Origin of the sequence: Hahella sp. CCB-MM4 (assembly GCF_002260525.1) — a bacterium.
Taxonomy (GTDB): Bacteria; Pseudomonadota; Gammaproteobacteria; order Pseudomonadales; family Oleiphilaceae; genus Hahella.
Genome location: NZ_MRYI01000002.1, coordinates 692,060 through 749,164, shown reverse-complemented (window position 1 = coordinate 749,164; position 57,105 = coordinate 692,060). Strand labels below are relative to the sequence as shown.

The window sequence follows — 57,105 nt, the reverse complement described above, 5'->3', positions numbered from 1 at the left end:
TTCAGTAACTCCATTGCGACCTTTTCAGCACTGATTCTTGGTCGACCCAGATGGGTCAAACAGATGTTACTGTTTTCAAATACCAGATCGTGGGTGAGTAAATTGCCCGGGGAGCCTGCAACCGGCTGCCTGACACGGTACTCGTTAACCGGTATCGTAGTAGCCTCTTTGTATTTTCTAAGTTCTCTTTCAGCCACCCTGTTGGGAAGTCCAACCTCATAAGCGGTCAGTCTTGAGCTCTCCAATTCACCTCTTTCCAGGCATTCAACGGGTGATAATTGAGAGGGTTTGATCAACGCGCGCCAATGACCCCCTCCAACAGGCATGAATCCCCAACGCTTGGCTTCCAGTTCAACATTTCCTGACATCTTTCGTAGCAATGGCAGGAAAGAGCGTTTGATAAAAGTAAGTGGCGGCGCTCCGGGATTATGTGTACCGCCAATAAATTCTACGGTAGAGGCTTCACCGCATTGCATCAGCGGCAGCAATATGGTTTGAAATACCAGTGTCGTACTGCCGGCGCTGCCGATATCAAACTGGTAATCCCCTGCCTTGATTGGGCCGGGTGAAAACACCAGTCGGGTGGAGCCCAGCTCGGCTCCGGTGACAGCAGCGTTACTGATTCGTTGAGCTGCCTGCACACAGGTAAGATGTTGGCGCATCAAACCAGGCTTCGGACGGCCGGCACGAATATGATGAATTTCCAGCGTTTTTCCTAACAGCATTGCCAGAGTCAACGAAGAACGGAGGATCTGGCCTCCGCCCTCACCCAGGCGGCCATCAATGATGATTGTTTCCATTATGTCTATGTTCCTGAAGGCTCAGTGTCCTGTTCGGTACAGCCATAGCCTTGATTAACCTTTTACGCATACCACTTGTCGCAAGGTATGCACAATCTCAACCAGATCTGACTGTGCCGCCATCACCGCATCAATGTCTTTGTATGCCCTTGGTGTTTCATCCACGACGGCAGCGTCTTTACGGCATTCCACATGAGAGGTTGCCTGGGCATGCTCTTCCAGAGAGACGATTTTCTTGGCCTGGGTACGTGACATCACTCTCCCAGCACCATGGCTGCAACTGCAGAAACTCTCCTCATTCCCCTTACCTCGTACGATAAAGGAACGAGCCCCCATACTCCCCGGAATGATGCCTAGCTGGCCTTCCTGTGCGCTCACCGCTCCTTTTCGGGTTAACCAGACGTTGGCACCGAAGTGATGCTCTTTCTGCACATAGTTGTGGTGGCAGTTCACAGCCTCCTTTTCGGCAATAACCGGCTTATTCAGGGTAAAGGCCAGGGCGTCCAGGGCGCGTCTCATCATGGACTGACGATTAATTCGCGCGTAGTCCTGAGCCCAGCCGACGGCTTCAACATAGTCGTTGAAGTAATCTGTTCCTTCTGCCAGATATGCCAGATCCCTATCAGGCAGCTGGATGAAGAAGCGTTCCATTTCTTTTTTCGCCAACTGAATAAAATGCTCGCCGATGCGGTTTCCCACCCCGCGGGATCCGGAGTGCAGCATGATCCAGACTGCATCGTTTTCGTCGAGGCAAACTTCCACAAAATGGTTGCCGGTCCCAAGAGTTCCCAGATGCTTGGCGTTATTCGTGTTTTTCAACACCGGATGCTTTTCACACAGTAATTTGAAGCGATCCGCAAGTTCACTGTTCCAGCGACCGGCAATATCGTCGGGCAGGTTCTGCCAGCTTCCGGGATCTCTTTTTCCGGGCTTTCTACCGTGAGGGATTGCCCGTTCAATGTTGCTGCGCAATTCCTTCAGTGAATCCGGTAGCTGAATGGCCTGCAGATCAGTCTTTACTGCCATCATGCCGCATCCGATATCCACTCCGACTGCTGCAGGAATAATGGCTCCTGACGTTGGGATTACCGACCCGATGGTGGCCCCTTTACCAAGGTGCACGTCCGGCATGGCAGCTACCCACTTATGAACGAAGGGTAACGATGCAATATTTTTCAATTGCTGACGGGCTTCCGGTTCGAAGGGTACGCCGACCGTCCAGCTTTTTATCGGTACGCCCTTTTCCACGTTGGTAATTTCAATGGGCATATTGTTCTCCTTTACTGCTTTTTATCTGTGTCAATTTCTTTTCCAGGCCTTCAAGATGGATACGTCTTGCTTCTGCCTTACGTTCTTTTTCCCGCCGGCGGCATGCGCTGCAGCGAATGGCGGTGGTATTGATATTTCCCTTGGCAATTTCATACCACCATTTCTGTTGCTGTGCGGTCCACACTTCAGTCATTCCACAATCCACACAGATAAAAGGCTTATCCACATAGTACTCAGGAAGCGGACCATAAGTATTGTTGTGTTTCAGGGCAACGCGATCAGCTCCGACAGCGTTCAACGGTAAAGCCCAGGTCGGAAGGTCGCTTTTTGATTTCTCCCGAAGTGCTCGCTTTAGACGTCGTAACTTTATTATTTCCAGACGGCGCTGCTTATTGCTCTTCATATCGGTACATTGAGAGAGATTGCATTTCTTCTCTTCTCTTCTCTTCTCTTCTTATCTTTTTCTTAATAACAAGAAGAGTGCCAGTATTTAGTGATTTTGTATGTTTATGATTAATAAGAATATTTAATATTTTGACGAATTGTGTGAAGGAGAAAATCTATCGAATTAGATAGTTGAGTATCAAAAATTACTGAGTTGAGTATGAAGAGAGCTGGAGATATTCGCTACCAGAGTCTGTCTCCGGTAGCGATATGATGAGAGTGAGGCCGTTGGTTGGGAATTATTGAGAATATTGAGGGTATTGAGGGTATTAAAGTGTGTGGAAGAATCTATCGGCCCGAGGGATGTAGTAATTGTCATAGTTGAATGACAATACGACGCTGCGGGATCTGCCCACGATTTCCTCTCTTGGTACGAACCCGATCACCCGTGAGTCGGCGCTGTTATCCCGGTTATCCCCCAGCACAAGATATTGTCCCTCAGGAACAACAACCGGAAGAAAATTGGAAAACGACCAACTTTGCTTTTCTATTCGGACGAAGTGCTCAACGCCTGGCAGAAACTCCAGTTGATCCGTATCCGGATCGACGGCTTTTTCCTGGGACTCAGGGGTGTCTTGATAGCTAACCGTGTTGCCGTTGATCCACAGCTTATTGTCGTGCATGGCGATGGTGTCTCCCGGAACACCAATCACTCTCTTGACCAGACGTTTATCCGACACCTCTGAGTCAAATATCACGATATCTCCCCGCTCCGGATCGGCCAGTTTATACAGAGAGATATGGGTAAACGGAACGCGGATATCGTAAGCCATCTTATTCACCCAGATCCTGTCACCTTCCACGATGGTGGGCTTCATCGAGCCAGTGGGAACTTCATTCCAGTCGGCTACCGCGCTGCGAAACACAAACATGAGCATGATGAAAGCCAGAAACGTTTTATTTTCCCGCCAGAGTTTTTGAATCCACTGTTGCATAGCTTTCCTCAAAAATAGTTGCCCCAAAATATTGCTGATATCGTCATCCATTGAATCTGGATGCTTTTTGAGCATTCTAAAAGGTTGCATGGCTGTGACAAATTACGAAAAGGCCATGATGGTGAGACGGTGTTTCACTTTCAGGGAGCCCGGTGCACAAGAATCAATCCTGCAAATCTTCAAAGCTCAACCCGAACTTGGTCAGGTATTGACGTAGCCTGTGTGAGTCATTGCTGGAGCTCTTCTTTAACCTTGAGCGGTTAAACAGTTGGCGCCCTGCATCGGACATTGTGCGGCTGTCCCGGCAGATGGCGATAACCTGGCGTAGTTGGTACTGGTCAAACAGATCGATGTCCTCTATCTGTTCTCCGCTTAATACTTCCTCTAAAGCGGGCAGCGAACCGGCCGCCTGGGTATGGTGCCAGAACCGTTGCAGGCGTTCGCATTCTTCCTTTACGGTGGTTTCATTGATACGGCCGCCGTCAGACAGTGTTGCCATGCGTTGTACCGCCGCATTGAGGTCGCGGAAATTACCCGACCATAAGGAATCCGGTTGATTGGCAAAAGCCAGAAACCGCTCTCTTGCCGTCTTATTGAAACTGACTTTGTGACTCAATTGCTGCTCTGCTTTCTGTAGTTCGAATTCCAGGTTGGGTTCGATGTCTTCTCTGCGGTCTTTCAGGCCGGGAAGCTGGTAACTCCAGAGATTGATGCGGGCCAAAAGGTCTTCACGAAAACTGCCTTCCTGAACCTGCTTTTGCAGGTCTCGATTAGTGCCGGCGATCAGCTGAAAATCGCTGAGAACAGGGTTGTCGGAACCAACGGGATAAAAGGTTTTTTCTTCGATGGCGTGAAGCAGCATGGCTTGTTCGTCAAGACCGAGCTCTCCGATCTCATCCAGAAACAGGAGTCCCTGATGGGCTTTTGTCAGCAGGCCTTTGCGGGCACTTTGTGCGCCTGTAAAAGCGCCACGACTATGGCCGAACAGCGCTGACATGGCACTGTCTCCCCGTAATGTGGCGCAATTCACGGCGACGAACTCCCCCTGAACCAGCCCACGCATATTTTTCAGTTCATAGATCTTCCTTGCCAATTGGGACTTGCCAGCTCCTGTTGGGCCGGTAATTAGAATCGGTGCAGGGGAGCGAATGGCCACCCTTTCGATCTGCTGAATCATGCTGTTGAAACGACTATTTCGAGTGGCAATACCGGATTTCAGGAATTCGGTGCCTTCCAGTTGCTGGCGCTTAAAGCGGGAGCTGATAGCGTCATATTTGGAAAGGTCCAGATCGATAATATGATAGTTGCCGGCAACGGACTTATCTCCCCGCCCCGGAGATGTCTGCAGTAGAGCTCCCGGAATATAGTTGGCTTCGCATAATAGGAACCAACAGATCTGTGCCACGTGTGTTCCGGTGGTGATATGGATCAGGTAGCGCTCTTCCTCCGGCTTGAACGGATAGCGTTCGACAAAATCCAACAGTGTGCTGTACACATGTTCGAAATCCCACGGATCTTTGAACTTGATGCGATGCAGGCCAACCTCAGTGTCCGGCGAAAGGGATTCAATGTCAGCCCCCACATTGTTAGCCAGACGTTCATCCCGATCGTCATGCAGGAGCTCTACCCGATCGACCAGCAGATCATCCTGCATAAATATGCCTATCGTGGGGCGCCAGGAATTCCATCTTTTAACGCCTTTTCCGCGTTTGTCCATTACCGTGCCGAGCAGGCCTATCACAACTGTTTTCATATGATCCAAAAAGATAACTGGTGATTGAATTTGATCATTATCGATAGGTGTCGGGCTTGGGTCAAATGTATGTTTATTACAGCCTTTGTTTAATAAAGTCATATAAATCAAATAGATAAATATTTTCTTTGAATAACTTCAGACAATTGGCACGCACCATGAAATAGAAAAAGGGAATGTGGTATCTGGCAGCAGCGCTGATTCTGAAGATCAGGCTGGCATCCTCCCGCTGGGTTGGGATGTACCGACAGAGCCGCTGGGTGCGCCGAAACGGACATCCGGGACATTCATGTGTTTGATAGCTCATCGGGTAGAGCAGTTGACTGAGAATCAATTGGTAGTGGGTTCGAATCCCACTCAAACAGCCACGGTAAACCGAAAGGTTGAGGTTCGACTCCTCTCTTAACATGAAAGTGGGCTTCGGCCCAAACCGGTATGAAGATTTCTGTCAGTCAGGCTGTCGGCAGGAATCAGGCATACAAAACCTGTGAGTCGAGAGATTGTGGGCGCCTGCCCGTGACATGTTCAAACCAGGGAAGGATTGAATTCAGGGTGAATTGGTCATGTCCCTGGCAGGTAAACCAGTCTCCCCTCGCAGGTCCTTAAACAGCAGTGCTGCATATCAGGCAGCTCAGGTGTTATTGGGACAGAAGAATGTAATTAGGACAGCCAAGGAGAAGTAAGATGTTTTGGCAAAAAATCGATGTAGCTGATGATGAAAAAGTTTTGTTGTACCGGGACCGCCATCTGGTCCAGGTATTAAGCGCCGGACGCTATCGTTTTTGGGGAGCCAACAAGCGCTATCAGGCGGAAACCTTTTCGCTGAAAGATGTGGCAGTTCAGCACTCAAAACTGGATGTGTTGCTGACCCTCGAAACCTTTCGCAATGAAGTTGACGTGATCATGGTCGGCCAGGATGAAGTGGGGATTGTTCGTCGGGATGGGCAGATCAAAAGCCTTTTGGAACCTGGAGCCAGGTTGGTGACCTGGAAAACCGCGACCGATGTGACGGTGGAGATGATCAATATCGCTGAGCAATATCGGTTAACGTCCACGTTATTGTCTCAATTGGACCGTCTGGGCCTGGATACCGTCGGTAATCGCAGAGCCTGGGTAAAAATCACGGTTCCTGACCAGTCAGTAGGGTTGCTGTACGTGGATGGTGAGCTGAAAGAAACCCTGAAAGCAGGCCGCTACGGATACTGGACATTCAATCGTGAATTGACCACCCAGGTTATTGAAATGAAGTGGCAAAGTGTGGAAGTGTCTGGACAGGAAATTCTCACCAAGGATCGTGTGAGCCTGCGCCTTAACCTGAATGCCGCCTATCGCTTCAAGGATGCCGTTGCAGCGGTTTCAAAGGTGAAGAATCCTGGTGACTATGTTTACCGCCGCTTACAGCTGGCATTAAGAGAAGCGATTGGTACACGTACCCTGGATGAGCTTTTGGCAGATAAAAACGCCATCGCTAAATCCATCAGCAAGGCGGTCGCTGAGCCGCTTCTGGAGATGGGCTTTGAACTGGAACAGGTGGGTGTCAAAGACATCATCCTGCCTGGAGAGATGAAGGAAATCCTGAACCAAGTGGTACAGGCTCAGAAAACGGCAGAAGCGAATCTGATCCGCCGTCGAGAAGAAACGGCAGCGACTAGATCTTTGCATAACACAGCCAAAATGATGGAAGGAAATCCTGTGTTACTGCGCTTGAAGGAACTTGAGGCGTTGGAAAAAGTCGCGGATCGCATCGGTCATCTGACGGTATACGGAGGACTGGAAGGATTGATGAATGATCTGGTTACCATTACAGGGAAAGCGATGTCTGGGAAAGCCATGAATGGAAAAAGCGCCCAGACAATGGATAACTCTGGCAGGTAGTCACCATGATGCTTGCCCAGAGTGACGAGTTAATAAGTGAAATGAGCAGTAGGGCTAAGACAATGGATAACAGAATACTGGAATCATTGGAGCGGATAGAATGGGAGCACGGCGTGGACATTCTCTACGCCTGTGAATCAGGAAGCCGTGCCTGGGGATTCGCCTCACCCAACAGTGACTATGATGTGCGGTTCATCTACGTGCATCCGGAAACCCGGTATTTATCGATCAGCCGCCAACGTGATGTGATTGAAGAGCCTATCGTGGATGAGCTGGATGTCAATGGTTGGGACCTGCGCAAAGCACTTTTGCTGATGCGCAAAAGTAACCCCACTTTGCTTGAGTGGCTGCATTCACCTGTGGTGTACCGGATGGACGAGCTGTTCCTTCACAGGTTGCGGCAACTGGCACTCAAGAGTCTGGATCGCAGAGCGTTGTTTCATCATTACAGCTCGATGGCCAGACACGATTGGCGTAAGTTACAGGCAGCCGAAGAATCACCGTTGAAGCGTTACTTTTACATACTAAGGACAGCATTGTGTGCATTGTGGACGTCAGACCCAGAGCTTTCGGCCATGCCTCCTGTTCCTTTTGGGAAACTAGTGGAAGGAACGGTCTCGTGTAAGAACGTTCGTGTCGCTATCGACGAACTGCTGCACCTGAAAGTGATATCAGCGGAAAAGTGTTCGATACCCCGAGTCGGGGTTATCGACGACTTTCTGTTCAATCTATTGGCCGAATTGGAGCAGATGCAGGTCAAGAAAGCAGAACCGTTGGCTGAAAGCTGCTTCGATCAGCTGTTCTTGGAAACCCTCCGGGCCGGTTAGCCCGGAGGTTCTTTGCATTAGCTTGGATACCTATTCCTATTCCAATTCCTGTTCCAATTCCTATTCCTGTTTCGGTCCCACCCAGACCTGCTGAGCATTCACAAATTCATGGATTCCATGTGGGCCCAGTTCGCGCCCAAAGCCCGAGCGTTTGATTCCTCCGCTAGGGAGACGTGGGTCGGTTTTCACAATACCGTTGATTGCCACCTGACCGGTATCCAATCGACGGGCAAGAGCTTCGCCTTTCTTCGCATCGGTCCATACGCCTGCTGCCAGCCCATAATCTGTGTTATTGGCCATTCTAATGGCATCTTCCTCATCGACTGCCTTCATCACGACGGCCACAGGGCCAAAGGTTTCTTCACAGGCCGCGACCATAGACTCTGTTACATCGCTCAGTAATGTGACTGGATAGAAGTATCCCGGGTTGTTGGGGATATCACCACCGAGAAGACATTTAGCCCCCGCTTCGATGGATTGTAGTACCTGGCGGTGAAGGTTATCTCTTAAATCGGCTCGTGCAATCGGACCGATATCTGTTGATTCTTCCCTGGGGTCCCCCACTTTGAGTTTTTCCAATCGCAGCTTGAGCAAGCGGACCATATCATCGTAGACAGGAGCCTCGACGATAATTCGTTTCGCCGCGATACAGCTCTGACCGGCGTTGATGATTCGGGACAGCGTGATGACGTCCGCTGCCTGCTCCAGGTCGGCATCTGCCAGCACGATACATGGATCCGACCCTCCCAGTTCCAGGACCGAGTGTTTTATCTCCGAGGCGGCAATCGAGGCAACGGCGGCTCCGCCCTTATCTGAACCGGTGAATGATACGGCTTTGATGCGTTTGTCCCGGATGACGGATTCCACTTTGGGAGTTTCCAGGGGGAGGTTCTGGAATATCCCTACCGGTGCGCCGGCTTTTTCGAATAGTTTTCCGATGGCTATTCCGCAAGCCGGCACATGAGGGTCGTGTTTCATGACGCAGGTATTCCCCGCCATCAAGGTGGGAGCACAAAATCGGAACGCCAGCCAGAAGGGCGCATTCCAGGGCAAAATTCCCAGGATGGGGCCAAGCGGGAGATAATGTACATAACTGAGAGCCGCATCTGAACCGATGACATGACTCTTGAGGTAAGACTCAGCGTTATCGGCGTAATGTTCAGCGCACCACGCGGCCTTTTGCACCTCACCCCTGGCTTCCCGGATGGGTTTACCCATCTCTTCGGTCATCAAGAGGGCGAGGTTCTCAGTGTCCTCACGCATTAATTTTGCGACTGTGCGAAGTATCTCTGCCCGCTCCTCAAAACGGGTGGTCCGCCATGTCTGATATGCACTGTCTGCGCGGGAAAGGATCGTTTCCAATTGTTCAGGAGTGGCTGGTTCGACCTCATTCAGCACCTTTCCTGTCGTTGGATTAATGGCTGTTAGCATGGTCAATCTCCTATAGCTGGAGGCACCGAAAATGTATTCGGTCATTCTGTGGATTAGTGGTCCGGGGAAGCAGTTTGCGTAGTCTCCCGTTTTCCTTTGCGGTTCTTGCCATTACCGCCTGGCGAATCGGCAACCTTCGTATTGTCCCGTTCGGTTGTATTGCTCTGCTCACTTGTATTGTTCTGTACAGGCGCAGATTTTGTCTGGGGTCTGGAGGTATTGGTTTGGCTTTTCGCACGGACTCCGGATTCGGGTTTCACAACAAAATCCATGTCCAGACTAAAAAAGGATTTGCAGCCTCGGTCCGTAACATAAATGGTATCTGAGATGCCGACAGTTTTATCCCCGTCGACCCCCCACATCCAGGGGATAATGTGGAAGGTCATTCCCTCGCGGAGCACCTGAGAGTCACCCTGTTTCAGACTGACGATATAGCCTTCGTCCCAGCTCGGTGGAAAAGCGATACCAATGGAATAGCCTGAGCGGGTTATCAGTCGGGCTCCAACCTTATTGTCGTTAATGATATTGCGTATAAGGTTATCCACATCTGAGACTGTCAGCCCGGGCTGGATCTGTGATTTAACCTCATCCAGTGCATACTTCATACGCTCCTGGGCGTGGTGCATGGAGTCACTGAGATCCCCCAGCACGACGGTTCTCATCATCGCAGTGTGGTATCGCCGATAGCAGCCGCCGACTTCCAGAAAAACGTGCTCGCCCGGTTGTACGGTGCGCCCTTCCCAGGTGGCATGCCCGATCATCGTGCGTGGTCCCGATGTGACATAAGGCATGACTGCCGGAGGTTCGCCTCCCGCTCTGAACATGGCATTGGATATCGCTGCGCCAATTTCATTTTCCGTGGCACCGGCAATAGTTGCTTCAAAACCTGCCAGCATGCCCTGTTCGGTGGCATGGGCCGCTTTTTTCATGATCTCAATTTCCACCGGAGATTTGCATACCCGGCCCTCTTCCACAATGCCGAAACAGTCCATCAGACGGCCATCAAGGAAGGTGGTATGGATGCTGTCCTGATGATAGGCGGGGAAGAAATAGCTATTTCGTTCATAACCGATATTTTTCCCGGTGAGTCCAAATTCACGCAAGGACTCCACCAGCATCTGTATGGCATCTCCCGTATCCGGGTAAGGGCGTGTTAGCTCCAGCCAGGTCCGGGCATGGATATTGGACTCCTCCATGGCACGTGTAATCATGAAAGGCTCGTTTTCAAGCGGCACCACAAGCGCCTGAAAAAACGAGTAACCCGTGGTCTGGTAGTCTGTGAGATACATCAGGTTTTCCGGGTCGGTGATGACGACCGCATCCAGCAGTCGCTGCTCCATTCTTTCTCTAAGTGCCTGCAGACGGCGGACATATTCGTCGAATGGAAAGGTCATATCGTCTCGCTGTTTCATGCCGCCTCCAATGCTTTTGCAATTGCGTCTGACAGAATCGAAAGCCCCTCGTTCAGGTCATTATCCGGTATCGTCAGAGGCGGTATCAGTTTCAGGACTTTACCCCCCGTACCGCAGGCGCCAATGAGCAGGCCGGATTCAAAGCAGATGGAAGCGGCTGTCTTGGCCAGATTGCCATCCCGCAAGTCGATACCCTGCATCATCCCTTTCCCGCGAACCTGGAAATGTTGTGCACTATGCTCATTGCAGATCCCTTGGAGAAATTCCTGTATTTGGGCTCCTTTACCTCTGACATCCTGCATCAGGGTGTCATCCTGGAAATAGGAAAGCGCCTCGGTTCCTGCGACGAAAGAAAGGCCCTGACCCCGGAAAGTGCCGGTATGTTCGCCGGGAAACCAGTGTTTATCATGTTCCGGCTTGATCAGGTTCATGGCCAGAGGTGTTCCGAATCCGCCGATACCTTTGGCCAGGGTGATAATATCGGGATCCAGTCCCATGCCGTCGAAGCTGAAATAGGAGCCTGTGCGACCGCAGCCTGCCTGTATGTCGTCGATAATCAACAGGGCTCCAAGATCGTGAGCCAGATTTTCAATGGCTTGCAGCCATTCCTGACTGGCAACGTGAACCCCCCCTTCAGCCTGAATGGCCTCTACCAGAAACGCTGCCGGAGGCTCCAGTCCACTGGAAGCGTCGGCGTAGAAAGACCGTAGACGATCGACCGACTGCAAACCACAGCCCAGGTCGCAACCCACACAAGGGCGTTCGCAACCGAAAGGCTGACGCAGAATATGGTTCAGTGGCACGCCCGCCGCGTTGCGGAAATAGCTGTTGGCTGTGGCGGCCAACGCCCCCAGGGTCATGCCGTGAAATCCAGAGTTAAAGGCTACAATGGTTTGACGTCCGGTAACCTTGCGGGCCAGCTTCATAGCACTCTCCACTGCATTGGTGCCGGTTGGTCCCATAAACATCATTTTGTGGTTCATACCTCTGGGCTCGAGAATCGTCTGCACAAAGGTTTCGATAAATCGTCGTTTGGGAGTGGTATACATATCCAGGCTGTGGGCGACCCCATCGTTCTCGATGAACTCAATCAGCGCCTTTTTCATGCGCTCGTTGTTATGTCCGAAATTGAGAACGCCGGCACCGGCGAAGAAGTCGATGTAGGATTTTCCAGCTTCATCCACTTGCCTCGCATTGGAAGCACTGGTGAATACCGTCGGATAAAGTCGGCAGTAGCCACGGATATCCGATTCCCACTTTTCAAACACGTTCATGGCAGCCCTCCCCAGGGTTGAGCTAATGAATGAAGATGTTTCGCGCCAGAGGATTCAGACCGTGTCAGCAAACGGTGAATATCCGGGAAACACCCCTGATATGCCGATGGTGAAATCGGCTTGTATAGCTGGCGTTATTGCAGCCAGTAATGAACTTATCCGGCGGGAGGCTGCACCTTTACTCGGGCAGCGGTGCTCCCACCAGACGGGTAAAGATGCGCGTGACGTGAGGTATCAACGCGTCATTGAAATCGTATTTCGGACTGTGACAGGGCACGCTATGACGTACTTCCCCAGTACCGGAGCCAATCAATGCAAAAGCCCCGGGTATCTCATTGAGATAGTAGCTGAAATCTTCTGATGCCATGATCGGTACCCGAACTTCACTGGAAATAACGTCCGGGCCGAATTCTTCCTTGAGAATCCCTCTGAACAGAGAGGCTTCGGTGGTGTGGTTGATGGTCGGCTGGTAGCGGGGATGAATGTCAACATGGCAGGTCACGCCATAGGCTCGGGCAGTGGACTCGGCGACCTCTTTAATAAGGCCGGCTATCGTCTCCTGATCATTCGGGTCTACCAGCCGGTAGCTGCCTTCCAATATGGCTCTGTCGGGGATGACGGTGACGCCGCTCTTGGCGTCGAATGACGTAATACTGATCACCGTTGCGCTTTGGGCGGGAAGCCGGCGGCTGACTATCTGCTGTAGTGCCAGCACGATGGCCGAACCTGCTAGGACGGGATCACGGCATAGTTCTGGCTGGCTTGAATGTCCCCCCGCTCCCTGGACGTCCAGCTTGAATACTCCGTTACCAGCCATCACCGGACCTTGCGGACATACCGCCTGCCCCAAGGGAATGGCCGGCCAGTTGTGCCATCCGAAGATTTTCTGAACCCCCTCCAGGGCACCGTCTTCAATCATTCGTTTGGCGCCATGCCCGCCCTCTTCCGCCGGCTGGAACAATAGAGTGACAGGACCGGGTAAGAGTTCTTCGTGGGCCTTGAGCCACTGGGCGGTGTTATAGAGCGTGGCAGTATGGCCGTCATGTCCGCACGCATGCATGCAGCCTTCATGATGAGAGGTCCAGTCGACGCCGGATTGCTCAGCAATCGGCAGCGCGTCAATATCGGCCCTCAGGGCGATATGCGGTCCCGGACGACCGGATGCGAGGGTCGCCACCGTTCCCGTACCTGCGCACTCACGCCAGGGAATGCCGAGTGTGGTCAACCGGTGGCGTATGCGTTGTGCAGTCTGATTTTCTGACCATCCCAGTTCAGGGTGTCGATGCAACTCACGCCGGAAAGTTACAGCGGTATTGATGTAATCCTGCCAAAAGTTCATAGGATGTTTCGACACGTTGCCTCACACTCCAAAGGGTTGTGGACACCCTTCCTTAAACGCGTTTTCCCGTCTTCAGCACCGGATACAATCGTTAGCCGGTGGCTGAAGAATGTATTCTCTACCTTTACCCTAGTGTCATCTCCCTCAATGATGCAAGGAATTATCAAATTTTAATGTATTGCGGATAATCCGTTGTGAATTTGACCTGCCTCAAAAAGGCTTTTTGAGGGATCCGTAAAATGCTTCGCCATTTTATTTTTTCCAGCGGTCAATAAACATGTTCAAGCCCGAGCTTCTCTCTCCTGCAGGTTCCCTCAAACATATGCAATATGCCTACGCCTATGGTGCGGATGCGGTGTATGCAGGGCAGCCCCGCTACAGCCTGCGGGTCAGAGAAAACAGCTTTGATATGCCGACCCTCGCAGAGGGTATCAATATCGCACATCAGGCGGGCAAGAAATTCTATCTGGCGGCCAATATTGCGCCCCATAACAGCAAGGTGAAAACCTTTCTGAAAGATATGGCTCCTATTGTGGAAATGGGGCCGGATGCCCTGATTATGTCGGATCCCGGTCTGATTATGATGGTGCGCGAAACCTGGCCGGATATGCCGGTTCATCTGTCGGTCCAGGCCAATGCCGTAAACTATGCGGCGGTGGAATTCTGGCACCGGATGGGGCTTGAGCGTGTAATCTTGTCTAGGGAGCTTTCTCTGGAGGAGGTGGCTGAAATCCGCGAGCGTGTTCCCGGCATGGAGCTGGAAGTGTTTGTCCACGGAGCTCTGTGTATCGCTTATTCCGGCCGTTGCCTGCTTTCGGGATACATGAACAAGCGTGATCCTAACCAGGGAACCTGTACCAATGCCTGCCGCTGGAAATATGAAACTGTTCCGGGGGAGCAGGACAGCGCGGGCAATATTATCCCTACGCATAGTGCACAGCCGGATACACAAAATGCACAGCCGGATACGAAGGGGGCACAGCCGGTACTTTGGACTCCGGATCAGAGCCCAACATTGGGAGATGGGTCAACAACGGATCAGATGTTCCTGCTCCAGGAGAAAGGACGTCCCGGAGAAACCATGCCCGCTTTTGAAGATGAGCATGGTACTTACATCATGAACTCAAAAGACCTGAGAGCCGTTCAGCACGTGGAGAAGTTCTGCCAGATCGGTGTGCACTCACTGAAAATCGAAGGGCGTACCAAATCCCATTACTATGTTGCACGAACGGCACAGGTCTATCGGCAGGCCATCGATGATGCGGCGGCGGGAAGGCCGTTTAATATGCAGCTTATGGATACTCTGGAGAAGCTTTCCCACCGGGGTTATACCGAAGGATTCTATCGTCGTCATGTGCATGATGAATATCAGAACTATGAAACAGGAACCTCGCTGTTGGGCAGTCAGCAATTTGTGGGGGAAGTGGTGGAATACGACGAAACTCGCCACGATATTCTGGTAGATGTTAAGAATCGATTTGTTGTGGGGGATACGTTGGAATTGATGTCTCCCTCCGGCAATGTGCGTTTTCAGTTGAAGGATCTTGAGAATGCGAAGGGACAGTCAGTTGATGCTGCCCCGGGATCAGGTCATCGTGTTCGTTTATCCTTACCGGAAGGCAGTCCTTCTGTCGGTGAGTACTCGCTGCTGATGCGGGAGTTAAATTTCCAAGCCAAATAACATCGACAAATTTTTCTCCAAGGGGGTTCCGGAGGTGGGATCATGACCTTCGCAACCTCCCCGTGTTCCATGTCGGATATAGGATAGGTAGTATCACTTAGCCTAACGCTTTCATTTTTTTACCTTTTTTCAAAAAACTGGCTAACTGACTGATTGCGCGAATGTTTCGTATGAAGACTTCACCTGTTGAGGGGCTACCTGCCGAAAATTAGACGTTCGTCAATCCTTATCTTTTAACAATTTCCCTATATAATACGCGGCCTTTTTGTGCCGATTTATGAGTCAATAGAGAAGAGGTTTTTGGTGATCGTTTTTACTGCTACCGATAAGGTTTCAGGAAAAATTTTTGCAGGAAGCACCCGCCAGTCATTGGAAGACCATTGGGATAGTCTTTTGACCAAAGAGTCGGAAGGCGCCATGGGCGAGTTTTTTGAAACACTGCGTGAAAGTGGTGTTGATGCGTTCAAGCTGGAAGAATGGGGTTATTCCGATAATCCCAAAGAACTGCGCGAAATGTTGGCCGAAGCCATGGAAGATCTAGGCGCATTGCCGATCAAACCTGTCCTCGGTTCTGTTCGCAAAGTTGAAGTCAAAGCGGCTAATGCCGTTATGCAAGAGCTTGAAGAGCTGAAACAGGCCATGGAATCCGGAGATCCGGATGATGATTTTGAACCTGTCAGCAAATCTGCAGGTTCCGAAAAGCCTGCGGGGCAGGAAAAAGTGGAAGTTGCGGTCAAGCCCAAAGCGGCTGACCCCAAACCACTACGGCAGACCAGGTCTACCGAGGAAGCCGCTGAAATGCGTGCGCTGATTGCCGGTATTGAAGCCAGACGTCGGGCTGGTTTGAAGTCCAACCGGAAGGCTCCTGGCAAGAAGTCAGTGTCTTCTGCTATCGGTAAAGTGACCGGTACCGCCCAGAAAGCGTCTGCTTCCGGTAAATCGGGCGCAGAATCGACAACGCTTGAAAAGCCGAAATTGTCGGTTGGCCGGTCCAGCTCTTCTGCCAAAGAAAAACGTATCCGGGAAGCTATTGCAGCGGAAAAGGCTGATATGGAATCCCAAAAGCGTAGTCAGGCGGCAGCTGAAGCACAGGAAATGCGCGAAATTATGGCCAAACTTGATGAAAGGGCTAAGACAGCTGCCCGTATTCATCGTCGTATGTAGTCATCATTTTCCAGTTCCCCGGTAAGGGGAGCTGGAATTCTCTCCAGCCCCTCTCTCGAATTGCCCAATAAACTTATCATCTCGTTTTATTCCCTATCCTGTTCTATTTCCTATCTTGTTTTATTTTCTGTCTAGTTTTATGCCTTGGCTGTTGGTGTATCTGCATGACAGATTCGTCGACGAAATATCCGATCTGTACCTTTAAGCAAAGCTTTTGTCACGACACCATTAAAAGGACCTGTTATCCATAAGTACCCCTGTCAGGAGGTGGATTGTGTCAAATAAGCCGTCAGCAGAGTTGCCCTCATTGTCCCCCATGGTGATTGATTTCAGCCAGTTTGAAGACCATGCCGGTCTGGTTAGTCGCTGGGCGGCTGAATTCAATCGGCAACTGGAATCCATGCCGGTTGCTGATATGAGTGACCCCATACCCGAAAGCAGGCCTTCCCCTGAAACCGGTAATGGTTTTGAAGGGGCATTCAGGGCGTTCAGGAACCTGATCGCTCCTCACCTGGCGGCATCGGCCGGCCCCCGTTATTGGGGCTTTGTTACCGGAGGCGCTACCCCTGCTGCACAGTTGGGAGACTGGTTGGTCTCTACAATAGATCAGAATGTCGGCAGCGCAGGAGACAGCATTGCTTCGGCAATTGAGCAGCAGACGATTGGGTGGTTGCTGGACATGGTTGATCTACCGAGCGAATTTAGCGGCATACTGACAACCGGCGCCACCGCTTCAAATTTACTGGGACTCACCTGTGGTCGCCAACATGCCGGTCTGCAGCAGGGTATTGATATTGCGGAGGAAGGTTTGTCCAACGCTGATATTGAAGTGTTCAGTGCCACGCCTCACGCAAGTACAGTGAAATGCCTTGCAATGGTAGGACTGGGGCGTAAATCCTGGCGTCCGGTTGCATGCCTTGAAAATTCAGAGGCGATGGATGTCTCCGATCTTGAGCGTCAGCTGGCAGCATCCACCTGTCCTGGCAAGGTTGTGGTAGCCAGTACAGGGACGGTCACTGGAAATGACTTCGACGACCTTCAGGCAATTGCGGATTTATGTCAGCGTTACCAGGCATGGCTGCATGTAGACGCTGCCTTTGGCCTGTTTTCCCGCCTGATACCCGAGATGAAACCTTGGAGTGCGGGGCTGGAAAGAGCAGACTCCATTACATCAGACGCGCACAAATGGCTGAATGTCCCATACGACTGTGGCATTTTCTTCACCCGCCACCAGCAATTGCTGATGGAGAGCTGCTCAGCGGATGCGGCCTATTTGAAAACAGAAAGCCGGATACCATCGTTTATGAACATGGGAATTGAAAACTCCCGCCGGTTCCGTGCACTACCTCTGTGGATGTCGTTGGAAGCCTATGGCGTGGAAGGTGTCAGGCAGATAGTTAGTGCCAACTGTGAGCAGGCCAGACAGTTTGCGAACTGGTTACAGTCATCAGACGATTTTTCGTTGCTGAAGGAATGCCAGATGAATGTGGTGGTATTTAAGCCTGCAGCACTGCAGGGAGAGGATGTCGCTCGTTTCCTGAGTGAGATCAACCAAACAGGTGAGGTCTTTATGACTCCCGGAGTATGGCAAGGCCATGCCGCTATCAGGGCCGCTTTCAGCAACTGGCAGACGACTTCAGACGATGTTGCCCGTGTCTGCCATCTACTTGAAAAATTGATCCGTCATTAAGGTTTTTCGTCGTAGATATCTATGGAAAAAGACGTGTTAGGTAATAGTGCGTATTGTTGAATAATCTAAAATAGAGTCTATTAACTGTTCAGTTCACCTAAGGACAAGCGTTATGCGGATGTATCAAATCCAACATTCCATTACCAAGCGCGTACGAGATTGTCGTACAGCATTGCTTGTCCGTGAGCTGATAACCCCTTAGTACACTATCGGCCGCGGAATTCATCGCGGCCTGGTTCAACTCTTTTTTCGTTCCTTTCCCCGATGTATTCCCGGTCCTTTTTAAAGAGGAATACATTATGCGTAAGTTCAAGCGTTTTCTGGCCCGTTCAGTATCTGGTTTGTTCGCCGGTCCTGGAATTGGAGGCGTCGAACATCTGGAAGACTATCTGTTGAAGGATATCGGTCTGGAAAGGGTTGGAGGTAGAGTCCTGCCGATGGAGAAGGATATGGTTTCCAGAAAATTGGAGATCAATCCTTTGAAGCGGTCTAAAGGAGAGGATCCACCTTTGTAAGCGTGCGCGTCGCAGAATCTGAGGTTTTTCTGGTTCTGCGACGCGTCATCAGTGATTATTTAAATTCAGAATTTCTTGGTTGAGGGCGATCTGCGTAACGCCTCAAACAATTTCGGTTCCCACGGACGTAAAGCCATTACCATGGCAGTTCCAAACTTCTCTTCCACAGGTAATGCCTCATCTTCTGCCAGCAAGGCCAGAATCTCGTTATTCAATCGTTTCATTCGCCGTTGAATTTCTTCATTAGATCTTCGAGATATCATTCCACTGACAAATATCCGGTTTTCCCCAGGTTTATTGAAACGTGACTGTAAAAAGTCAGCTTGTACCTGTTCTTCGAAAAACTGCTGGATAGGCCCGTTTTTCCGCCAGGAAAAGTTTCGGGAGATTTTGAGTTTGACCCGATTTCCCGGCAGCAGATCAATCAATTTCATCCGGTCCAGCCGGGCCAGAAGCTGAATGCCTTCATGCGTATCCATCTGGTAGGTCGAGGTGATTTCTTCAAAAGACCATTTATTGAGTAGCAGTACCGCCAAGAGCAGAAGTTTGGTGTCGGCTGCCAGTTCTTTTTCCTGCTCCTCGGTAAATTCAGTCAGCTTATCTCCAGTGGCTTCCATGGTTCTGACGAGATCTGAAATTTCCATGCCGAGAAATTCACAGATTTTATCCAGCCTTTGCAGAGTGAAGTTCTTTTCTGCGAACAGCCGTTTGACGCTGGCCTCAGACAGGTCCAGCACCAGTGCGACATCCGCATAGGTTTTGCCCTGAGCTTTGAGTACTCGTTTAATGGTGTCGATCAATGGGGCTGTCTGCGGCATTGTGCTCTGTGTCCAAAAGTTGAGAAATTTATTGTTTCCAGGCTCTTAGTTTATCCCGTTTTTCTCAGCGGTCCCTGCTGCTGTTGCTTATAGTAAATAAGTCGCAATCCTAATTGGAGTTTAATTGATCCCTGTCAGCTACATGGGCGAAAGAGTCGCCATAGAATAGCGCCCCTTTTGGATTCCCCCTATCCCACAGGAGTGTGTGTATGACTCAGAAAGTTGTGAAGCTATATGACAAGGGCGGGCATGTCTGTCTGTTCTTTACCGGTCTGGTTGAAGGCGAGGCTATTCCGAGTAACCAGCTGGTAATTGTCGACCATGGAGAGGCTGCGCTGTTTGATCCGGGAGGTGAACTGACCTACACACCGCTTTCGATAGAATTGTCCAAGCATATTTCTATTCATTCTCTGCAATATGTGTTTGCCTCTCACCAGGATCCGGACATTATCACATCACTGCCACGCTGGCTGATGCATACGGATTGCAAAGTGGTGACATCACGTTTGTGGAGCCGCTTTCTGCCGCATCTGGTATCAGGTTTTGTTTCCGGTAAGATGCATAAGTCTCTCGATGACCGCATGGTGGAGATTCCTGATGAAGGAGCCAATATCCGTTTAGGAAAGTCTTTCATCAGAGCCGTTCCTGCGCATTTCCTGCATTCTGTCGGTAATTTTCATTTTTATGATCCTATCAGCAAAATATTGTTTTCAGGTGATGTAGGGGCAGCTATGACGCCCGGACAGGACCATTTGCCGGTGGAGAATATGGATGATCATATTCCGCTGATGGAAGGCTTTCATCGCCGTTATATGGCGTCCAATAAAGCCTGCCGAGCGTGGGTTAGAAAGGTGCGTCAACTGGATGTGGAGGTGATGGTTCCCCAGCATGGAAAGGCATTCATCGGTAAGCAGAATGTGGCGGCTTTCCTGGACTGGTTTGAAGAGTTGAACTGTGGGGTGGATCTGCTGACCTAGGGGATTCCCTGGCTGGATAGGGACATTCAGCCAGCTATCCGAAAATGATGCCAATACCCAGTAAAAGAGGTGTTATGTTCACCAGAAGAACATTCTGCCTCATCGCCGGAACGAGGTTCTCCGTATTGTTGGGATGATCCAGAATCAATGGCAGCATTCTGATGAACAGACCTGAAGGAACCAAGGATATCACTGCTGCCAGCGGCAGGGCCTTCCATAGAACGCCGGTTGCCAGAAAGCAGAAGGCCGCCGTCAGCATTCCGATCAGGACTTTGACGCCGGTTTCATATCCGTATCTGATAATAAGATGATCTCTGCCGGCGTCAGCATCTGCTTCTCGATCGGGAAACTGATTTAGCAGCAGTAAACTGCTGGCCATCAATCCAACCGTGATGCCGGATACCAATCCACTCCAGCTGAACCCGCCGGTAAGCGCATATTCTGAGCCGACCACTATACAAGCCCCAAAACCCACGCCGGGAGCAATCAGGCAGAGCCAGGGATTTTTATTCAGAATGCTGGTATAGCTCCAGATCAACAACAGGCCCAGAGCCCCCAGAACCCATAACCAGGGACCTGAAATATAGGCCAGCCATGCGCCGATTCCCAGAGACAACAGGCTTAAAATGATGCCTAACCATTTGGCCAGTGCGGCATATTGAGGTGAACGGGGTAATGTTCCACTGCCACCGGAAAAGGGCGTCCGATGGGTGTTCATATCCAGGCCTGATTTGAAGTCCTCATATTCATTCAGAGCGTTGACCGAAGCGTGGGCAGATAAGGCGGCGATCAAGATGAAGATTACTCGGAGCGCATCCAGGGAGCCTTGCTCATGATAGGCTAAAGCGGCTCCTAGAAAGATACAGATGACCGTCAAGGTTAGAAAGGGAAGTCTCATGACTCCGACTGCCGCCTGGAGGGGGCTGATAGATATATGCTTGCTATCAGTCGACATAATCTCCCAGCCTGGATTAGCTATAACTGTGTGTGTCCTGTATAAGGAAACTTAGCACAAGTTTGAGGGGAGGGTTTGATCTAAGACAGTTCGGAAAGGCCGTTTCCTCAATTCGTCCTGAGGTAGTTGCCTTTCCAAATATGGTGTGAGGGAGATGGAAGAGACGCTAGCTTCTAATCATCAGACGTACATTTTCCAAAGTGGATGTTGCCACAGGAGTGGGAGTCTCCACATCAAATTCAAAAACGCCATCTGCCGTCGCTGTTTTCACCCGGCGCTCGAAAATCACCTTTTCCTCGTCCATAAACAGCAGATAAAACGTGACATGCAGTTCTCCGGTAGCCTCAGGGTCAAACCTGACTTCGCCGACCGTATGATATTTGTTTTCGCCGATCTTATTCACCCTGTAAGCAACATGCCCAATGCTGAACTGTATACCGCAAACTTTCTCAGTGATTGCACAGCTGAACTTTTCGTGGTCTTTGACTGGGGCGTTCACGTAGCGATTAGTTGCACATCCTGATAATACCGATGCCAGAAGTAGTGCTGTCAGGGTCGTTGAAAAGAATTTGCGAAGACTTCTTAATTCCATGTTTATTTATTTCCAATGGGGTGGTTTGTTTCAAAGGGCGGGTAGTGTAGCTAGTAAGATCTGAAAATCCAGACCTGCAGGTAAAGTAGTGACATTTGATGGCAAATTCGGAGGGGGACGCTTGCCATTCACTCCCCGGAATATGGGGGCATCTGTGATAAATTGAATTACCGCTAACTACAAAGGATAGCTCGGACTGATCGGTACTGAAGCCTGCTCGCCTTACTCAAACCAAATGGCCTGATACCATTGCTTGTAGGGGATATCGCTACCCAATTCATAAACATCGGAGGAGTGAAGCGTGTCGGATGTTACCAGAATCGGCTGGCTGACAAAGCCGCTTGGCGGCATACCGGCAAAGGCTCTATTCAGCTCGTCAGCTAACTGCCATCCCTGCAGACCGGTTGGTTCCGCAACGGTTGCCACCTGTGTGGACAGGCCACTGCGTATCCTGTTCAGTGCCAGGAAAGAGCCGTCTCCTGCAGAAATGTTCCGAACGTCTTGCCGCCCATGTTTTCGGAGTGGGTAGGTAATCGAATCGAAATACAAATCGTTGATGCCCAGACTGTGTGTCCAGGAGAATCCAAATTTGGCAATCAGTCGGTCTACCGCTTTTGGAACCTCTGTCAGAGTTTCTCCGAGACTGATGTTCTCAATAGACAGAACCCGGCATCGGTCACATGTAGATATGATCTTTGCCATCTGATTTGTTTTGGCGTTGGCGACTTCAAATCGGGAGTCGTTAAAAATGACAACCCCGACAGGGCCCTGACTGTCTTTTATCACATATTCTGCAGCGAGACGCGCGACCTCTAACGACGGGGTCGCTATGTTGACATAAAGCTCGTTAGTTGGGCCTGGCTCGGCAGTGGCGTGCCAGCCAGCGAGAATCTTTCCGGCTTTTTTACGGATATTATTTCCTCCTCTACACTGCTGAAGGAAATTCCACCTACGACGACGGCATCGGCCGGGGAGGTTTTCGCGTCGATGAAGGCTTTTTTGATTCTGGATAGGTCATTCCTGCCGTCTACATATTCAATTTGCCAGCCCAGTGTTTGCGAAGCCTGCTGGAAGTGACGAAACAGCGTTGAAATACCTCCATTATTGGAGTCTTGAGAGATGAAGATAATGTGTTTATCCGGCTGGGCTGAAGGGCCTGCGATCGGCCCATGCCACGGAAACGGTTCACTCACAGGCTCGGAAAGTGCATCAAATGGGATGATCAGGCATAGGATAAAAAACAGAGCGACAAGCATACTTACCTATCCATTTACCGGGTCCAGAAATCGTCATTACACATGCGGTTAAGGGTCATTGTCGGTTCAACCCGCTATCAGTATAACCTACTTGGACCAACCTGAGTCTGTGTTCAGAACAGAGCCAAAATGAAACTCTGTGCTATGCTGGCTCAAGTATGAATGAAAAATGGTTGTGAAGAGCATTGCCATGGATACAGAGCAGATAGAAACAGATCTTCGTACCCGTTTGGTTGAGCTGGAAGCCCGGCTGGAAAAAATAAAGCAGGACGCCACTCAGGGGCATTCCAGTGATTCCGCTGAGCAGGCTCAGGAGCGGGAGAATGATGAAGTGCTGGATCAGTTAGGTAATGAAACCCGACTGTCCATCCGGCGCATACAGTCCGCCTTGCTGCGAATTGCCGAAGGGAGTTACGGTGTTTGCGAAAGTTGCGGAGAGGAGATTCAGCCAGGACGTCTGGCCATCATGCCGGAAACCACGTTATGCGTGAAATGTGCAGACTAGGGCCTGTTCACATCTTTCGATAGCCTTTCGCCCCTGTTCTCAGATTCTTCCAGGTTCCCACAATGTATCGGGTCTATCCTCTAGCCACAGGCAGGCTATTGGATAGAACCCGGGATATGGTCTACATATTATTAGGTAGCCTTTGTGCTTCTGTTTTCATCGGAATGATCTCTGATTATTGAGTATTTTCGGTGAAGTTCGATAGCGTGGGTATCCGATGGCTGAAAGCAAAGAACTCCAGATTTCCGTGCAGGAGCTGGAGCTAGGGATGCATGTTGTCCGGCTGGACCGGGAATGGATAGAAACCGACTTTCTGATGCAGGGGTTCGTGATTACCTCATGGGACGATATTGAAGCGCTGCAACGGCAGTGTGAGTATGTTTTTGTCGAAGCCAAAATTGTCAACAGCCCTCCACCGCCTCCTCCTGCGACCAGGGAGCGTCGTCGGGAAAAGCAGGGGCTGTTTGCCCGTGTAACGCGTCGCAAGACGGAGTACGCCTCTTCCCCTTCCTCTTCCGCATCAAGAAAGCCCATTGGAACAGCTTCCCCTCCGCCGACACAGCATAAAGTTGCTTACATCAACAAGATTAATGTCCAGAGCGAATTACCCAAGGCCGAAAATACCTATACCTCTGCCAAGGGGACAGTGAAAAGCATCCTGAATGGAATTCGTCTGGGGCGCATGATCGATATGAACCAGGCCAGGGAAACCGTAAACACTGTGGTCGACAGTGTGTTGCGCAACAAAGATGCACTTGCCTGGCTGACCAAAATTAAAGAAAAAGATGATTATACGGCTGAGCATTCACTGAATGTGTGCATTCTGGCGACAACCTTTGCCCGTCATTTGGGGCACGACGAATCCGATATACGCAAAATTGCCTTGTCCGGTCTGTTGCATGACGTGGGAAAATCCAGAATTCCGGATGATATTCTGAACAAGGAAGGTCGTTTTACGGACGAAGAGTTCCAAATCATGAAGATGCACACAACATATGGCCGGGATCTGCTCATGACGATGACTTCTGAAGACCGTATTGCGATTGACGTTGCCCATAGCCATCACGAGCGGGTTGATGGGCGGGGTTACCCCAGGCAACTCAAAGAACACCAGATTCCCTACTTTGCCAAGATTGTGGCACTGGCAGACTGTTACGATGCCATTACCAGCCATCGCTGCTATGACTCTGGAAGGGCCTCTATGGAAGCGCTGGATATCATCTACAAGTGTCGGGGGTCGCAATTTGATGAGGAGTTGGCGCTCGAATTTATCAAGTGCATTGGCATCTATCCTCCTGGGTCTATCGTCCAGATGTCCAACGGAGAGGTTGCGATTGTACTGGCGACGGATGAAAACAATAAGCTGAAGCCCAAAGTCCTTATGGTTTTGGATGCCCAGAAACAAACCTGTCGGGAACGGGTAGTCGATTTAAATCGCAATGCGCTGGATCGTAACGAACAGCCTTATGCTATTGCCCATGAATTGGCGAACGGCAGTTATGGTGTGGATCTTCGTGAGTACCTGAACAAAGGTCTTGTACTCAAGGGGGCAAATGACGATGAATTGTTAACCGACATGTAGCGTTAACAGATTCCGGCAAGGAGGGAAAATTATGGCAACTGAAGACACCGGGGACTCATTTGGTTTCACTGAGAAACGTGAACTACCGCGATTGTTGTGTCCCCCAGCTTTCAGCAACAGCCTGCTGGAAATTGGTGGGGCACAGTATGAAGCTGACTCGATCAATTTCAATCGCAATGGACTGGGGATTTTTGTTAACGGCCGGTTGCCGAATGTTGATGGCGGCATGGTCAGTTTTCAATTTGAGCGTGAAGACAGACAGCTGATCGAAATTACCGGCCTGCCATTCGAATTGGTGTATTCCAATGAGACTGAAGTGGGCAGCCAATACGGTCTCAAATTTGAGACCGGTGGCGTCAGTGACGATGTAAAGGAAGCTTTGCGTGAAATTGAAATAGAGCTGGGGCGACAGGCAACCATGAATCGTTACGGGCTTTAGGCGTCTACAAGGGGCGTAGTTTAAATTTAGTGCCCTGAAATAGATTGGCGTTCTCTCGCGGGGTACTGGTTTTCATGATCTAGAAGGAAAATCCTTCCGGATACTGGTGAAAGCCGTCGAAGTCTCCTTTGCTTAGGGTGATTCCCTGTTTTCTGGCGATCGCGTATACCATGGAAAGGTGGAAGAAAAAATTCGGCAGCGCGTATAGCTGTAAGTAGTCTTCACCTGTCATTTCATGATCGGCAAAACCGGCTCTGGTTGTAATCTGGAGATCTTGATAACCGGCAAAGCTGTCCGCAGGAATGCTCCTGAGAAAATCCAGGGTTTTCAACAGATCGCTCTGAAGCGATAGAAAGGTCGTTTCCTGACTGTCAAAGCTGACAATATCCAGTCCCGCCAGAGGACAGCAGGTTCTCAGCGAAAAACCGATCGTTGTGCGTGCCTGCTGGGCCAGGGGAAACATCGAGTCTGCAAGTCCGGTTTTGAGTAATGAGGCTTCATCTGAACACTGATTTTCGATGTTTTTGAGAAGACGGTGTAGTTGTTCCAGATAGTGAATAAATACGCGGGATGGAATAAATGCCATAAGAGATTCGATTCTGATAAATGGAGCAATACTATCTATTAAGGGAGTAATACTATCTATTAAATGAAGTAACGCCTATCTATAAAACAAAGTAACCCTAGAAACTATTTAAAGTAACTATGGCAACCTCAATTTCCCGGTGACAATGACAGGTCACTTCATATCTAATTAGGTATCAAACAGTTAATTAGAGAATCAAGCAGAAAACCAAGGAGTACTTATGTCAGGTCAAGGATCTGGTGGTAATGTTCTGGCGGCAATATGTAATGTGTTTTTCCCAGGGCTTGGGCAGTTGGTTCAAGGTCGCATATTGGCGGCATTGATTTTTGCCATTGTCGCATTTGGGGGTTATGCCCTGTGGTTCCTGGTTGTACCCGCAATTATCGGGGGAATCGCCCATTTGTGGTCGATCGTGGATGCGGCCAAATTCAAGCCAAAGGAATAGTTTTACCAGCCTGTTGAGCCAGGCCCCGGAGATCTTCACGATCTTTTTCTGAGGTGCTGTGAACCGGTGTTATTTCTTCTCAGGCAAAAGAAAAGTCAGAGGCTTCAGCGACAGATAGATGATTAATAAAAAGTAATCAATCCCCCATATCCGTGGCAAACTGAAACTTCTATGCTCAGCGTATAGAAAACTGTGCGTATGCATTCCTTTGAAGGTAGGAATTTCAGATGATTTCAGGCAAAACGGAGTTCTGCTGCATCCGTTTACGTTTCCTCATTTCCCTATTGTTACTGGTGGTGGCTGACGAACTGCTGGCGGCTGGTAAACCTCCCACAGGCGTTATTGCGGCACCTGTTGAGCAATTTCCTATGGTGGATAACATTGAAGCACTGGGCACGGCCTCTGCCAATGAGTCTGTCACGGTCACCACCAAGATCACGGAGAAGATTGTCAGTATTCACTTTGCAGACGGCCAGCAGGTGAAGCGGGGGCAGCTGCTGGTGCAACTGGATGATCAGGAAGAACAGGCTAATTTGAGATCGGAACAGGCCATCCTGAAGGAACGGCAGAGTGTTTTGCGTCGAACCGAAGAGCTTTTCAATCGTAAGGTGGGAAGTGAGGCGGATCTCGATCTGGCCAGGGCTCAAGTCAGCCAGACCCAGTCGGATATTGAGGCAATTAAGTCCCGGATTTCCGCCCACAGAATTACGGCTCCATTTAATGGTGTCGTTGGCCTGCGCGAAGTCAGTGAGGGTGCTCTGGTGGAACCAGACGATGTCCTGACAACACTGGATGATCTCAGTGTGATGAAGGTGGATTTTGATATCCCCGTGGTGTACCTGAGTCAGTTGGAAACCGGGTTACAGGTGGATGCCTCTACCAGTGCCTACCCAGGCAGGTTATTTACCGGGGAACTGAAAAGTATCTCATCCCGCATCGATCCGGTTACCCGGACGGTTAAAGCCAGGGCCTGGTTCGCCAATCCTCGTCGGGAGTTGCTCCCCGGCATGTTGATGCAGCTCTCATTGCAATCCAAACCTCGTGACACACTTGTGGTGCCTGAAAGTGCCGTTTTCGCCGTTGGGCGCCAGCATTTTCTCTATGCAATAGAAGGGAAAAAACCCGCCAGGGCCAAGCGCCACACTGTGACTATTGGTACCCGCAAGGCGGGTCTGGTGGAAATCACCCAAGGCGTGGAAGCCGGAGATTTTGTCATCGTCCATGGAACACTTAAGGTGTCCGACGGCAACCCGGTCAAAATTCTGGCCGTCGATGACGGCAATCTCGATATCGCCAAGGTTCTTCGGGAGGCCGGTGAGTCGGAATCAACCCCATGATCCTATCCGATATTTCCGTCAAACGTCCGGTATTTGCGTCTGTTGTCGGGTTACTGTTGATTGCGATCGGCTACCTGTGCTTTGAGCGTTTGCCGTTGCGGGAATATCCGGCCATTGATCCTCCGGTCGTCAGCATTTCAACGGATTATCCCGGTGCGTCTGCCAATATCGTGGAAACTCGTATTACGGAAATCATCGAGGAACGGATATCCGGCGTGGAAGGAATCAACACGATCTCCTCTCGATCCAGCAATGGGCGTTCCCGGATCACGGTGGAGTTCAATATCAATCGGGATATTGATGCGGCCACCAATGACATTCGCGACCGCGTATCCCGCATTGTTGATAATCTTCCGGATGAAGCGGATCCACCGGACATTGCCAAGGAAGATAGTAGCGATGACACCATACTGTGGATGAGCCTGTCAGCGGAAAGCATGACCGTCCCGGAACTCACCGATTATGCCCGGCGTTACCTGATCGATCGTTTCTCGGTCCTGGACGGGGTCGCCCGGGTTCGCGTTGGCGGTGGCAAGGTCTACGCCATGCGTATCTGGCTGGATCGCAATGCCATGACGGCCCGTGGTCTTACGGTGTCGGATATTGAGCAGGCATTGCGGGCAGAAAACGTGGAACTGCCCGCTGGTAGTATCGAATCCAGAGACCTGCAGTTCCGGGTTCGGACTGAGCGGAATTTCAATACAGCTGAGGATTTCCGCAATCTGGTGCTAGGTGCCGGTGAAGACGGCTATCTGATCAGATTGGGAGACATTGCCCGGGTGGAACTGGGGGCCACAGAAGATCGTGGCATATATCGTGGCAATGGCGTAACCCGGGTCGGGATAGGCATCAGCAAGCAGTCCAATGCCAATGTCATTGATGTGGCCCGAGCGGTCAAAGCCCAGGCAAAGAGGGTTAATAAGGGCCTTCCGGAAGGCATGGTTTTAACCTCAAGCTACGATTCGTCAGTGTTCGTCGAGGAGGCCGTCAATGAGGTTGTGAAGACCTTATTTATTGCCATTGGACTGGTGGTACTGGTGATTCTGGTGTTCCTGCGCAGTATTCGGGCGACCATGGTGCCGGCTGTTACGGTGCCGATTTCGTTGATTGCTGCCTTTATTGCAATCTATGCATTTGGATTCACCATTAATATGTTCACCCTGCTGGCGCTGGTATTAGCGATTGGGATGGTGGTGGATGATGCCATTGTGGTACTCGAAAATATTGACCGTCGCATGCATGAGCATGGTGAGACAAGACTGGTGGCGGCCTTCAGGGGAAGTCGCCAGATTGCCTTTGCCGTGGTAGCAACGACGCTGGTGCTGGTTGCGGTGTTCGTGCCAATCGCGTTTATGCAGGGAGATGTGGGACGTCTGTTTTCAGAATTTGCACTGACCCTTGCGGCAGCCGTGTCATTCTCAAGCGTTGTCGCGCTAACCGTGTCACCTGCCCTGGCTTCCAAGATTCTCCCGCCTTTGCACAGTATCCATCGTAACTCTGAATCTGAGGGGAAAGAGACCCACTTTTTTGAAGGGGTGCAAAATCTATATGGTAAGACGCTTAAGTGGTGCCTCAAGGTGCGATGGCTCTGGTTGCTGTTATTGGCGGGTTTCTGTGTGGGAACCTGGTGGCTGTATCGGGAGCTTCCCCAGGAGTATGCGCCAAAAGAGGATCGTGGGGCCTTTTTTATCATTGTGAATGGTCCTGAGGGCGCTACCTACGAATACATGCTGGACTACATGAACGAAGTGGAGCGGCGACTGCTGCCATTGGTTGATAGTGGCGAAGCCCAGCAGGTATTGGTCAGGGCTCCCCGGGGATGGGGCAATATTGAAGATTTTAATTCCGGTTTTGCCATCGTGACGCTGACGCCCTGGGATCAACGTCGTTCTGCCTGGGATATCATGGCGGAAGTCCGTAAAAAGCTGTCTGATCTGCCGGGTGTGCGTGCATTCCCTGTTATGCGGCAGGGCTTTGGCGGCGGTGTGCAGAAACCGGTACAGTTTGTCATTGGTGGAGGTACTTACCGGGAATTGGCGGAGTGGCGGGATATATTGCAAAGCAAGATTGATGAAGATAATCCTGGTCTGGATGGCGTCGATTTTGACTATAAGGAAACCCGACCGTTCCTTTCCGTACAGATAGATTACAACCGGGCGGCGGATCTGGGAGTGAAGGTTCAGGACATTGGACGGACACTTGAAACGATGCTTGGAGGCCGCACAGTCACCACCTACCTGGATAACGGCCAGGAATACAGTGTCATTGTGGAAGGGGAGCCGGATCTGCAGCGAACCCCCAGCAGCATTGAAAACATCTATGTTCGTTCCAGTCGCTCGGGCGAATTGATTCCCCTGTCTAATGTGGTAACCCTGCAGGAGTATGCAGACTCTGCATCCTTAAACCGGTTCAATAGACTACGGGCGCTGACTATAGAGGCGAACCTTGATGACAATCTCAACCTTGGCGATGCCCTGGGTTACCTTGAAGGTCTGGTTCGGGATAATCTGCCGGATTATGCCCAGATTGATTACAAGGGGCAGTCAGCAGACTTCAGGGAAGCCGGCACGGCGGTTTATACCACGTTGCTGCTGGGGATACTGATTGTGTTCCTGGTGCTTGCCGCACAATTTGAGAGTTATATTCATCCCTTTGTCATCATGTTGACGGTTCCTCTGGCGGTAGCCGGGGGAATGCTGGGATTGTACGTGACAGGTAACTCCCTCAATCTCTATACCCAGATCGGTTTGATCATGCTGGTGGGGCTGGCAGCCAAAAACGGTATTCTGATTGTGGAATTCAGCAACCAGCTCAGAGATCAGGGGCTGACATTTGATAATGCTCTGGTGGAAGCCTCTGTTGCCCGGCTGCGCCCTATTCTCATGACGGCGGTCACCACTATCGCGGGTGCTGTCCCTCTGATGATATCTGCCGGCCCTGGATCAGAAACCCGTTCGGTGATCGGTACGGTTATTCTATGGGGAGTATCTGCGGCAACTCTGTTCACCATCTTTGTGGTACCGGTGGCCTACAGTTTGTTGGCGAAGAAAACTTCATCACCCAAGGCGGTGGAAACCCAGCTTAATAAAGAACTGCAGCTGCATGAAGATGTAGCGTTGGAACACCGGACGCCTTCCTGAGGAAAGCGCCCGGTGAGACAGGACGTTGCTTGAATTCGTGTGAGCAGTCGTTAGTCCAATGGTGAAGCTGCCAGAGCTTCGTAGGTATAGAACTCTGCTGCGCCGCCGTTAACACTCAGGTAGACGCCAGAGCCGCTGGAATCAAATTCAATGACCAGGGAAGAACCTTCCGCACCATGCACGACAACTTTGCCGCTGGTTGGAAAGGTGCCGCCATCGATCTGGATCGCTTCGGTGGTCTCGACACTGAAAGAACCATCGATGGCTGTTCCGGATGCGTAATAGGACTGGGAATACTGCATAGACGTACCAGCATAGCTCAGGTCGAAGTGCATACTGGAGAGTTTCAGGTACTTCGAGGTAGCCAGTTCGGTCATGGTCAGGGTGCCGGTGATGTCCAGATCAGCGGATTCGCCAGACTCCGAATAGGTGCCTGAGACGGAAAGGCTGCCGTCAAGGGTGTACTCTCCATCATCACTGCAATTATTAAGCGTCACTTGTCCGGACACAGTACCTGAACTGGCTCCGGAGGCATTGTAGGTGACTGTGCCACTGCCTGAATTGCTGCAGGCAAAATTTTCCGTTGCCAGAGAGCTTCTTTCCTGAGAATCGGAAGCCAGGGTCCGGAGCTGGGTATTCAGCGTAGACGTTGAAGAAGTGGTTCGCAGGTTATCTATGGGCAGTTCGCTGGAGGTCACCTGATTCGCCACCTCTGTGGCGTTGGAGCTTGTAATCACCAACGTGTTTTCCCGGCTCGAATCGGAGCTGCCACCTCCGCCGCCCCCACAGGCCGTTAATGCCACTAGAACAACGCTGGTGAATATGAATCTGGGATACTTCGTCTTCATTCCTTTTTATTCCTTTACTGTTATTTTCCTGCCAACAAGCAGATGTTGGTAAAGAGTGAACGGGATCTGAGAGTGTTTGAAATGATACAAACACTCAGGATTCTATAGGATTTATTTCAGGAGGGACAATAGGGGTTAGCCAACCAGCGGAAACACCAGACCGATGATCAATACCGTCGCCAGTCCAATCAAAATGTTCATGGGAATCCCCACTCTCAGGAAGTCCCTGAAGGAGTAGTTACCCGGCCCGTACACCATCAGGTTGGTGTGATAGCCCAGAGGTGTGGCAAAGCTGGCAGAAGCCGCCATCATAATGCAGAACACATAAGGAATCGGATTCAATGCCAATTGCCCGGTAATGTGGAGCACGATGGGGAGCATCAGGATGGCAGCGCCGTTGTTGGTAATGGATTCCGTCAGCAGAGAGACCGTGACATAGATGGCGATCAATAGAAGCCATGGCTGTCCGCCACTGATGGAAACCACCAGATCGGCAATGGCATTGGCTGCACCGGTTTTATAGAGTGCATTACCCAGGGCAAACGAGGCACCGATGGTCACCAGAACCGGGATGTCCAGGCTTCGGTGGGCCTGGGAAACCGAACAGCACCCCAACACCAGCATAGCGGCTGCACCGACCAGGGCGGCGTTGAATATGGAGGTCAGGCCGCTGGCAGCGCTGAGTACGACGGCGAGAAGGATTACCCAGGCAATTCCGGCTTTACTGTGACGAATAGACTCCCGTTCCAGATCGTTAACCAGGAGAAAATCCCGGTTATTGCGCTGCTGCCGGGCGAAGTTGGGACGGGCTTCCAATAGCAGGGTATCACCTGCCTTTAGTGTTATAGAGCCGAGATTCCCCCTCACCCGTTCCCCGTTACGGGCGACGGCCAGAATAACCGATGCATAGCGGTCTCTGAACTGGCTGTCCTTGATAGTCTGACCCAGAACAGCCGAATGGGGCGATAGCACGACTTCCACCAGACAGCGCTCCGGACGGTTTTCTTCCAGCGGTACTTCTCCGACATGGTTGGAAGGAACAATACCGCGGATAGACAAAAGGTCTGAAAGGGCATCGGTATCACCTGCGAATGTCAGGCGGTCGCCACCTTTCAAGCGCTCCAGGGGCGATACGGCGGTAAGCAGGCTGCCGTCCCGTTCAATCTCTGCCAGAAATACCCGTTTCAGGTTACGCAGGCCTGCTTCTGTAATGGTCTTTCCGACCAAAGGTCCGTCGGTGGCCACGGTCACATCCAGCGTGAATTCCCGTAACTTGGCGAATGCAGGTTTGCTTTTGCGCCCGGGTAGCCAGCGGGGGAAAAACAACATCATGATAACGATGCCTGTTACCGCCACGGGTAACCCGATAACGGTAATGGAAAACAGCGGGAAGGCAGGCTGACCGGTAAGCTGCTCATACTGGCTGCTGACAATCAGGTTGGTGCTGGTGCCGATCAGAGTGATGGTTCCACCCAGAATCGAGGCATAGCTAAGCGGAATCAACAGTTTGGAGATAGGGATATCGATCTTGTCCGCCCAGCTTTTGACGGCGGGAATCAATGTGGCAACGACCGGCGTATTGTTCAGGAAGGCACTGAGAAATACTGTGGGAACGCAGAGACGAAATAAGGCGGCCGGAATGGATTTGGGGCGAGCCAGAACTTTGTCCACAATACCGTGCAATGCGCCGGATGCCTTCATCCCTGCGGCAATAATGAACATCGCGGCTACCGTCATCAAGCCAGGGTTGCTGAACCCGGAGAGCGCTTCCTGTGCGCTGAGAATACCGCTCAGGCTTAACAGCGTCAGTGCGGCCATCATCGCAAGGTAAGGGGCGATCTCGGTGACAATCAGCGTGATCAGAACTGCCGCCAGCAAACCCAGCGTGAACCACGCGTCCCATGTCATAGAGTCTTCTCCCCTGCTTTTTCAGATCAGTATTGATGTAGGGGAGAAGATTACTGTGTGATGAAGCAGAAAACTACAGCCGGGTGCCACTCAGATGAACTTTTTCCTGTTCCCAAAGTCATCGCTTTCTGACAACGATCATGTTTCCGGCTGTGTGGGGGCTTACGCCAGTACCTGCAAATGATTGTCCCAATGCAACTCAGGAGTGCGACTCTCGCTGGTGACAGCAAGAGTTTGGGCATCAATTATGGCAATATCTCCTTTCCCTGTTGTCGCTACAAACTGCTTTCCGTTGGGGCTGGGGATCAGGCCACAGACATCCCTGAGCTTGATGTCCTGGAGATGTTTACCTGACTGGTTATCCCAGAACGTAACCCGGTCTCCGCGGGGGGAGCTGATCCCGATGATTCCCTGTTGGTTATCGGCAACGACGCTCCCCGTATAATGTTTCAAGGCTCGCCAGGTATCCATTGACGCCTCTGCTGCCTGCAGGCCACCCTGATTGAGGTCATGATGGTAAACCAGGGGCATCGGGTCCAGGGCCATGCCTTCATATTGGCAACCTATCCACACACGACCAGTGTCGGCCACATCAATATGACGAATGCTGAGTTGGTGATCAGGCAGCTCATGTTTGGAAAGCATTTCCCCGGTCCGGGTATCCAAATAGGCCAGGTTTGGCTTCATGGTATCCAGATTGAGCTTTTCACGGGGTTGATCCGGGCGAGTGAGAATGCCTCCGTTGGCGATGACGAGGGTATGCCCATCCGGCATCATGCGAAGCTCGTGGGGGCCGATGCCGCCACTCTCCCATTCAGCGATTACTTTGTAGTCGTTGCTGATATCCCGAACCACAATGACGCCTCGCCCATTGTCGAAGTCGTTTTCAGTGGTGTAGATAAACTTCCCATCTACTGAATACACGGCATGACCAAAGAAGTGGCGGCCGGTAGCAGAGGTTAGATCCGTGAACTTGTACTCTCCCTGAGGCGAGACTTCCACCACAGACATGAAAGTGGCGGGCCTGCGTCCAACGATGACTGCTGATTTACCTGAAGGATGCCGTGCACTGCCGTGTCCACGTCCTGGCAGCAGGTGTTGAGCCAGGATATTTCCCTGTGAGTCGCTCAGCACCCACCAGTTCTTGTCGTCCTTGTCAGTAACGGAAGACAACAGGAGATTTTCTTTGCTGTTATCTGCTGTACGTCCAAGTGCGGGGATCACCAGACCGGCTGTCGCGAGCAGGCCAGCCTGTAACAATTGTCTGCGAGTAACCTGCATATCAGTCACCATCCTCGCTGTTGAAGTCCCGGGTTACCCCCAAGGCTTCAAAAATCTGATTTTCAAACGCTTTGTTCAGCAGGCTGAGTTCCTTGAAGATTGACTCAGCCACTTCCCTTTGAGCTTCCGCCTCTGGAGTGGCTGGTTTGACCAGGGCTTCCAGGGGCATGGTCAGTTGCTTGTTGTATTTGGTAATCCCTTTGATACGGTCATCCAGGACCAATACGGCAATACTGTCGGGATCCTGCGCTATCAGGTCATCATCGACCCCGTAGCCCTCTCCGCCTGTCAGATACAGAATCAGGGCGGTCAGGTTGTTGTGAAGGTTGTCCCGGGAGTTTTCGCTCAGATAGGACTCGGTAGCGCCCGCTTTGCCGGGTTTGCCTGCCAGACCCAGAGGATCTTCCAGTTTACGGCGTTTGATCTGCTGAACCGCGGTCACCAGTCCATTCATGTATTCATCAAAGGCTTCTTGAGGGGTGTCAAAGCCACCGGGTGTGTTGACCGGGTCGGCAAAATCGCGGCCGAATTCATTCTGCCAGCGTTGGTTGAGAGTGTTTGCCAGAACTATAAGATGTTCGGCTATGGTTTGTGCAGCAGCACAGGCTTGGCCTTGTTGCAGTCCCGATAGCGCATCGGTTCTGAACAGTAGGGCTTCAAGAGCCGGAAGGCCCTGGACGGCGACCGTTCCCTGGGCTATCTGCTCCAGGGTGGGTGGTGCTTCTGCGGTTTCCAGTTGTTTGATGCCCATGGTCAGCAGTCGGGCTCGGATCGGCCAGGCCTGTATCCTCAAACGACTGTCGTTCTCCAATAGCGGACCAAACTGTATGACGGATACTTTCATCCAGGATTCCATGGTCTTTCGCCATTGGTTCCTGGTGGTCTGAAGCGAATCCTCTGAGGGGGACTGGCACAGCTGACCTATCTGGTTGTGCAGTTCTTCTGCCTGATCAGCGAACAACTGATGGGCCGGCTGAATCAGCTTCAGGGCTTGATTCAGCATTTTCAGGTAAGCCTCCGGCTCACGTTCTGCTGCGTGGCTGAAGGTTGAGCAAAGCAAAATAAGAATCAGCAGGCAATTGCGCATAGTGAATCCCGTCAGTGTGAATTTGGTCCTGTCAGAGTGGCTTAGGTTCTATCAGGGTGACTTTGGTTCTGTCAGAGTGACAGCAGGAAGGCTTCCAAAGCAGCCCTTTCCTGAACGTTAAAGGTCAATACCTTATCCTTCGCTTGCTGGGCTTCCCCACCGTGCCAAAGTACCGCTTCCATAGGTGTCCGCGCACGACCGTCGTGCAGGAAGGTGGCATTGGCATTGACGACCTGAGCCAGACCGATTCCCCATAATGGAGGCGTGCGCCACTCGTTGGCAGTCGCTGCGAATTCGACCGGCTCGTTGGCAGGTGCGGGCTGGTTATCCCGTTTGAAGTCTGCCAGGGCAGATCCCATGTCGTGCAATAATAAGTCAGTATAGGGATAAATGGTCTGTTCTGATTGTTCGATCTGATCCTTGTCCAGTTTCGGAGTGACATAAGGACCGGCGTGGCAACTTTGGCAACCCGCCTGCTGAAACAGCTTTTCACCCTGTTGTACCTGGGGATCGTTCATATTGCGACGAGCAGGAACTGCCAGATTGCTGGCGTAGAATGCGACAAAGTCCAGGATGTCATCACGCACTTCAATGCCGTTTTCATCATTGCCGTTGGCAGCTTTTCTGCAATCAGGCTGACTCTCAGTGCAGCTGTCCTGTTTAAACAGAGATGTCGTCAGGCCCATATCACCATTGAAGGCTCCGGCTGTCTGCTGTTTGACGGTCGGTTGTCCGGCCTTCCACCCAAAGCGTCCCAGGGTGCTCTTCGAGGAGGCAACATGCCAGACCTGGTTGGGACGACCACTGATGCCATCGCCATTACTGTCTTCTGGGTCGGCCATGGCCAGAACAGATTCTTCCGGAATGGCCTGCAGTAATCCCAGTCCAATAACCGGCGGAGCCACCCTGACGGAGAACGTGGTGGTGTCCTGTGGTACGCCGTAACCCCACTGACTGAAATGCCATTGCGGCTTGCGCAGAGTTATTTCAAAGCCGTCACTGAAGCGTACCGGAACATCTGTGTAGGTCACTCCGATACGAACTTCGGGCGCCACGCCAGGAATGCCGCGATCCTGTAGCTGGCCACCATAAACGGGCTCTCCAAGGTTACCGACTTGTGGTTGCTGAAGCTTTTCCTGCTCTGCCTGGCTTATGGCTGGGCGGCTCAACCTGACCAACAGGCTGTCCACGTCGTCCTGCACGCTGCCGGTGCCCAATGCATTTGGAGCGTGTCCGCGGCCGTCGTTGAAATGACAGCTCTGGCAGGCACTGACATTAAAGACAGGGCCCAGACCATCCCTCAGGTCTGTTGTGGCTGGTGCTATTACCCAGGGATCTTCGAAAAAATCGTTGCCGATCAGAAAGTTTCCTTTACGTCGGGCACTCATGTTGGCTGAGTTCAATGAATAAGCACCTGCATGTTCGGCCTGAACGGTCGTCTCACCGCCCAGCTTGGCGGGATCGGCAGCAGCTGCGTGAGCGGCGTAAAGGGAAGCGCCTGAGGCAGTGACTGCAAACGCAAAAAGGACGCCTTTGCGTCCCTGGGGAAAAGTTGTTTTCATCTGAGTGTTAAAACCTTATTCAACAGCACGTTATTTTGGTTTTTTGATATTTGATCCTGTATATACTGCGTCCCTGCAGAAAGCTAGAAGCGGCCTTCAGGCCGCTTTAGTCTGTTATCCGCAATCAGAAACGTTATCTGTGGGGCAGGTCCCGGCATCAAACTCGGCGACCTGAACAGCCAGTACTTTGCCAACGCCGTCGCTAAGAGGCTCTTCAAGATTAACCAGCGCTTCAGCTGCTGACAGCACCAGTTTCTTATCATCCTGGCTGCCACCAACTAATTGGTCGAAGTGCTTGCCGTTGTTGGCTGAATCCACAATGGCCTGCATATGCTGAGAAATCAGGTCCAGTTGAGCGCGTACCTCGGTATCCAGGGCGCTGTCTTTCATGCGAACCAGATCTGACAGGCTGGGGCCGGAGACCACAGTGCCGTCTACCCGCTTGTAAGTTCCGGTGTAGGCATTAATGACGCCCTGGGCATTATTGAAAATGGCAATGTGAGTGGCGTCGCTGAAACAGTCATGCTCGTCTTCAGTGCTGCCAAACAGGATGGCCACTTTCATGCGTTCGCTGGCCAGTTCGCCGATGGCCAGGTCTCCCATGGAGTCCAGAACTCTCTGCACTCCATCCCCTCTGGAAAGAAAGTCGTTGCGCAGAGTGCCTTTGGTGGCACCGGCTTCCGGAGTCCATTCATTTGCCATTTCGGTCAGATCACTAACTAGGAGTGAGGTGACCGCCCGCAGGTATTGTGCCCGGCGTTGGCAGACCTTGGCATCAACCTGTTCCGGACCGCTGGTGCAGGCGCCTTGCGAAGCCTGAGTATAGTAATCGCTGACCGGACGCTGTCCTGCACCAGGATTAGTACCGTTGGTGTCTTGTCCCCACAATAAGAACTCAATCGAATGAATGCCGGTAGTAACGTTCGCTTCAGCGCCGCCGACTTCGTTCAGGCCGGCCAGCAGTTCCGGTGTGAGATTGCTGACATCCAAATCTTCGCCGCTGACGGTCAATGTGGTGAAGCTGTTGATAATATTGGCCGGGGCACTGTATTCGCCCTGATAGGAGCTTGCGTCGACATAGTCGATCAACGCTTCGTCCAAAGGCCAGGCATTCACTTGTCCTTCCCAGTCATCAATGCTGGCAGGACCACCGTCTTCATCCAGACCAGGAGTCACGTGACCGTTTTCCAGATCAAAGCGGAAAGCTTCGCTTTGCTGGTATGGCACCCGTGCCTGTAGATAGGCTTCTTTCGCTGCCGCCAGGTTTTCAGAAGTCGGGTTATCGAGGAAGGTGGCAATGCGGGATTGCAATGCTTTGGCCGTTTCCAGGGAATCACTGTATTCCGCGTAGGCCATATCGGCGTAGTGCTCTGCCACTGTTACTGGCGTGATTTCCTGGTCCGCCTGCTGCGCATTATTGCCTGCACATGCGGTCAGCAGCGCTGCCGCAGAAACAGTCGCCAGGGATGCTTTCACGGTGGAAAGCTTGAATGTCGGCATCATGGTTGTCTTCCGTCCAAAACTTAATTTATAAGTATAATGTAAATGATAATAATTGTTATTTATCGATACCGCAAGACGAAGCTGAGTCAATGGCTATAGCGCTCAACTGGGGAAAATGTTGCTCCACATGGGAAAAGGGCAGGCCTGTTCCACTTCAGTGAACCCCTTGCTGGGTTGCTGCGTACATGGAATGGCGTTAAAACTTCTCTACCTGTTAGTAACTATTCACCCGTTTAGTACTTATCCACCCGTTTATCTGTGCTGGAGTATTTCATTAATGTTCATTGATCGGCTGGCCATAGAAAATATGGAGCATCTTTACAGAGTTGCTTTTGTAAATTCTTTGTCCGGTTTTAAGAGTGCGAATCTTTTGGGGACCGTGGACCATTCAGGTCAGACTAACCTTTCCGTGGTCAGCTCCTGTGTCCATATTGGGGCACATCCTCCTTTGCTATCGATGATTATCCGGCCTCATTCGGTGGGCCGTCATAGTCTGGAGAATATTCTGGAAGTGGGAGAGTACACGCTGAATCACATTCATCAGGACATCTATCGGCAGGCTCACCAGACATCTGCCAGGTACCCCAAGGAGGTATCGGAATTTGAGGCGACCGGTCTGACAGAATGCTGGCAGGATGGCTGGAAAGCTCCCTATGTGCGGGAAGCAAATATTCGTCTGGGACTGAAATTCCGTGAACATCATCATCTGGCCATCAATGGGACAGAATTGATTATTGGTGAAATTATGCAGGTTCTGGTGCCGGATGATTGTGTCAGGGAAGACGGGATGGTCGATATCGAAAAGGCGGGCACTCTGGCGCTATCAGGGTTGGATCGATACCACCGCAGCGAACACCTGGCCAGGTTAAGCTATGCCAAACCTGACCGGCCTCTCAGGGAAATCTAATGGCTAACGATGTCAAAAGGGGGCTCAGCCCCCTGATTTTTTGGCGTCGTAACCTTGTTTGATCAGCTCCTGCACCAGTAAGTCTCTGTGGTCGCCCTGGATTTCAATGACGCCATCCTTGATTGTGCCGCCCACCCCACACTTCTGCTTTAGGTTTTTGGCCAGGGATTTCAGCTCTTCACCTGCCAGTGGAATACCGGTGATCAACGTGACCCCTTTGCCTTTGCGGCCTTTCGTTTCCCGGCTGACTCTTACCCTGCCATCGCCCGGAGCCGCTTGGGGTGCTTTACAAGTGCATGCCACTACCGGCTGTCCGCAATCCGGGCAGGTACGTCCCTGAGAGGTGGAATAGACCACACCGGATTCTGCTTCAGCGGGGCTGTCTTCGACCCCCATGGACTTCTTCAGATCGGCAAGGGACGTGAACTTGGATTTCTGACTCATTTGACTTCTCTTTAGCGAATGGCTCGTTCTGATTGTAATAGCTCGTAGATAAATTGGTCGACCCAGGCATCCAGCCGGTAATTTTCGATGAATCCACAATGCCCCCCGAAAGGTGAGCGCACGATGTCCAGGAACTCATTACCCCGGACTTCTGCCAGATCCTGCAACGGAATAACCGGGTCATCCTCACTGAGAATCAGTGTGGAAGGAACCTGCAGCTGTCCCAGGGTGGCACCGGTAAGCGCATAACTGTCGAAGTAGTCCTGCAACCGGTCAAAAGGTGTATGGTGGGTCACAAAATATTGAGACATGTCTGTCAGGTTATCCCCGGCAAAGAATGCTTCCGTATCTACGTGTTCGGGATAAGCTTCTGCCTTGCGGCTTATGGACCTTCGCCACTTCTTACGGAAATAACCGCGGTAGATGGGGAGCCCGTTTTCCAATGCCCATAGTGTATTTTTTGCATGCAGCAAAGGCGATACACCGATGACCCGACGCATCTTGAGATCATATTCCCTGGCTTTGGTACCTACTCTTAAAGCAAAGTTGCCCCCCAGGGAAAAACCAATGAGAAACCACTGGGGCGGATCAATGCGGGATTGCAGCACCTGAAGCGCTTCGCAGGTTTCTTCCAACAGGCAGGCATGAAACATTTCCGGGTTCAGGTGATGGGTCGGTCCGTGGTCCCTGAGATGCAGACGGAAAATGTCATACCCCTGCCGATACAGTACGCCGGCAATGGAAAGCAGATACAGTGAATCGGCGCAGCCTTCCCAACCATGGATCAGAACGGCTGTTTCTCTGGGCTGGTCGCCGTGCCGGCTGAGCAATCCATGGATTTTAGCCCCGCTACTGCACTCCAGCAGAACCTCTTCGGCTTTATCCAGAACCTCACGGGCGCGTCGGCGGACCACTGGTGCTCTCAACTTGATTGAGGCCAGCATTGACTGGATATGCGGATTTCTCAGGCCCCATTTTGGTGACCAGGCGACCCGCTTTTCCCGATGTTTGGATGTTTCTGTATGCTCGGTCATCATTTCATCCTCTCCCGGCCCTTCATATAAGCGTCAGAGATCCTAGCGGCCCAGGGCTTCTTTGATCCACATACCCAGCTTGCGGATCGCGTCTTCCCGCTCAGGTGTCCAGCCCTGGGCATAATTCAGGCGGAAACAATTGCGGTATTGCCCGGTAACAGAAAACAGTTCTCCGGGGGCAATAAAAACGCTTTCTGCGTGTCCTCGGTGATACAGCTCTGTGGTGTTCACTTTTGCGGGTAATTCAAACCAGGCAACCAAGCCGCCGTCGGGACGGGAAATTCGGGTTTCCTGGGGAAAGTATTCCGCCACCAGATCCAGCAGTCTCAGATAACGCTGCCGATAAGTTTCCCTGGCCTGCCGCAGGTGGCGCTCGTAGATTCCCTGGGCCAGAACCTCAGCGGCGACCATCTGTTGCAGTGAAGGAACGGCGATCGAGTTAATAAACTTCCTGTGTACCACCTCTTCGAAGTATCTGCCCGGCATGACCCAGCCAACACGTAACTGCGGGTCGATGGTCTTTGACAGTGAGGAGCACAACAGCACCCGTCCGTCCGGGTCGAAGGCCTTGACCGCTCTGGGCCGTCGCTCGCCGAAATACAGATCTCCGTAAATATCATCTTCTACCAGAGGTATATCGTAACGCTCCAGCAGATCGATCAACGCTTGCTTGCGTTCATCGGGAATGGTGCTGCCCAACGGGTTGGAAAACGTGGAAACGCTCAGTATGGCCTTGATTGGCCACTTGTCTAAAGCCAACTGTAATGCTTCCAGGCTGATCCCGGTCTCATGGTTGGCAGGAATCTCCAGCGCTTTGAGACCGAAGGCCTCGATCATCTGCAGCAAACCATAGTAGCTGGGAGACTCAACGGCCACGATATCTCCGGGTTGCGTCAGTACCCGCAGGCATAGAGCCATGGCATTCTGGCAGCCGGCGGTCGTAATAATGGCTTCGGGGGAGACAAAAACGCCCGCATCCACGGCTCGGCGGGCGATTTGTTGGCGCAACTCCGGTAAGCCCTCGGGGCTGTCATAGCCTATTCCGAGCAGGCGGCGGGTGCGGGAAATCTGGGTGAAGGTCCTTTGTACATGTTTGACGATAGGGAAATCCAGTGCCGGTATGGCGGCGGACATACTGACCCCTTTGCTTGCCGCCACGTCCCGCTGAACTTCCATGACCAGCTGGGAAGTGGTGGCTGGACGCGGACGCGGCATGGTGCGAATCTGCCGGGGAACAGCAAGGGATTCCTCATGGCGTCTGCGTACGTAGTAGCCGGATTTTGGTCTGGATTCCACCCAGCCCCGTTCTTCCAACAGTCCATAGGCTGTGGTCACGGTTGAAATGCTGACGGCCTGACGGCGGGACAGTTCACGCACGGACGGCATCCGGTCTCCCACCTGAAATACACCCTCCCGAATCTGTTCGGTCAGTTGTTCCGCCAGTTGTGCATAAAGATTGGTTTCCATGGTTGTGCCCTGTCAGCCCGTAAAAAACGATCTGTACTGATGATTTCGGATGTGACCAGTACAGATTCTTAAAAAATAGCCATAACAGAAGAGTAATTACTTCATCTGTCATGGTCAATGTTTATAGTATTTGAATCTGTAACGGTTCAATTCGTCCCGTTATTATGATCACCGTGGAAGCCGCCACTGTGATGGACCTAAAAGACCTCCTAACAAAAATAACCAGTCCCGCCCCGCAGGGTATTCCACAGTCAGTTTGAATAAGGCACATCGTGAGCACTCGTTAGAATTTTCAACGCAGTGATTGCGAAAAATTGAAGATTAAGATCAAGTTTTGGAGGCATAACATGAGCGCACGAGTTGACGGCATCAGCCATTCATCTCATTTCGTAAATACTACTTTAACCAGCAGGACGCAGGGCTTGTTAGGCCAGTTCATCGGTCATCCGGTCATGGCAATGCTGTCCCAGTGGAAACATAACTATCAGACCCGTCGTCAACTGGCGGAGCTGCCGGATTCCATTCTGGATGATATCGGCCTGAGCACCCACCAGGTGCAAAGAGAGCTGAACAAGAAATTCTGGCAGGATTGATCCGTTAACGTCAGAAGTATCAGGGCACACGCTCTGGATTTCTGACGCAACAGATGGTCTCTATTGACCCAGAACACCTGAATAAACACAGATATAGCTTGGAATTTCTCATGGAAATTTTGCTGAGTGCATTACTGTTCGCGTTGGTGTCCACAGTGACTCCCGGACCCAATAACATCATGGTTATGACCTCTGGTCTTAACTACGGGGTTTATCGGACCCTGCCCCATTTTTTTGGTATTTGTCTGGGGTTCCCTGCCATGGTCGTCGCGGTGGGAGTTGGCCTGGGGGCGTTGTTCGAAGAAGTTCCCATGCTGCATACAGTCATTAAGGTTGTTGGCATCAGCTACCTGCTATATCTGGCCTACAAAATTGCCACCACTCGCAGTGGTCCGTCTGACACGGATAATGATCGTCCGTTGACCTTTGTTCAGGCTGCCATGTTCCAATGGGTGAATCCTAAAGCCTGGGTTATGGCTGTGGGGGCAATGGCCGCTTTTACCACGGTGAATGGTGAAGTGTTGATGCAGTCCCTATGGATTTCCTCGGCGTTCTTTTTGGTGAGCTTTCCTTGTGTGGGTCTTTGGCTCATGGGAGGCGCAGCCCTCAGAAACTGGTTGAGCGAACCAAAACAGCTGCGGTTGTTCAATCTCACCATGGCTTCCCTGCTGTTGTTATCTGTTCTGCCGATGATATCAGCCAGGATGGCCTGAAACAGTCACCACCTTTCCGAATAGAGCGTCTTCCCTTTTAGCGTTCGGACTTCCGTTGGCTAAACATACCCTCGGGAAGGTTTTAGGGTCGATACCTCCTGTCGACCCTTTTTTTATACTCTCCTTTTTTACTCTCCAGCTATCAGCTACTTTGCCCGGATCACCTTTGGTTTCAGGAACGACATTCACTAGGCTGCCAAATCAGTCATCAATCTTCGGAAACGATATTGTTCACTAACCGCATTGAATACCCCATGCGGTATTGAATACTTTATAGTGTCAATAAGAAGGACAAAACGGATCGCACAGGACTGAATAACGTGAAAACCCCTCTTCCCATTCTATTCGGCAGTCTGATCTTCGGTATAGCAGGCCTTTTTATCTTGTACTTTGGCCTGGATGACTTGGCCGATACCTGGCAGTTTCTTGAAAATGCAGCCTCAGCCACCGGGACTGTGGAAAATATATCCACCCAGTATTCGGAAATGGGCTCAGGCTCCAATAAAACCCGCAACTGGACGGATATAGCATTGATTCGATATTCCCCGGAATCGGGTACGACGGTTCGTTTCGAGCATGCCTATGGACTGATTGAGGGCCCTCTCCAAGAAGGGGTTTCAGTGTCGGTAGCCTATCAACCGGAACAACCTCAGGAGGCCCGTATCAATTCTTTCTCTGCCTTGTGGGCCGGTGACATCGCTTTACTATTTATGGGCGGGATGTTCCTTGCTGCAGGATATGCCGTGTATCGGGTATTTGGTAAGCCCTGACGATTTTCCTCTGGTAATGCCGGTTTGTGATAGTGTCGGCCCTTAGTGTTGCTGAAAGCTGCCCCTGCTCTTCAGTTATTTTCATTGTTGCCTGATTCCTACTGACAGAATGCTGTCAGTAGATATGGATTAATTTATTCCGGCGGATTACGCATGATGAATTTACAAGGAATCTGAAATATGTCTGATACAAGCGTTCAAACCAACATTGTGGAGATGGTGCAGTTCAAGTTGCTGGCTGGAACCACGGAGCAGGACTTTCTGAAGGCCAATGAGGGTATTCAGCAATTCGTAAAACAACAGCCCGGTTTTCTCTACCGAAGCCTGTGCCGGAAGGCCGGTGATGAGGAGTGGACTGATATCATTTACTGGCAGGATCAGGAAACCGCCGCTGCGGCTGACAAAGCCTTTATGGTATCGCCGCTAACCAAGGCTGCACTGTCCTGTATTGACCCGGCGAGTGTGAACATGCAGCATCTTCCTGTCGCTGTCAGCATCGCCTCCTGCGATTGATTATTCTTTTAACCTGCCGGAAAGGGTACGTACCCCATGCGTAAAGCAGATCGCCTGTTCCAGATTGTTACGATTCTGCGTAGCCAACGGGGTGCGGTTACCGCCCGCGCCATTGCAGAACAGTTGGAAGTGACCGAGAGAACCATCTATCGCGATATGCAGGCATTGATGTGTTCCGGGGTTCCGATAGAGAGTGAAGCGGGGGTGGGATACCGGCTGATGCGGGGGTTTACCTTGCCACCATTGAATTTTCAGGAAGAGGAGCTGGAAGCCCTGCTGGTGGGGATGAGGATGGTGCAGGCCTGGAGTGATCGGGCTTTAGGCAAGGCGGCCACTCAGGCACTGCAGAAGATTCTGGCAGAGTTGCCACCCCATCTGAAACGGCTGGGTGACCAGACTCAAATTCATTCCCCGCAGTTCTTTGTGGATAAAAAGGTTGCCCAGTATGGCGAAGAACTACGCTCGGCGATTCGGCGTCAGAAGGTGATTCGAATAAGGTACCAGCGTGCGGATGGTGAAATCAGCGAGCGTTTCCTTGAACCACTGGGTCTGTTCTATTGGGGGCGTACCTGGACCTTAGTTGCCTGGTGCCGGTTACGTCAGGGATATAGGGAATTTCGCCTGGATCGGATTTTGGCCCTGGAAATGGATTCTGACTATTTTGAATTGGAGCGTGAAAAAAACCTGGATCATTATGTGGCGTTCGTCACCTCACAATATGCCGCCCATATGGGAGCCTCTGATCAGACAGAATGATCGTTGCCTGCCGGTTACAGCCCCTTCAGCAGGACTGACCCATCCACCCTGGTCCAGAAACCTTTTTTTGTACCGTGTTTAAGACGTAACTCGCGAAGATATTCACTATGGTTGGGCAGATGCGCGTAGTCCTGACAGATCCTGTCCAATTCCAGTAGTGACTGAACATAGTCCGCCGCATATAAATAAGCTTTGCTGTAGGCGCGGTTCAATATGTCCTCCAGCAATGCCCGGTAACACAGTATTGCCCCCAAGGGGACCTTACTTTCCTTGAAACTCTCCGCCAGTGCCAACAGGTCGCCATAGTAATACTGTTGCAGCTGATCGCCCTGCCGCAGCAGCAGATTCAGTGCCTTGGATGATTGGTTGAGCTCCAGTAACAGATTGGCTGCCAGGGTGCCGTTATCCGCCTGTTCGGCTTTGGCAATGGCGGTATTCAACACTTGTTGATGTTCGGATTTTGGAGTGGAAGCCAATAAGGCCTGGAAGTTTTCCGTACTGGGTTCCAGGGCGAATAAGCGGTTCAGCAGATTTCGTTCTGCAAGTTCATCATCCTTCAGACGGTAAGCACTTAACAGCAGTTCCAGGATTTCCTTCGTGGCAGGATGCAACTTTTCCAGTACTCCAATGGCTTCGTCTGCCTGGAGGAAGTCGAGGTAATTCCGGGCAACATCAATCAGATCCGGCTGGCTTGGCTCGCTGCTATATAGTGTCAGCGCTTCAGCATAAAGCATTGGGTTCTTGAGAGCCTTCGCTACCGCTCTGAGTCCGACCAGCGCCTCCAGTCGTTTCTGGTCTTCGGCGTAGCAGTCTGTGGGGGCGGTTTTCAGATGTTGCCGATAGCGCCAGGCCAGGCGTCCCAATTCCTCTTGGGATAAGGCCCCGGCTATGTCTTTGAGCATATCGAGGTAGAAGTGATAGGGATCCCGTTTTCGCCAGATATCAAATCTGCCCAGCCAGTAACCTTCCTCAAAATCATGGGTTTTACGGGCGGTTTTGATGGAGGTAATGAGCAACAGCGTGGCTTCGCGATAGACGTCGGCCACGACCCCCGCTGAATCATCGCTGCGTAACAGGATTTTTTCGTGGGTATCAATGAAATCCACAATAACATCACAAGCCAGCATGGGATGGTCCGGCAGCAGGGAGCTCTGTATGTCACTTAATAACTGCTGCAGTTGGGAGGCATAGCTGAAAGAGGCACTATATTCTATAAAACGTCTGGAGCGTCCATGTCTGGCGATAGATTGGCGCAGACTCTCGGCGAGTTCCTGGGGGGCGTTCTTCAACAGGTAGCGGTCGATATAGTTATCAATATCCGGATGCCTGCCGTGGAGTTCCAGCAGCAGGTCCACCATGTCCGCCTTGTTCAGCTTGGCCAGTCTGGATGCGAGGTCTTTTGAGTCTGTTGCCATTGCTTCTCCCATCCGTCGGTTCGCCAGGGTTGTGTTGCTCATCAGTTTTAGAGAGCATACCCCATAATAAAGGTTTCAGTAATATCCGTAACAAGGAGAGACAATGTCTACATTGGCATCGCAGGCGCAAGGGGTTCTGGAATTCTGGTTTCAGGAGTTAGACCCTAAAGACTGGTGGCGCAAAAGTCATCAACTGGATAGCACCATCGCCCGTCGTTTCGGAACTATTCATCAGGCTGCCTGCGCCGGTGAGTGTGAAGCCTGGAGAACAGAGCCAATGGGGCGGCTGGCGGAAGTGATCGTTCTGGATCAGTTCTCCCGAAATATTTTCCGGGATCGGCCCGAGGCCTTTGCAGCCGACGGAATGGCGCTGGTGCTGGCTCAGACGGCCATCTCCGCTGGCGCTGACCAGTCCTTGGATGCGACTCACAAAGCTTTTCTATATTTGCCTTTCATGCATAGTGAATCCGCTCTCATTCACGAAAGAGCGATGCAGTTGTTCAACCAGCCGGGGTTGGAAAACAACCTGGATTTTGAGATTCGCCACAAAGCGATTATTGATCGATTTGGACGATATCCCCATCGCAATGACATCCTGGGAAGAAAGTCGACCGCCGAAGAAATCGATTTCCTCCAACAGCCCGGCTCATCTTTTTAATAAAGCATTTTTTGATTGAACAACTATACTCATTAAAGGCTTTAACACTGTGATAAGGGATATTGCGCAGTTTTATGGACGGGGGTGGTCATGGTTAAGGCACGGTTTTATATCGGACAGTTGATCGAGCACAACCTTTTCGGATACCGGGGGGTCGTGGTAGGAGTGGATTCCTGTTTCAATCACACAGATTCCTGGTATGAAAGCGTGGCGAAGTCTCGCCCGCCCAAAGACAAGCCCTGGTACCATGTTCTGGTAGATGAATCCGATTATGTAACCTACGTTGCTGAGCGTAATTTGCGGACTAGCCTTGAAGACCGTCAGATTGACCATCCTCTGCTTGGCCATTATTTTGACCGTTTCGACGGTTCCCGCTACCTGCCCAGGCAGGGACTCCACTAGACACACAAGGACTCCGGCAGACACGTAAAGCCTCCACTGTAAGCGGCTGAAGGCTTATGCGTCTTCTCTTTTGTAGATCGGTAAATCGATAAAAAACGTGGTGCCCGAGTTGAGGGTGGAGTCCTTGATATTCTCTGCGGACATGGATTCGTAGGAAATATCTCCCTGCATGGTGGTCATGATCCCTTTTGCCAGCCCCAGGCCGACACCCCGGCCTTGCATCCGCGTCTGTGACTCTTTTTCCTCGCTGATAATGTGGAACAGTGAAGGCCTGAGTCTCATGGGGATTCCCGGGCCGTCATCGGCGATCGAAATACGGACCTGCTCTTCGGTATGAGACAGTGTGACCTGGATGTTGCAGCCATTGCCGCAGTAGTACACGGCATTGCCAATCACAATATCCAGTACCTGCTCCAGGCGGATGGAGTCTGCCAGGACGTTGGGAATGTCGAGGAATGCATCAAAATTGATACGTTGCAGCTTTCGTCGTGCTCTGGGATCCCAGCGCGCAGCTACCCTTTGGATGACCGACTTGAGATCCACCTCTCGTAGCTCCAGTTCCAGGCTCCCGGATTGTAATTCGTAGACATCCATGACCTCCTGGATCAGGTCCTCCAGCCGCAGGCAGTTTTCCTCTGCAATTCTCAACAAACTCAGAGTCTGCTCCTGTATTGCCCCGGCCATACCATTCTTGCACAGGGTAACAGCCCCTCGGATGGCGGTTAGTGGAGAGCGGATTTCCTGGCTCACCGAAGCCAGAAACAGATTGTTGGTTCTGTTTAGTGTGGTGACATCGCGTTTGGCGGAGATAATTTCCTGACTTTTCTGGGTCATATTCCGAACCAGCCGATCCTGAAGGTCGTATAGGTTTTCCGCATTGCGATAGAGTTTATGAATCGCTCTGGCAATATCGCCGACTTCGTCGGCTTCGGACTGATAGGGGATTTTTTGCTCCGTATGCCCGTCGCAAATTCTCAGTGTTGCCAGACTGAGATCTCTTAGCCGCATGGTCAAGCGGTGGTACGCGGCTGTAATACCCAATGCAATGATTAACAGACCCGACAGCATCAACAGGCTTTTCCGCAGCATCAGGTTCAGAATATGGGGTAGTGAAACATCGGCATCGACGATCACGGTAATCTCCCCAGCCTCCACCTGTTCGTCATCGACAACCCAATTAAGGCCTTTGGCCAGCTGAATATGTCGGTCAGCGGCAGAATTATCCCCCTTCTCAGCCACGGCAATGCCTGCATCATTTCGGATACTGGCATAGAGAATATTGGGAAAGGACATCAAATGATCGAGCAGATGATTCACCGTAGGGAGGTCATCATTGAATACCGCCGACGCCACACTGGGATTAATGGCATCCAGTGTGTTGTTGGCCATTTCCCGCCGATGTTGTACCTCGACCTGGAGCTGTTGGTACCCTTCGAAAACAGCATCCAGTGTCGTCACCAGAATCATAAACAGAGTCGCGATAATCATGATTCTGGAAGGCCAGGTTCTGGCCAGCTTGTTTTCTATGAGGGTGCTGCTCTTGTCCATTTTTGAAAGAGGCGGCTTCGCGCTGCTCATAGTATCGTTCCGGGCTCACCACTTCTGCATGAACATGTTGGATTTGGGTTTGTGGGGTGACCAGATAGCCTGGTATGTATTAAGAGTTTAGAAGCTTGCGGCCAATTATGCTTAATTAAATTGATGATCTGGAGCAGGGTGGGATGGAAAGCGGGGATGGTTACAGGTGTTCGCCATCCCCTCAGAGAGCCTAATCGGCGCGGCCCATAAATCGTTTCTCACCGGTATGAATTCGGACCTTTTCACCCTGTTCCAGGTATTCGGGAACCTGGATGGTCAGCCCGGTAACAAATGTGGCAGGTTTGGTGCGAGCGCTGGCAGAGGCCGCCTTCATGGCCGGAGCGGTCTCCATGACGACCATTTCCACTGTTTGAGGCAATTCCAGTGATATGACCTGACCATCGACCATCAGTACCTGCATACCTTCTGTTTCCTCTGTGAGGTAGGGCAGAAGATCAGAGATATCGTTTTTCTTGAGGAGATATTGGCTGTAGTCCTCAGCATCCATGAAGACATAATCGTCCCCATCAATGTAGGAGAACGTTACCGGCTTACGTTCCAGTAGCGTGGTCGTTACTATCTCATCTCCCTTGAAAGACTCTTCGTACTTGAGACCTGTACGAACATTGCTGAATCGCATTTTATAAAGCGTCGCAGCACCACGGGCGCTCGGGCTATGCACCTCGATATCTTTAACGATCAGCAGTTGGTTGTTCAGTTCAACCACTTCACCCTTTTTAATCTCACTTGCCCTTGGCATGAAATGCTCTCCTCAGTAAGCACCGGCGGCCAGGGTCTGTTGACAGACCCTGTGTAACTTTTAAAAGATCCGCGCATTTTAGGGCAAGCACACGGCGAGTGTCACCCGGTCAATTGACCGGTTTGATAGTCATGCATGGCCTGTTGTAACTCCTCTGTTGTATTCATGACAAAGGGGCCGTAGTGGGCAACAGGTTCTCCTATGGGCTGGCCGCTGAGAACCAGGGCTCCCAGGCCACTATCGCCGGCTGTCAGGTGCAGTTGGGTTCCCGGGCCAAAAATCCCCAGTTGCTGCCGTTGCAGACCGATGGTGGAATCCAGCCGTCCTTTGTAGACGAACACAGCCAACTGATGCTGACCATTGGTGTCCAGAATGACTTCTTCTCCAGCCGAAAGTTCCACATCAAGCAGACTGGCCTCCTGGGTGAGAGAGGTCAGCGGTGATGTCATGCTCTGGCCGTTCACTGTCCAATGTCCCGTCACGGCACGCAGTTTTCCTCCGGCAGTGGTGAGTTCCGGAATGGTTTCCGGTTGGGCGTCCAGCCATTCGGCCGGTTTCAACTTGTCCTTGCCTGGAAGATTGATCCAGATCTGGAAACCGTGCATGGCCTGAGCTTCCGGTAAAGGTGTCTCAGAATGGATGATACCGCGCCCGGCAGACATCCATTGCGCGCCTCCGCTGCGTATCGAGCCTACATGCCCCAGATGGTCTCGATGCTCAAAACCGCCTTGCTTCATGTAGGTCAGAGTTTCGATGCCCCGGTGAGGGTGGTCCGGAAACCCCGCGACAAAGTCGTTTCGATCAGCAGACTTTATCTCGTCAAGCATCAGAAACGGCTCAAGGTCCGGAACGGAGAATCCGGCAATACGGGATATTTTGACCCCGGCGCCATCAGTAGTTGGGGTGGCGTTAACAACGCGAGTCAATTTACGCATGGTCATTTTGGACCTCCTCGTTGGGAAGTGACTGATGAACTGAATATAGCGCTATAAAATCGAAAAAAAATCTCATACTATTGCGACATTCTTTCGAAGAGATCGAACAATGCTGAAATCTACGCTGGAACAATGGCGTATGCTTCATGCTGTTATCACCCATGGTGGGTTTGCCCAGGCCGCTGAAGCTGTACATAAAAGCCAATCCACGGTGCACCATGCTGTGCACAAGCTGGAATCCATGCTGGGCGTCAAAATTCTTGAAGTTCAAGGTCGTAAGGCCGTCCTTACTGAAGCGGGTCAATTACTGCTGCGGCGATCTGAAAGCCTGATGCGCCAGGCTGTTCAATTGGAGCAGGTGGCTGAGGGTCTGGCCAAAGGCGTTGAGGCCCAGATTCAGATTGCGGTGGATATTATTTTTCCCCAGAAGACCCTGTATCAGGCCCTGGCTGATTTTTCCGAGTGTTATCCCAATACAAGGGTGGAGCTGATTGAATCCGTTCTTTCTGGCGCTGAAGATCTGTTAAAACGAGGTATCTGTGATCTCGTTGTGACGCCTTTTGTCCCCCAGGGGTTTATCGGCAATCTGTTGATGGATATACCTTTTGTTCCGGTTGCCTGTCCCGGTCATGCACTGCATCAGATCGACCGTCCGCTGACCAAGCAGGATCTGGCTGACCACCGGCAGATTGTCATGCGCGACTCCGGCAGTGCCGGACGCAGTACGGGATGGCTGGGTGCGGAGCAGCGCTGGACCGTGACCCATGCCAGCACCTCTGTGGATATGGTTCGCAAGGGGCTGGGGTTTTCCTGGCTGCCTTTGACCTGGGTTGGAGAGCTGCTGAAATCCGGAGAGCTCAAGCAGTTGAATCTGCAGGAAGGGGGGGATCGGGAAGGTTCCCTTTATCTGGCTTACGGCGATATAGATCGTCAGGGCCCGGCAGGTCGCTTCCTTGGTGACCGCTTATTGGCATTGAGCAGGGAGCAGGCAGGGGAATATTGGTTTTTGCCGATGCAATCCGGAAACTCCTGATTCCAGCCTGGAGTCATTTTGTGCGACTATTCAGGTCATGCCGCTATCCATGTCATGTCATTGTTTATGTCGTGCCACAATATCCCATGTCATGCCATTTTTTATGTAGTGCCACAAATTTTGTAAAGCGACTACTGAGACCAGAACAGTGAAGGATTTAGTTCAGAACTGTGAAAGAAACGGTCTCGAATGTTTAGAGAATGAGCATAAGCCGCCTGAATGAGCAGGCTAATGAGTCAGTTACAGGAATTTCTATGTCTATTGCCGAACTTGAACCCAAAGCCCTTTGGGAAAACTTTCAATTGCTTTGTGATACCCCTCGCCCGTCAAACGAAGAAGCCGAACTCAAGCGCAGAATTCGGGAGAAGTTAGCCGACTTTCCGGTCACGATTGATGAAGATGCTGTCGGTAACCTGATTCTGCGTAAGGCTGCCACTCCTGGTTATGAGTCCGCACCGGGTGTCGTGTTGCAGAGTCATCTGGACATGGTGGCCCAGCAAAACGAGGGTACTGGCCATAACTTTTCGACAGACCCTATCAAGGCTTATGTCGACGGAGAATGGGTAACCGCTTCAGGAACCACTCTGGGGGCTGATAACGGTATCGGAGTGGCTGCCATTCTGGCAGTCATGACCAGTGGGGAAATTGTTCATGGCCCTCTGGAAGCGGTACTGACCATCAATGAAGAGGCCGGTATGACAGGAGCCAAGGGACTTCAGCCGGGCGTGATTAAAGGCAAGCTGCTGTTAAATCTGGACACAGAGGAAGAAGGCGAACTCTATATCGGATGTGCCGGCGGTGTGGATGTGACTGCTGTATTGCCATTTGAACTTCAGGCAGCCGAGCCGGATCTGTCTTATCTGCATATTTCAGTGAAAGGGTTGCGTGGTGGCCATTCCGGTATCGATATTCACCGGGGACGGGGGAATGCATTGAAGCTGGTCGCCAGGGTGACGACTGCCCTGCAAAAGGAGTTGAACGGAGTACGTTTGGCGTCTCTGACCGGTGGTTCGTTGAGGAACGCCATTCCCCGCGAAGCCTTTGCCAATGTTGCGGTGCTGCCGGCTGATGTGGATAGAGTTAATGCCATGGTGGCTGAACTGCAGGCATTGTTCATCCAGGAGCTCGGCTCGGTTGAGCCTCATATCAGTCTCGCGGTGGAACCCTGTGAACCGCAGTCGCTATTGGAAGATGCCCTGGCGCAGCGATTGCTCGATACCATCGCAGCCTGCCCTCACGGGGTTTTCCGTATGAGTGCAGATTTTGATGGAGTCACGGAAACATCCAACAATCTGGCTTCTGTCACCATCGATGAAAACCATATCAAGCTTGAGTGTCTGACACGGAGTCTCAAAAATTCCTCACGGGATGAAGCGGCTGAAAGCGTGGCAGCGTTGTTCAGGCTGGCCGGAGCTGAGGTGGCCATCGATGATCCCTATCCCGGTTGGGCGCCGAATAAGGATTCCCACCTGCTGGCAACCCTTTCAGGACTCCATCAGGAAGTTATGGGATTCGAGCCCAAAATACAGGTGATACATGCCGGTTTGGAATGTGGGATTCTGGGGGCGAACTACCCTGATTGGGATATGATTTCATTCGGACCTACGATTCGCGGTGCCCACTCTCCGGATGAAGCTGTGCATGTTAAAAGCGTTGCCAGCTTTTGGGAATTTTTAATGGCGGCGTTGAAACACCTGGCAACGGCATAACGTATCGACGGGTTTCTCCCCCGGTAGTGGCCGGGGGAGGCGGGATCAGCTCTTTTCTGAACCGCCCAGCTTTCGCATGGCGGGGATGAAAAGCAATAACAGGATAAGAATCTTAAAGATGCTTCCTGTCGCTGCGGGAGGCGGCTGCAACTCCCTGATTTCGCGAAATCCGCTGCCTACTGCCTGATACAGTACGTGATCGTGCTGTTTCACGGTAGCTTCAATTTTGTGGAGATTACCGTGGAACCCTTCCGCATTGTCGATCAGTTTTTTCAGCCCCTCGATCCACTCCCTGTCGGTGGGGCGGCGTATGGCGGCAATCAAATCCAGAACCGCGTTTAACGCTCTTCCTGCATTGTCCTGTACGGCGTTGATGACTTTCAGCTTATCGGTGGCAGACTGCCTCGTCCGATGAGCATTGAATCCATGCATTCCTTTTGCTTGGCTGAAACCCAACCTGGCTCCATGTTCCAGAGAGTTCAGGTCCCTGTTGATCCTGCGAATTTGGGATTCCCAGCGATCGGTAATCACGAACAGGTCTTTGTAACCCATATCGGTAATAAAGCCTTTACTGTTCTTGGCCCAGTACTTAAGGGATTCATCGATGATTTCAGAGAAGACCTTATTGATTTGGATGTTGAGCATATTTGCTCGAGTCACTGATGACATCTTGGCTTCCTGCTTATTGAAGTGCGTAGTTTTCTGTTATGAATTTTTAAAATGGCCACAAAAAACGTTCGACCACTGACGTCGAAAGCGTTTTTTTCTCAGCATTTACGTCATTAAAAATATCTATGAAGATAGGTTGTTTGATAGCTCATGTGTGCTGTGGGTGACTTAGCTTCCGCCGATTAGTAGCGCCTCTCGATTAATAACTTCTCTCAAATAAAGCACCTCTCGATTAATCGTTCCTCGCGACAAATAAGAAGAGCCATGTCAATTAATCAACACAAAGTAAAGGGGGATACGGGCGGGGTTCCTAATGCTCTTCCAGTCAAGTTTAGAGTACGTCTGGTCAAGAGAGTCCGTCTGGTGAAGAGTATTCGGTGGATAAAGGGAAATCATCGGATGAGTAAGGTTCAGTAGATAAGGGGAACTCCGCGTAGAAGCGTGTTTCAACATTGGGCTCAGATTCGAACCCGATGGTCCCTCCCATTTTTTCAACCAGGTCTTTGGAGATTGCAAGGCCCAGCCCAGTACCGCCTTTGATGCGGCTATCGGAACTGTCAGCCTGGGAAAATCGGTTGAAAATACGCTCCCGAAAACCTTCTGTGATGCCGGGACCGTGGTCGATGACGGATAGTCTGGCGTGCTGTTCGATAGTCTCCAGGGCAACGGTCACAGTGCCGCCTTCACAGGAAAACTTTATGGCATTTGACAGGAAGTTAGCCAATACCTGAAGCAGGCGGGAATCGTCCGCTTCAATATGCAGGGATTGCTCAGGCAGTTTCGATTCGATCGTTATTTTGTATTGGTCTGCAAATGGCTGCAGGGTTTCGACGGCTTGCTTTAACACATCGGAAGGATCAAGTCGGCGAATTTTCAGGCTGAGCATTCCTGCGGATATTTTCTCCATGTCCAACAGGTCGTTGATGAGTAATTGAAGACGCTTACTGTTCCTGATGGCAATGCCGATCAAGTCTCGGGCGCGGTTGGGATCAGTATCAAGGATGTCAGTCTTGGCGAGAAGTGACAGGGAACCGCTGACTGAGGTGATGGGCGTGCGTAACTCATGGCTCACAGTGGAAACAAACTGATTCTTCATGCGCTCGAGCCGTTTACGCTCTCTTATATCGTGAATCTGTAGCAGCAATTTCCTGCTGCCTTTGGTCTTTCCCTGCAGACCGGCCATGTGAAACATGATATCGACTGGTTCTCCATCAATATTGGAGAGAGTCATTTCCCAGGACTGGGGTCCCCGTTCCTGACTCAGGGAGGCATTGAGCTCTGCCAGAGTCTTGTTGAGAAATGCAGGGGAGATCAGTTTCATGATGGGCTTATCGATGAGTGTTCCCGGCTCACATTTAATCATGTGGTGAAATGCCGCATTGGCGGACTCGATTCTCAGTTCATGATCAACGATCACCATCCCGATAGGTGCCATTTCAAAGGCGCTGGTGAAACGTGTTTCCACATGCTGTTTATCTTTTTCCACCCGGATATGTTTTTCCCTGGCACTCAGGAATGA

53 protein-coding genes and 1 tRNA gene (2 of these 54 only partly in view) are annotated in these 57,105 nt (G+C 51.4%); 24 read left to right on the top strand and 30 right to left on the bottom strand.

The genetic code is table 11. The features are described from left to right. The 5 genes from rtcA to rtcR all read right to left on the bottom strand — a co-directional run. Positions 1-800 carry the 5' portion of an RNA 3'-terminal phosphate cyclase gene (gene rtcA, locus BTA51_RS06950; protein WP_094706664.1) on the bottom strand. 199 nt of this gene lie to the left of the window's left edge, so only the first 800 of its 999 coding nucleotides appear in the window; it begins with the start codon at positions 798-800; its stop codon lies beyond the left edge, outside the window. A gap of 54 nt (positions 801-854) precedes the next feature. After that, entirely contained in the window at positions 855-2,069 is a 1,215-nt protein-coding gene (locus BTA51_RS06945) for an RtcB family protein (protein WP_094706663.1), read from the bottom strand. Further along, positions 2,059-2,472 (bottom strand): zinc-ribbon domain-containing protein, encoded by a 414-nt coding sequence (locus BTA51_RS06940; protein ID WP_094706662.1) that lies wholly within the window; start codon positions 2,470-2,472, stop codon positions 2,059-2,061. The genes BTA51_RS06945 and BTA51_RS06940 overlap by 11 nt, the downstream gene beginning before the upstream one ends. 310 nt (positions 2,473-2,782) lie before the next feature. Beyond that, complete coding sequence (gene lepB, locus BTA51_RS06935) at positions 2,783-3,448, bottom strand: signal peptidase I (RefSeq protein ID WP_094706763.1); 666 nt, start codon at positions 3,446-3,448, stop codon at positions 2,783-2,785. A 163-nt stretch (positions 3,449-3,611) separates the two neighbouring features. After that, entirely contained in the window at positions 3,612-5,201 is a 1,590-nt protein-coding gene (rtcR, locus tag BTA51_RS06930; protein WP_094706762.1) for an RNA repair transcriptional activator RtcR, read from the bottom strand. Between the two features lie 292 nt (positions 5,202-5,493). Between rtcR and BTA51_RS06920 the strand changes: the two genes are divergently transcribed. The 3 genes from BTA51_RS06920 (at position 5,494) to BTA51_RS06910 (ending at position 7,903) form a co-directional block, all read left to right on the top strand. Further along, positions 5,494-5,569 (top strand) — tRNA-Leu (locus BTA51_RS06920). 316 nt (positions 5,570-5,885) lie between these two features. Further along, on the top strand, positions 5,886-7,076 hold the full coding sequence (locus BTA51_RS06915) for a slipin family protein (RefSeq protein WP_094706660.1): 1,191 nt from the start codon (positions 5,886-5,888) through the stop codon (positions 7,074-7,076). A 62-nt stretch (positions 7,077-7,138) separates the two neighbouring features. Beyond that, positions 7,139-7,903 carry a nucleotidyltransferase domain-containing protein gene (locus tag BTA51_RS06910; RefSeq protein WP_168188083.1) on the top strand — a complete coding sequence of 255 codons (765 nt, stop codon included), beginning with the start codon at positions 7,139-7,141 and terminating at the stop codon, positions 7,901-7,903. A gap of 60 nt (positions 7,904-7,963) precedes the next feature. On the opposite strand, the gene BTA51_RS06905 is transcribed toward BTA51_RS06910, so the two are convergent. The 4 genes from BTA51_RS06905 to doeB2 all read right to left on the bottom strand — a co-directional run bounded on the left by BTA51_RS06905 (position 7,964) and on the right by doeB2 (position 13,374). Continuing rightward, complete coding sequence (locus BTA51_RS06905) at positions 7,964-9,334, bottom strand: NAD-dependent succinate-semialdehyde dehydrogenase (protein ID WP_094706658.1); 1,371 nt, start codon at positions 9,332-9,334, stop codon at positions 7,964-7,966. Between the two features lie 53 nt (positions 9,335-9,387). Next, positions 9,388-10,746, bottom strand: coding sequence for an ectoine hydrolase (doeA, locus tag BTA51_RS06900; RefSeq protein WP_094706657.1), 1,359 nt, complete (start codon positions 10,744-10,746; stop codon positions 9,388-9,390). After that, on the bottom strand, positions 10,743-12,020 hold the full coding sequence (locus BTA51_RS06895) for an aspartate aminotransferase family protein (RefSeq protein ID WP_094706656.1): 1,278 nt from the start codon (positions 12,018-12,020) through the stop codon (positions 10,743-10,745). The genes doeA and BTA51_RS06895 overlap by 4 nt, the downstream gene beginning before the upstream one ends. Before the next feature lie 178 nt (positions 12,021-12,198). Then, the gene (gene doeB2, locus BTA51_RS06890) at positions 12,199-13,374 is read right to left on the bottom strand and encodes a N(2)-acetyl-L-2,4-diaminobutanoate deacetylase DoeB2 (RefSeq protein ID WP_246840952.1); all 1,176 of its coding nucleotides are present in this window, start codon (positions 13,372-13,374) and stop codon (positions 12,199-12,201) included. Between the two features lie 262 nt (positions 13,375-13,636). On the opposite strand from doeB2, the gene yegQ reads away from it, so the two are divergent. The 4 genes from yegQ (at position 13,637) to BTA51_RS06870 (ending at position 18,409) form a co-directional block, all read left to right on the top strand. Next, positions 13,637-15,040, top strand: a complete 1,404-nt coding sequence (yegQ, locus tag BTA51_RS06885) for a tRNA 5-hydroxyuridine modification protein YegQ (RefSeq protein ID WP_094706654.1) — start codon at positions 13,637-13,639, stop codon at positions 15,038-15,040. A gap of 303 nt (positions 15,041-15,343) precedes the next feature. Next, positions 15,344-16,204, top strand: coding sequence for a hypothetical protein (locus BTA51_RS06880; protein WP_094706653.1), 861 nt, complete (start codon positions 15,344-15,346; stop codon positions 16,202-16,204). A 274-nt stretch (positions 16,205-16,478) separates the two neighbouring features. Next, positions 16,479-17,894, top strand: a complete 1,416-nt coding sequence (locus tag BTA51_RS06875) for an aminotransferase class V-fold PLP-dependent enzyme (protein WP_246840951.1) — start codon at positions 16,479-16,481, stop codon at positions 17,892-17,894. A 299-nt stretch (positions 17,895-18,193) separates the two neighbouring features. Next, positions 18,194-18,409, top strand: a complete 216-nt coding sequence (locus BTA51_RS06870) for a hypothetical protein (protein ID WP_094706652.1) — start codon at positions 18,194-18,196, stop codon at positions 18,407-18,409. 65 nt (positions 18,410-18,474) lie between these two features. Here the strand turns inward: BTA51_RS06870 and BTA51_RS06865 are convergent, their stop codons facing one another. Continuing rightward, on the bottom strand, positions 18,475-19,227 hold the full coding sequence (locus BTA51_RS06865) for a helix-turn-helix transcriptional regulator (RefSeq protein WP_094706651.1): 753 nt from the start codon (positions 19,225-19,227) through the stop codon (positions 18,475-18,477). Between the two features lie 209 nt (positions 19,228-19,436). On the opposite strand from BTA51_RS06865, the gene BTA51_RS06860 reads away from it, so the two are divergent. Beyond that, positions 19,437-20,204, top strand: coding sequence for an MBL fold metallo-hydrolase (locus tag BTA51_RS06860; protein ID WP_094706650.1), 768 nt, complete (start codon positions 19,437-19,439; stop codon positions 20,202-20,204). 34 nt (positions 20,205-20,238) lie between these two features. Here BTA51_RS06860 and BTA51_RS06855 read toward each other — a convergent pair whose 3' ends face one another. The 4 genes from BTA51_RS06855 to BTA51_RS06840 form a co-directional block, all read right to left on the bottom strand. Continuing rightward, complete coding sequence (locus tag BTA51_RS06855; protein ID WP_094706649.1) at positions 20,239-21,159, bottom strand: prenyltransferase; 921 nt, start codon at positions 21,157-21,159, stop codon at positions 20,239-20,241. A gap of 166 nt (positions 21,160-21,325) precedes the next feature. Beyond that, positions 21,326-21,751 (bottom strand): hypothetical protein, encoded by a 426-nt coding sequence (locus BTA51_RS06850; protein WP_094706648.1) that lies wholly within the window; start codon positions 21,749-21,751, stop codon positions 21,326-21,328. Between the two features lie 222 nt (positions 21,752-21,973). Further along, positions 21,974-22,537: a hypothetical protein gene (locus BTA51_RS06845; RefSeq protein WP_094706647.1), complete on the bottom strand. Its 564-nt coding sequence runs from the start codon at positions 22,535-22,537 to the stop codon at positions 21,974-21,976. 41 nt (positions 22,538-22,578) lie between these two features. Then, on the bottom strand, positions 22,579-23,007 hold the full coding sequence (locus BTA51_RS06840) for a hypothetical protein (protein ID WP_094706646.1): 429 nt from the start codon (positions 23,005-23,007) through the stop codon (positions 22,579-22,581). 169 nt (positions 23,008-23,176) lie between these two features. Here BTA51_RS06840 and BTA51_RS06835 point away from each other — a divergent pair, with 169 nt between their 5' ends. From BTA51_RS06835 to BTA51_RS06825, 3 genes are all read left to right on the top strand, one after another. Continuing rightward, a complete protein-coding gene (locus BTA51_RS06835; protein ID WP_246840950.1) occupies positions 23,177-23,512 on the top strand; it encodes a TraR/DksA family transcriptional regulator in 336 nt (111 codons plus the stop codon). A gap of 217 nt (positions 23,513-23,729) precedes the next feature. Next, on the top strand, positions 23,730-25,094 hold the full coding sequence (locus BTA51_RS06830; protein WP_094706645.1) for an HD-GYP domain-containing protein: 1,365 nt from the start codon (positions 23,730-23,732) through the stop codon (positions 25,092-25,094). Between the two features lie 31 nt (positions 25,095-25,125). Next, on the top strand, positions 25,126-25,533 hold the full coding sequence (locus BTA51_RS06825; protein ID WP_094706644.1) for a PilZ domain-containing protein: 408 nt from the start codon (positions 25,126-25,128) through the stop codon (positions 25,531-25,533). Positions 25,534-25,612: 79 nt separating this feature from the next. Here BTA51_RS06825 and BTA51_RS06820 read toward each other — a convergent pair whose 3' ends face one another. Beyond that, positions 25,613-26,119, bottom strand: coding sequence for a DUF1993 domain-containing protein (locus BTA51_RS06820; protein ID WP_094706643.1), 507 nt, complete (start codon positions 26,117-26,119; stop codon positions 25,613-25,615). 220 nt (positions 26,120-26,339) lie between these two features. Between BTA51_RS06820 and BTA51_RS06815 the strand changes: the two genes are divergently transcribed. The 3 genes from BTA51_RS06815 (at position 26,340) to BTA51_RS06805 (ending at position 31,041) form a co-directional block, all read left to right on the top strand. Continuing rightward, on the top strand, positions 26,340-26,564 hold the full coding sequence (locus BTA51_RS06815; protein WP_094706642.1) for a hypothetical protein: 225 nt from the start codon (positions 26,340-26,342) through the stop codon (positions 26,562-26,564). A 227-nt stretch (positions 26,565-26,791) separates the two neighbouring features. After that, positions 26,792-27,901, top strand: a complete 1,110-nt coding sequence (locus BTA51_RS06810) for an efflux RND transporter periplasmic adaptor subunit (RefSeq protein WP_094706641.1) — start codon at positions 26,792-26,794, stop codon at positions 27,899-27,901. After that, on the top strand, positions 27,898-31,041 hold the full coding sequence (locus tag BTA51_RS06805; protein WP_094706640.1) for an efflux RND transporter permease subunit: 3,144 nt from the start codon (positions 27,898-27,900) through the stop codon (positions 31,039-31,041). The genes BTA51_RS06810 and BTA51_RS06805 overlap by 4 nt, the downstream gene beginning before the upstream one ends. Positions 31,042-31,091: 50 nt before the next feature. On the opposite strand, the gene BTA51_RS06800 is transcribed toward BTA51_RS06805, so the two are convergent. The 6 genes from BTA51_RS06800 to BTA51_RS06775 all read right to left on the bottom strand — a co-directional run bounded on the left by BTA51_RS06800 (position 31,092) and on the right by BTA51_RS06775 (position 39,230). Next, complete coding sequence (locus BTA51_RS06800; protein WP_094706639.1) at positions 31,092-31,889, bottom strand: hypothetical protein; 798 nt, start codon at positions 31,887-31,889, stop codon at positions 31,092-31,094. Positions 31,890-32,024: 135 nt separating this feature from the next. Beyond that, entirely contained in the window at positions 32,025-33,797 is a 1,773-nt protein-coding gene (locus BTA51_RS06795) for an SLC13 family permease (RefSeq protein WP_094706638.1), read from the bottom strand. A gap of 162 nt (positions 33,798-33,959) precedes the next feature. Continuing rightward, positions 33,960-35,078 (bottom strand): DUF1513 domain-containing protein, encoded by a 1,119-nt coding sequence (locus BTA51_RS06790; protein ID WP_168188082.1) that lies wholly within the window; start codon positions 35,076-35,078, stop codon positions 33,960-33,962. Between the two features lies 1 nt (position 35,079). Then, positions 35,080-36,165: an imelysin family protein gene (locus BTA51_RS06785; protein WP_094706636.1), complete on the bottom strand. Its 1,086-nt coding sequence runs from the start codon at positions 36,163-36,165 to the stop codon at positions 35,080-35,082. A 71-nt stretch (positions 36,166-36,236) separates the two neighbouring features. Further along, positions 36,237-37,727, bottom strand: coding sequence for a di-heme oxidoredictase family protein (locus tag BTA51_RS06780; RefSeq protein WP_094706635.1), 1,491 nt, complete (start codon positions 37,725-37,727; stop codon positions 36,237-36,239). Positions 37,728-37,841: 114 nt separating this feature from the next. Continuing rightward, on the bottom strand, positions 37,842-39,230 hold the full coding sequence (locus BTA51_RS06775; RefSeq protein WP_094706634.1) for an imelysin family protein: 1,389 nt from the start codon (positions 39,228-39,230) through the stop codon (positions 37,842-37,844). A 277-nt stretch (positions 39,231-39,507) separates the two neighbouring features. Between BTA51_RS06775 and BTA51_RS06770 the strand changes: the two genes are divergently transcribed. Continuing rightward, the gene (locus tag BTA51_RS06770) at positions 39,508-40,137 is read left to right on the top strand and encodes a flavin reductase family protein (protein ID WP_094706633.1); all 630 of its coding nucleotides are present in this window, start codon (positions 39,508-39,510) and stop codon (positions 40,135-40,137) included. 24 nt (positions 40,138-40,161) lie between these two features. Here BTA51_RS06770 and BTA51_RS06765 read toward each other — a convergent pair whose 3' ends face one another. Genes BTA51_RS06765 through BTA51_RS06755 form a run of 3 tightly spaced genes read right to left on the bottom strand, consistent with a single transcriptional unit; the run spans position 40,162 to position 43,082 of the window. After that, a complete protein-coding gene (locus BTA51_RS06765) occupies positions 40,162-40,533 on the bottom strand; it encodes a translation initiation factor Sui1 (RefSeq protein WP_094706759.1) in 372 nt (123 codons plus the stop codon). A gap of 59 nt (positions 40,534-40,592) precedes the next feature. Beyond that, positions 40,593-41,618: a YheT family hydrolase gene (locus tag BTA51_RS06760; RefSeq protein ID WP_246840949.1), complete on the bottom strand. Its 1,026-nt coding sequence runs from the start codon at positions 41,616-41,618 to the stop codon at positions 40,593-40,595. Between the two features lie 39 nt (positions 41,619-41,657). Further along, a complete protein-coding gene (locus BTA51_RS06755) occupies positions 41,658-43,082 on the bottom strand; it encodes a PLP-dependent aminotransferase family protein (RefSeq protein WP_094706632.1) in 1,425 nt (474 codons plus the stop codon). A gap of 347 nt (positions 43,083-43,429) precedes the next feature. Between BTA51_RS06755 and BTA51_RS30625 the strand changes: the two genes are divergently transcribed. The 5 genes from BTA51_RS30625 (at position 43,430) to BTA51_RS06730 (ending at position 46,427) form a co-directional block, all read left to right on the top strand. Next, positions 43,430-43,675, top strand: coding sequence for a DUF1127 domain-containing protein (locus BTA51_RS30625; RefSeq protein ID WP_246840948.1), 246 nt, complete (start codon positions 43,430-43,432; stop codon positions 43,673-43,675). A gap of 110 nt (positions 43,676-43,785) precedes the next feature. Then, complete coding sequence (locus BTA51_RS06745; RefSeq protein ID WP_094706756.1) at positions 43,786-44,388, top strand: LysE family translocator; 603 nt, start codon at positions 43,786-43,788, stop codon at positions 44,386-44,388. A gap of 320 nt (positions 44,389-44,708) precedes the next feature. Further along, a complete protein-coding gene (locus BTA51_RS06740) occupies positions 44,709-45,158 on the top strand; it encodes a DUF3592 domain-containing protein (protein WP_168188081.1) in 450 nt (149 codons plus the stop codon). Between the two features lie 180 nt (positions 45,159-45,338). Beyond that, positions 45,339-45,671: an antibiotic biosynthesis monooxygenase gene (locus BTA51_RS06735; protein ID WP_094706630.1), complete on the top strand. Its 333-nt coding sequence runs from the start codon at positions 45,339-45,341 to the stop codon at positions 45,669-45,671. Between the two features lie 36 nt (positions 45,672-45,707). Further along, positions 45,708-46,427 carry a YafY family protein gene (locus tag BTA51_RS06730; RefSeq protein ID WP_094706629.1) on the top strand — a complete coding sequence of 240 codons (720 nt, stop codon included), beginning with the start codon at positions 45,708-45,710 and terminating at the stop codon, positions 46,425-46,427. Positions 46,428-46,441: 14 nt separating this feature from the next. On the opposite strand, the gene BTA51_RS06725 is transcribed toward BTA51_RS06730, so the two are convergent. Then, positions 46,442-47,842 carry a DUF6880 family protein gene (locus tag BTA51_RS06725; RefSeq protein WP_141215558.1) on the bottom strand — a complete coding sequence of 467 codons (1,401 nt, stop codon included), beginning with the start codon at positions 47,840-47,842 and terminating at the stop codon, positions 46,442-46,444. Between the two features lie 103 nt (positions 47,843-47,945). On the opposite strand from BTA51_RS06725, the gene BTA51_RS06720 reads away from it, so the two are divergent. Both BTA51_RS06720 and hspQ read left to right on the top strand, forming a co-directional pair. Next, positions 47,946-48,500: a DUF924 family protein gene (locus tag BTA51_RS06720; protein ID WP_094706627.1), complete on the top strand. Its 555-nt coding sequence runs from the start codon at positions 47,946-47,948 to the stop codon at positions 48,498-48,500. 90 nt (positions 48,501-48,590) lie between these two features. Beyond that, positions 48,591-48,902 carry a heat shock protein HspQ gene (hspQ, locus tag BTA51_RS06715; RefSeq protein WP_094706626.1) on the top strand — a complete coding sequence of 104 codons (312 nt, stop codon included), beginning with the start codon at positions 48,591-48,593 and terminating at the stop codon, positions 48,900-48,902. Between the two features lie 54 nt (positions 48,903-48,956). Here the strand turns inward: hspQ and BTA51_RS06710 are convergent, their stop codons facing one another. The 3 genes from BTA51_RS06710 to BTA51_RS06700 all read right to left on the bottom strand — a co-directional run bounded on the left by BTA51_RS06710 (position 48,957) and on the right by BTA51_RS06700 (position 52,181). Then, positions 48,957-50,480 carry a HAMP domain-containing sensor histidine kinase gene (locus BTA51_RS06710; protein WP_094706625.1) on the bottom strand — a complete coding sequence of 508 codons (1,524 nt, stop codon included), beginning with the start codon at positions 50,478-50,480 and terminating at the stop codon, positions 48,957-48,959. Between the two features lie 190 nt (positions 50,481-50,670). Further along, positions 50,671-51,240 (bottom strand): elongation factor P-like protein YeiP, encoded by a 570-nt coding sequence (yeiP, locus tag BTA51_RS06705; RefSeq protein ID WP_094706624.1) that lies wholly within the window; start codon positions 51,238-51,240, stop codon positions 50,671-50,673. Positions 51,241-51,341: 101 nt separating this feature from the next. Further along, entirely contained in the window at positions 51,342-52,181 is an 840-nt protein-coding gene (locus tag BTA51_RS06700) for a pirin family protein (protein ID WP_094706623.1), read from the bottom strand. 103 nt (positions 52,182-52,284) lie between these two features. On the opposite strand from BTA51_RS06700, the gene BTA51_RS06695 reads away from it, so the two are divergent. Continuing rightward, positions 52,285-53,208, top strand: coding sequence for a LysR family transcriptional regulator (locus BTA51_RS06695; protein WP_094706622.1), 924 nt, complete (start codon positions 52,285-52,287; stop codon positions 53,206-53,208). Positions 53,209-53,462: 254 nt separating this feature from the next. Continuing rightward, positions 53,463-54,917 carry an aminoacyl-histidine dipeptidase gene (locus tag BTA51_RS06690; RefSeq protein ID WP_094706621.1) on the top strand — a complete coding sequence of 485 codons (1,455 nt, stop codon included), beginning with the start codon at positions 53,463-53,465 and terminating at the stop codon, positions 54,915-54,917. Positions 54,918-54,962: 45 nt separating this feature from the next. Here the strand turns inward: BTA51_RS06690 and BTA51_RS06685 are convergent, their stop codons facing one another. Then, positions 54,963-55,586: a hypothetical protein gene (locus BTA51_RS06685; RefSeq protein WP_094706620.1), complete on the bottom strand. Its 624-nt coding sequence runs from the start codon at positions 55,584-55,586 to the stop codon at positions 54,963-54,965. Between the two features lie 346 nt (positions 55,587-55,932). After that, a protein-coding gene (locus BTA51_RS06680; protein WP_094706619.1) for an ATP-binding protein crosses the window boundary here: on the bottom strand, positions 55,933-57,105 show its 3' portion. Its footprint extends 798 nt past the window's final position; 1,173 of the gene's 1,971 nt are visible here — the last part of the coding sequence; the start codon falls outside the window, past its right edge; its stop codon occupies positions 55,933-55,935.

What these genes read in the sequence shown, in the direction of transcription:
- BTA51_RS06945 (WP_094706663.1), bottom strand. Translation starts at nt 2,069, where the DNA reads ATGCCCATTGAAATTACCAACGTGGAAAAGGGCGTACCGATAAAAAGC.
- BTA51_RS06940 (WP_094706662.1), bottom strand. Translation starts at nt 2,472, where the DNA reads ATGAAGAGCAATAAGCAGCGCCGTCTGGAAATAATAAAGTTACGACGT.
- lepB (WP_094706763.1), bottom strand. Translation starts at nt 3,448, where the DNA reads ATGCAACAGTGGATTCAAAAACTCTGGCGGGAAAATAAAACGTTTCTG.
- rtcR (WP_094706762.1), bottom strand. Translation starts at nt 5,201, where the DNA reads ATGAAAACAGTTGTGATAGGCCTGCTCGGCACGGTAATGGACAAACGC.
- BTA51_RS06915 (WP_094706660.1), top strand. Translation starts at nt 5,886, where the DNA reads ATGTTTTGGCAAAAAATCGATGTAGCTGATGATGAAAAAGTTTTGTTG.
- BTA51_RS06910 (WP_168188083.1), top strand. Translation starts at nt 7,139, where the DNA reads ATGGATAACAGAATACTGGAATCATTGGAGCGGATAGAATGGGAGCAC.
- BTA51_RS06905 (WP_094706658.1), bottom strand. Translation starts at nt 9,334, where the DNA reads ATGCTAACAGCCATTAATCCAACGACAGGAAAGGTGCTGAATGAGGTC.
- doeA (WP_094706657.1), bottom strand. Translation starts at nt 10,746, where the DNA reads ATGAAACAGCGAGACGATATGACCTTTCCATTCGACGAATATGTCCGC.
- BTA51_RS06895 (WP_094706656.1), bottom strand. Translation starts at nt 12,020, where the DNA reads ATGAACGTGTTTGAAAAGTGGGAATCGGATATCCGTGGCTACTGCCGA.
- yegQ (WP_094706654.1), top strand. Translation starts at nt 13,637, where the DNA reads ATGTTCAAGCCCGAGCTTCTCTCTCCTGCAGGTTCCCTCAAACATATG.
- BTA51_RS06870 (WP_094706652.1), top strand. Translation starts at nt 18,194, where the DNA reads ATGCGTAAGTTCAAGCGTTTTCTGGCCCGTTCAGTATCTGGTTTGTTC.
- BTA51_RS06865 (WP_094706651.1), bottom strand. Translation starts at nt 19,227, where the DNA reads ATGCCGCAGACAGCCCCATTGATCGACACCATTAAACGAGTACTCAAA.
- BTA51_RS06860 (WP_094706650.1), top strand. Translation starts at nt 19,437, where the DNA reads ATGACTCAGAAAGTTGTGAAGCTATATGACAAGGGCGGGCATGTCTGT.
- BTA51_RS06855 (WP_094706649.1), bottom strand. Translation starts at nt 21,159, where the DNA reads ATGTCGACTGATAGCAAGCATATATCTATCAGCCCCCTCCAGGCGGCA.
- BTA51_RS06850 (WP_094706648.1), bottom strand. Translation starts at nt 21,751, where the DNA reads ATGGAATTAAGAAGTCTTCGCAAATTCTTTTCAACGACCCTGACAGCA.
- BTA51_RS06840 (WP_094706646.1), bottom strand. Translation starts at nt 23,007, where the DNA reads ATGCTTGTCGCTCTGTTTTTTATCCTATGCCTGATCATCCCATTTGAT.
- BTA51_RS06835 (WP_246840950.1), top strand. Translation starts at nt 23,177, where the DNA reads ATGGTTGTGAAGAGCATTGCCATGGATACAGAGCAGATAGAAACAGAT.
- BTA51_RS06830 (WP_094706645.1), top strand. Translation starts at nt 23,730, where the DNA reads ATGGCTGAAAGCAAAGAACTCCAGATTTCCGTGCAGGAGCTGGAGCTA.
- BTA51_RS06825 (WP_094706644.1), top strand. Translation starts at nt 25,126, where the DNA reads ATGGCAACTGAAGACACCGGGGACTCATTTGGTTTCACTGAGAAACGT.
- BTA51_RS06820 (WP_094706643.1), bottom strand. Translation starts at nt 26,119, where the DNA reads ATGGCATTTATTCCATCCCGCGTATTTATTCACTATCTGGAACAACTA.
- BTA51_RS06815 (WP_094706642.1), top strand. Translation starts at nt 26,340, where the DNA reads ATGTCAGGTCAAGGATCTGGTGGTAATGTTCTGGCGGCAATATGTAAT.
- BTA51_RS06810 (WP_094706641.1), top strand. Translation starts at nt 26,792, where the DNA reads ATGATTTCAGGCAAAACGGAGTTCTGCTGCATCCGTTTACGTTTCCTC.
- BTA51_RS06805 (WP_094706640.1), top strand. Translation starts at nt 27,898, where the DNA reads ATGATCCTATCCGATATTTCCGTCAAACGTCCGGTATTTGCGTCTGTT.
- BTA51_RS06800 (WP_094706639.1), bottom strand. Translation starts at nt 31,889, where the DNA reads ATGAAGACGAAGTATCCCAGATTCATATTCACCAGCGTTGTTCTAGTG.
- BTA51_RS06795 (WP_094706638.1), bottom strand. Translation starts at nt 33,797, where the DNA reads ATGACATGGGACGCGTGGTTCACGCTGGGTTTGCTGGCGGCAGTTCTG.
- BTA51_RS06790 (WP_168188082.1), bottom strand. Translation starts at nt 35,078, where the DNA reads ATGCAGGTTACTCGCAGACAATTGTTACAGGCTGGCCTGCTCGCGACA.
- BTA51_RS06785 (WP_094706636.1), bottom strand. Translation starts at nt 36,165, where the DNA reads ATGCGCAATTGCCTGCTGATTCTTATTTTGCTTTGCTCAACCTTCAGC.
- BTA51_RS06780 (WP_094706635.1), bottom strand. Translation starts at nt 37,727, where the DNA reads ATGAAAACAACTTTTCCCCAGGGACGCAAAGGCGTCCTTTTTGCGTTT.
- BTA51_RS06775 (WP_094706634.1), bottom strand. Translation starts at nt 39,230, where the DNA reads ATGATGCCGACATTCAAGCTTTCCACCGTGAAAGCATCCCTGGCGACT.
- BTA51_RS06770 (WP_094706633.1), top strand. Translation starts at nt 39,508, where the DNA reads ATGTTCATTGATCGGCTGGCCATAGAAAATATGGAGCATCTTTACAGA.
- BTA51_RS06765 (WP_094706759.1), bottom strand. Translation starts at nt 40,533, where the DNA reads ATGGGGGTCGAAGACAGCCCCGCTGAAGCAGAATCCGGTGTGGTCTAT.
- BTA51_RS06760 (WP_246840949.1), bottom strand. Translation starts at nt 41,618, where the DNA reads ATGATGACCGAGCATACAGAAACATCCAAACATCGGGAAAAGCGGGTC.
- BTA51_RS06755 (WP_094706632.1), bottom strand. Translation starts at nt 43,082, where the DNA reads ATGGAAACCAATCTTTATGCACAACTGGCGGAACAACTGACCGAACAG.
- BTA51_RS30625 (WP_246840948.1), top strand. Translation starts at nt 43,430, where the DNA reads ATGAGCGCACGAGTTGACGGCATCAGCCATTCATCTCATTTCGTAAAT.
- BTA51_RS06745 (WP_094706756.1), top strand. Translation starts at nt 43,786, where the DNA reads ATGGAAATTTTGCTGAGTGCATTACTGTTCGCGTTGGTGTCCACAGTG.
- BTA51_RS06735 (WP_094706630.1), top strand. Translation starts at nt 45,339, where the DNA reads ATGTCTGATACAAGCGTTCAAACCAACATTGTGGAGATGGTGCAGTTC.
- BTA51_RS06730 (WP_094706629.1), top strand. Translation starts at nt 45,708, where the DNA reads ATGCGTAAAGCAGATCGCCTGTTCCAGATTGTTACGATTCTGCGTAGC.
- BTA51_RS06725 (WP_141215558.1), bottom strand. Translation starts at nt 47,842, where the DNA reads ATGGCAACAGACTCAAAAGACCTCGCATCCAGACTGGCCAAGCTGAAC.
- BTA51_RS06720 (WP_094706627.1), top strand. Translation starts at nt 47,946, where the DNA reads ATGTCTACATTGGCATCGCAGGCGCAAGGGGTTCTGGAATTCTGGTTT.
- hspQ (WP_094706626.1), top strand. Translation starts at nt 48,591, where the DNA reads ATGGTTAAGGCACGGTTTTATATCGGACAGTTGATCGAGCACAACCTT.
- BTA51_RS06710 (WP_094706625.1), bottom strand. Translation starts at nt 50,480, where the DNA reads ATGAGCAGCGCGAAGCCGCCTCTTTCAAAAATGGACAAGAGCAGCACC.
- yeiP (WP_094706624.1), bottom strand. Translation starts at nt 51,240, where the DNA reads ATGCCAAGGGCAAGTGAGATTAAAAAGGGTGAAGTGGTTGAACTGAAC.
- BTA51_RS06700 (WP_094706623.1), bottom strand. Translation starts at nt 52,181, where the DNA reads ATGACCATGCGTAAATTGACTCGCGTTGTTAACGCCACCCCAACTACT.
- BTA51_RS06695 (WP_094706622.1), top strand. Translation starts at nt 52,285, where the DNA reads ATGCTGAAATCTACGCTGGAACAATGGCGTATGCTTCATGCTGTTATC.
- BTA51_RS06690 (WP_094706621.1), top strand. Translation starts at nt 53,463, where the DNA reads ATGTCTATTGCCGAACTTGAACCCAAAGCCCTTTGGGAAAACTTTCAA.
- BTA51_RS06685 (WP_094706620.1), bottom strand. Translation starts at nt 55,586, where the DNA reads ATGTCATCAGTGACTCGAGCAAATATGCTCAACATCCAAATCAATAAG.